The sequence below is a fragment of the Tabrizicola fusiformis genome (assembly GCF_013328815.1).
Taxonomy (GTDB): Bacteria; Pseudomonadota; Alphaproteobacteria; order Rhodobacterales; family Rhodobacteraceae; genus Fuscibacter.
On record NZ_JABUHN010000006.1, the window covers coordinates 166971 to 222154 of the forward strand.

The window sequence follows — 55184 nt, forward strand, 5'->3', positions numbered from 1 at the left end:
ATCAACGATGCGCGCGGTGAAATCGGGCTGGTTCACCCAGATATGCCGGCTGCCGCGCGGGGCATCGCCCATCCAGCGCAGCCGCTCCAACGCCACGACCACGGCCTTCAGCCGCTCTTCCGGCGCCGTGTTCAGCGCCGCCAGCGTGCTTTCGCCGACAACGCCATCGGCCGCGATCCCCTGATCGGTCTGGAACCGCTGCACCGCCCGCACCAGCGTCTTGTCATAGCTGCCCGCCGACGAGGGCGGCAGATATCCCAGCGCCACCAGCCGTTCGCGCAGCGCCACGGCGTCCGGCCCCACCGCGCCGGGTTTCAGCGTGCCGGGCAGATCGGCGCCCCAGCCGCCCGCCGCGATCACCCCCTCAAGCCGCAGCTTTTCCTTCACCAGCCGGGCATATTCCGGGGTCCGCGGACCAAGGCTTGCCAGATAGCTGCGCGGCTCCGATCCGGCGAGGGCGGCCAGAAGCTGCCCCGGTTCGGGCCGCAGAATCTCGCGCAGAATGGTCTTGTCCACCTTCTTGGGGTCGATGGCACCGCTTTCGATATCGGTGGCCCAGGCGACAAAGGCCCGGCTCATCGCCACTTCCAGCCGGCCGCGGTCGCCTTCGGTCACCGCCGAACGGAAAGCCGCCACCAGATCGGCCCGGCCATAGCGCGCCGCGGGCAGGCCCTGCACCGCCGCACCGTCCAGCGCGGTCAGGAACGCCTCGCGCCGCGTGGCATCTTCCGGCCCGGTCCACAGCGTCTGATACCCGCGCAGACGGTAGAAAGCGGCAATCGAGTCGCTTTGCGATGCCGCTTCGGCCAAGGCACGGGTGAAAGAGGTGCTTTGCGCCGCCGCGCCGCCGGAAAAGGTCAGCCCCAGAGTCACCCCGAGTGCCACCGCCGCCAGATGTGACCGCAAAGGCAGGCGAAGGGCACGGGCGACTGATTTCTTCACGGCACATCCTCTGGCGGGTGGAGAGAGTGGTGCCAGATCGCCCCGCATCCCCCCTGAATTTCTTCAAGTTTCGATCAAAACTGCGATAGTGTAAACCGGGCTTGGCGCGGCCTCACGCGGCGGTGATGCAGCCGCGCCACGATTGTTGACAGAAAAACCGCAAACACCCCCCTGCGGAATTCCCCACCTTGCCAGAGCCGCTTTCAGCAATTTTTTGCCGATTGCCGTCAAGGTGAGTCGCAGCGGCCATTCTGCCCTTTGGTCCCCGCCCCGTCTGTGACATAAGGATCGGGCACTTGGGGATGAAGTGCGAAAGAGCCGCCGATACAGGCGGTCGAAGACCAGCGACGGGACAGGCGCACAGAATGGCGATGACAGGCAAGAACGGGATCACGCGGCGCGGCCTTTTGGGTGTGTTCGCAGCAACGGCGGTTGTGGCCGCCCCCACCTATTCCAACGCATTCGGGCTGCTGAAAGGCGCCGGCGATATCCGCCGCATCCGCATGTATTCGGGCCGCACCGGGGAAAGCATCGACACCATCTACTGGATCGAAGGCGAGTATATCCCCGAGGTTCTGAAAGAAATCAATCACTTCATGCGTGACTGGCGCACGGATGACACGCTGAAGATGGACCCGCGCAATTTTGACGTGATGGCAGCCGCGCACCGCCTGATGGATGTGAGCGAGCCTTACATGCTGCTCTCGGGTTACCGCAGCCCGGCCACCAATGCGATGCTGCGTTCCAACTCGCGCGGCGTGGCGAAGAACTCGCTCCACATGAAGGGGCAGGCGGCGGATCTGCGGCTCAAGTCGCGTTCGGTCGGTCAGATGGCCAAGGCGGCCAAGGCCTGTTCGGGCGGCGGTGTCGGCACCTATTCGCGCTCGAACTTCGTGCATATGGATTGCGGCCCGGTCCGCACTTGGGGCGCCTGAGGGCGCCTGAGGAAATTGACGGCAATTTGAACGATCAGGGCACCATCGGGTGCCCTTCGTCATTTTCAGGCTGACGGTTTGTTGACTGCCGGTGATCAATGCAGCGCCGGGCCCGGGGGGACCGGGGGACGGATGTTCCCCCGGCGCGGTCAGTCTTCGGTTTCGACCGCCCGTTCACGGCCCCGGAACCCCTGCGCCACGACGAATTTCTCGGAACTGTCCGACCGGCTGGCCGGCGGCTTTACATTCGCCACCTTGCGGAAATTCTGCTTGAGCATGGTCTGCATCTGGATTTCCGCCCCGCCCGCCAGCACCTTGGCCACGAAGGTTCCGCCCTCTTCCAGCACGTCAAAGGCAAAGGCCAGCGCCGCCTCGACCAGCGCCACGATGCGCAAGTGGTCGGTGCCTTTGTGGCCGCTTGCCGCCGCCGCCATGTCGGACATCACCACATCGGCGCGTCCGCCCAGCCAGCCCTTGACCAGCCCGTCCGCCTCGTCCGAGAGGAAATCCAGCACATGGATATCGGCCCCGGCAATCGGCTCCACCTCTTGCAGATCGACGCCCAGAACGGTGCCGACCGGCTTTTTCGGATTCTGCCCCAGCGCATTGACCCGCTCTACCGCCACCTGGCACCAGCCGCCCGGCGCGCAGCCAAGGTCCACCACCCGGGCGCCGGGTTTGAGAAAGCCGTATTTGTCGTCCAGCTCCAGAATCTTGTAGGCCGCCCTGCCGCGATAGCCCTCTTTCCGGGCCCGGATCACATAGGGGTCGTTCAACTGCCGCTCCAGCCAGAGGGTGGAGGACAGTTTGCGCCCCTTGGCGGTCTTGACCCGCACGCGCAACTCGCGCTGGCCGCGGCCAGAGGTGTTTTTCTCGGTCATAGGTAAGGTCCGTCTTCCAGAACGCCATCCGCGCTCATCTGTGCATATAAAAGCCCCTCGCGCAGCCCGCGGTCGGCCACCGAAAGCCGGTCGGTCGGCCAGACCCGCATCAGCGCCTGAAGGATCGCCGCGCCCGACATGATCAGCGTATGGCGGTCGCGCCCGATCCGCGGATCGGTGCGGCGGCCCTCGGGGCCAAGCGCCAGATAGTCGCGGATCACAAAGTCGATCTGGTCGCTGGTCATCTCCAGCCCGTCCACCTTGGTCCGGTCATAGCGGCGCAGGCCCAGATAGCTGGCCGCAACCGTGGTGACCGTGCCCGAGGTGCCGATGATCTGGAACCCCTCGCGCGGGTTCTGGGCGTTATAGGGGCTGAAAGAGGCAAGGTTTTCCTCGAAAAACCAGCTCATCAGCGCGAAACGCGCACCGTCATCCTCAACATCCTGAAACTGGTCCTTCAGCGTCGCCACACCAAGCGGCACCGAAATCCAGTCCACCACCCGGGCGCTGCCCAACGGTTGGCCGTGAAAGCCGCGGTGCAGCCGCATGATGGCGCGGGCGCGGTCTTCGGGTGGCACATCGGACAGGTCGATCCAGACCAGCTCGGTCGAACCGCCGCCAATATCCACCACCAGAAGCTGCTCGGTCCGCGCGGTCACCAAGGGGGCGCAGGAGATCACCGCCAGCCGCGCCTCTTCCTCGGCGGCGATGATTTCCACGTTCAGCCCGGTTTCCCGCCGCACCTGCCGCATGAAATCCTTGGCATTGCGGGCGCGACGGCAGGCTTCGGTCGCCACCAGCCGCATCCGGGTGATGCCATGGCTTTCGATCTTCTTCTGGCAGATGCGCAAAGCCTGCATCGTGCGCCCCATCGAGGCACGCGACAACCGGCCCGAAGCTTCAAGCCCGGCGCCAAGCTGGACAGTCTTGGAAAAACTGTCCACGACATGAAACTGACTGCCCCGGGGTTGGGCAATCAGCATACGGCACGAATTCGTGCCAAGGTCCACGGCGGCATAAAGCCGCCCTGACCCGGGTTCTTGAGGGGCAGACTCGGTCCGGCGGGAAGCCCCTCTCGGAACCTCGACCGCAAGCTCTTTCGCGTCCGCCCCTCGGGGACGCTCGGGCGTCATAACCGCCCTCCATCTGTGGTTATCCCCAAGGTAACCCCGCGACGGGGCGCTTGCAAGCACCCTGCCCCCGCCGCACCGCCGCATTCCAAAGATGTTCATGTAATACATGAAAACTTCTCTTGGCCGGGGCAGCTTCCGGGGGTGGCCCTGCCCGCCGGCGCATGTCAGGAAACACCGGCGCAGAGCATGGGTCGCAGGCGGCGGTCGTTTGGGTCGCAAGCGACACGGGCCATGTCGAAAACCGACCCTTGCTGTCGCAGGCAGGCGCTAGAACGGAACACGGGAACAGCAAGGGAATCAGGGCAGATGCCGGACGTCATCATAGTCTACTGGCGCGACATCCCGGCCCAGGTCATCGTGGGCAAGGGACGGCGCGGATCGAAGGTGCAGTTGAGCGAACGCTTTGAACAGGCGATCGACCGTTGCGCCATGAAGATCGGCGCCAAGGACGCCGATGCCTACCTTGCCGAATGGCGCAAGGCCGATCCCTATGAGGTCGAGGGCGATCAGGATGCCGTCGCCGCCGCCGAAGCCGCCCGGCTCGAAGCCGAATATGACACCGAGCGCCTGAAGGCGCTGATCAACGCCGAGGGTTGGGCGCAAGCCTGACGAGGAGAACGACATGGCCCTGAGTTTCTTCCGCAAGGACAGCACCCCCGCCGCCACCGGCAACCCCGCGCAGGTGGAAGCCTTCCTGAAAGGCTATTCGATCGAGGTGATGCCGCGCACCGCCGAGAAGGTCGAGGATTTCCGCGCCCTGCTGCCGCGCGGCACCCGCGTCTACATCGCCCATATCGAAGGCACCCCTATTGACGACATGGTGGCCACCGCCAAACGCATCGGCGCCGAAGGTTACGATGTGATGCCGCATTTCCCGGCCCGCATCATCAAGGACCGCGCCACGCTGGGCGAATGGGTCAGCCGTTACAAGGATGTCGGCGTGCGGCAGGGCCTGTTGCTGGCTGGCGGCGTGGCGCAGCCGGTCGGCGATTTCGCAACCTCGATGCAGCTTCTGGAATCGGGCGCCTTTGACGGCTTTTCCCGCCTGCATGTCGCCGGCCACCCGGAAGGCAACAAGGACATCGACCCCGATGGTTCCGACAAGATGGTGATGCAGGCCGCGCGCTGGAAATCCGCCTTTGCCGAGCGCACCGATGCGAAAATTGCCATGGCCACCCAGTTCTGCTTTGACGCCGCCCCTGTGATTGCTTGGGTGGATCGTCTGGCTGCCGAAGGCGTCAAGCTGCCGGTGCATATCGGCGTCGCCGGTCCGGCCAAGCTGCAAACCCTGATCAAATTCGCCATCGCCTGCGGTGTCGGCCCCTCGCTCAAGGTGCTGCAAAAGCGTGCAATGGATGTGACCAAGCTTCTGTTGCCCTATGAGCCGACCGATGTGATCGCGGCCCTTGCCGCGCACAAGGCCGCCAACCCCGGCTTTGGCATCGAACAGGTGCATTTCTTCCCGCTGGGCGGCATCAAGACCAATGCCCAATGGGTAACCGACAATGGCGGCGCCTCGGGCCGCCCTGCAAACGCCTAAGAAAAAGGTTGAAGAATGACCCGCACCGTCGTTGAATCCAAAACGAAAACCGTGATCATCGGTTTTGACGAACCCTTCGCCGTGATCGGTGAGCGGATCAATCCCACCGGGCGCAAGAAACTCGCCGCGGAACTGGAGGCAGGCAATTTCGAAACCGTGATCAAGGACGCGCTGGAGCAGGTTGCCTGCGGTGCGACCATCCTTGACGTGAACTCGGGCGCCGTCTTTACCAACAAGATGGCCGAAGACCCGCGCTATGCCGACAACAACTTTGTCGAGCCGCCGCTGATGAAGGCGCTGATCGAGATCATTCAGCAGACGGTGGACGTGCCCCTGTGCATCGACAGCTCGGTGCCCGGCGCGCTTGAGGCCGGGCTGATGGCCTGCGAGGGGCGGCCCCTCCTGAACTCGGTCACGGGGGAGGAGGAGCGGCTGGAACTCGTCCTGCCGCTGGTCAAGAAATACAACGTGCCGGTCGTGGCGATTTCCAACGACGACACCGGCATTTCGCCCGATCCCGATGTGCGTTTTGCCGTGGCGAAAAAGATCGTGCAGCGCGCCGCCGATTTCGGCATTCCGGCGCATGATATCGTGGTCGATCCGCTGGTGATGCCCGTGGGCGCCATGGCTTCGGCGGGGCAACAGGTGTTCGCGCTGGTGCGCCGCCTGCGCGAAGAGCTGGGCGTGAACACCACCTGCGGCGCCTCGAACATCTCCTTCGGGCTGCCGCACCGCCACGGCATCAACGGCGCCTTCCTGCCCATGGCGATTGGCGCCGGCATGACCTCGGCGATCATGAACCCGGTGCGCCAGCAGGAGATGGAGGCGATCCGTGCCGCCAACTTCCTGATGAACCATGATGCCAATGGCGGCGAATGGATCCGCTTTGCCAAGGTTCTGGAAGCGGTCGAAGGTGGCGCTACCTTCGCCGAAGCCTCGGCTGCGGCGAGCCAAGCCGCCGGTGGCCGTCGCGGCGGCCGCCGCGGCCGCGGCTAAGGCCCCCGCCTTCGGCCCTGCCGGGCCGAAGGCGCTGTCACATCAGCTTGCGTGCGGCGCGTTGGGCCTTTTTCGCGCGCTGCGCCAGCTTCTTGGCATCTTGCGCCTGTTTCCGCTCGGCGGGCGTCCTTTCATCCACCGGGGCCGCCTCCGCAGAGGCCGCAACCGACGGCCTGCCCCGGTTCGATGCCAGATCGAAGCCCTTGTCGATGGCCGTATTCACCACGCGGCCCATCAGCTTGTTGATGATCATGTTGATCAGTCGGTTCAGGTCCATGCTCAATCCTCGAAAAGTTCGCTCTGGCCGGTCTGGGCCTCTTCCTCATCTGGCGCGGATGCGCCGGGCAACGGGCGGCTGTCGAGCAAGCCCGCCGCCCGCAATTCCTTGATCCCGGGCAGATCGCGGGCCGATTCCAGCCCGAAATGGTCCAGAAATCCCTGCGTCACAACAAAAGTCACCGGGCGCCCCGGCGTCATCCGCCGCCGCCCCAGCCGGATCCATTCCAGCTCCATCAACTGGTCAATCGTGCCCCGGGAAACCGCAACCCCGCGGATTTCCTCGATTTCCGTGCGGGTGACCGGCTGGTGATAGGCGACAATCGCCAGCGTTTCTATCGCCGCACGGGAAAGCTTGCGGGTCTCGGCCTGCTCCTTGTGCATCAGCGCGCCAAGGTCGGGCGCGGTGCGAAAGGCCCATGCCTCCCCCACCTTTTGCAACTGCACCCCGCGCCCCTCATAGCGGCGGCGCAGGGTGACCAGCGCCTCGGCCGGATCACAGCCATGCGGCATCCGCGCAATCAGCTCGGCCAGCGTCACCGGCTCGGCGCTGGCAAAGAGAATGGCTTCGACCATCCTCTCCTGCTCGCCCATGGGCGGCGCTTCGAACAGGCTGCGTTCGATGGGCTCGCCGCTCATGGCTCTGCCCGGCGAATCTGGATCGGGGCAAAGACCTCACCCTGACGGATTTTCACTTGGCCCCGCTTGGCCATCTCCAGAATGGCCGCGAAATGCGCCGCGGTGGCCGAACGGCGCCGCGCGGGATTGCTGTCCCAGCCTTCGGGCAGGAACTGCGTCAACTCGGCCCAGTCCCCGGCATAACCCAAGAGCCCGCGCATCCGGTCAAGCGCCTGCTCCATGGTAAAAACATCATGGCGGTCAAAGGCATAGGGGCGGAATTCATCCCGCGTCCGCAGCCGCGCATAGGCGCGCATCAGGTCCAGCAGCGTCGCCTCATAGGTGACATCGGTGCGGGTCGAGATCGCCTCGGGCCGACCCCGGGGAAAGAAATCGCGGCCCAACTGATCACGCGCCATCAGCCGCGCCGCCGCCTCACGCATCGCCGAAAGGCGTTCAAGCTGAAAGGCCAGATGGGCGGCAAGGTCTTCGGCGCTTGGCCCCGCCTCGCCCGGTTCGGGCGGCAACAAGAGCCGCGATTTGAGGAAGGCCAGCCAGGCCGCCATCACCAGATAATCGGCAGCAAGCTCGATCCGCAGATCGCGGGCCTTGGTGACGAACCCCAGATATTGCTCGGCCAGTTGCAGCACCGAAATCCGCCGCAGATCGACCTTCTGCGTCCGCGACAGGGTGAGCAGCAGGTCCAGCGGCCCTTCAAAGCCGGTGACATCGACGATCAGCGCCTCGGCCTGCAGCCGGTCGGCGGGGGTCAGGCGTTCGGTGGCGGTCCAATCTTCGGGTTCGGGGTCAGCCATGCAGCCTCGCGGGGCGGATAGCCGCAAGCTCGGCCTCCAGGCCCGCGATGTCAACCGGCGCGTCAGGGCGGCGGCGGGCCAGTGCCGCGGCGGCGCGGCTGCGGGTGGCATTGCCCATTTCTCCGGCAGTCGAGGCGACCTGCAACATCTCGGCCAGATCGCCCCTGCAATGCAGCGCGATATCGCAGCCCGCCGCCATCGCCCGCGCCGTCCGCTCGGCCAGCGTGCCCGCCAGCGCCTGCATGTTCAGATCGTCGGTCAGCAAAAGCCCGGCAAAGCCGATCTCGTCGCGGATCACCCGGATCATCTCGGGCGACTGGGTGGCGGGACGGCGGTCATAGGCGGCAAAGACGATATGCGCCGTCATCGCCATCGGCAGATCGGCCAGCGCACGGAACGGGGCGAAATCCCATGCCGCAAGCTCTTCGGCGGGGGCGGTCACCGTGGGCAGGTCGTGATGGGTGTCGGCGCTAGCGCGGCCATGACCGGGCAGATGCTTCATCACCGGCAACACCCCCGCTGCCAGATGTCCGTCAGCCACCGCGCGGGCGTTGGTGATGACCGTGGCGACATCCTCGCCATGGCAGCGGTTGCGCAGGAACGGATGGGTCTGCGGCGCGGCGATATCGGCCACCGGCGCGCAGTTGCAGTCGATGCCCACCGCCCGCAATTCGGCGGCGATCAGTTGCGCCCGCAGATACAGCGCCCGCGGCGCCTGCGGGCCAAGGGCGGCGACGGTATCCAAAGGCGGCTGCCATTCGCGCCAATGCGGCCCGCGCAGCCGCTGCACCCGTCCGCCCTCCTGATCGACCAGCACCGGCGCATCGCGGCCCACCGCCTCGCGCAGATCGGCGGTCAGCCGGGCAAGCTGCCCCGGGTCTTCGACATTGCGGGCAAAGAGGATAAAGCCCAAAGGGTCGGCGTCACGGAAAAACGCGCGTTCATCGGGCAGCAGAACCGGCCCGGCACAGCCGAAAACGGCCGCCATCCGGCCCAGAGGGATCATCGCTGCAAGACCGGAATGCAGGTGGCATTGCCCTTGAGCATGGCGGTGCAGAACAGGCGGCTGTCCTCTTCGCTGGCAAAGCCCATGGCGCGCAGCCGGTAGAAGGTGCGCCCGCCCGATTGCGCCGCCTGCACCACAAGCGACTTGCCCGCCATCAGATCGCCGAACTTGGTGGCCAGCCGTGTCCATTCACCCCGCGCCGCATCCTGATCGTCAAAGGCGCCCAACTGCACCATGGCGGTTCCCGCCGGAACCGCCGCCGGGTCCACTTCGGCAGGCGCGGGCGCGGTCGAAGCCGCAACAGGCACGGGGGCCGTAACCGCTGCCAGCGTTTCGGGCCGCGCGCGGGGGCGTTTGAGGTCGGCAACCGGCGCGGCTTCGGTCGGCGCGGGTTCAACCATCGCCAGATCCTCTGCCGGGGCGGGTTCTGCCAGCGGCTCGGCACCATCGGCCAATGCCTCGGCCAAGGCGGCGGCAACCGCATCGGTCTCGGTTTCGACCGGGGCCATGCTCCCCTCTTGCGGCGCCAGCAGGGCCGCGTCGATCATCGGGTCCAGCGAGGGCGTGCTGTCCGCCTCCATCGGCAGATCGGCCAGCCCCGCCGCATCGCTCGGGTCCAGCTCCACCCCGCGCGGCGCAAGGGTCAGCGTTTCGGGCAGCGGTAGCGCGGTGCCCGCCGCGGCCACCGCATTCACCGACAGGCCCTGATGCATGGTGACCGACCCGCCCGGGTCTTTCGGCGCGATCCGCAGCGGCCCCTCGACGGCGCGGAACACCGGAATCCCCGTCACATCGCGCAGCGCCAGCTTGTAGCCCCAGACACCCAAACCAAGGATGAGCGCGACCGAGCAGGCCCCGCCAATCAGGTTGACCGTCCGCCCCAGCCGCGCGCCCCGCGCAAAACCGCCTTCGTAGGAATCGAAATCCACGCCCGCCATCTTTCGCCTCGCCTGCCGGGGCGATACATGCCCCCCCGGTCTGTTGCTGCCTGCTCGACCCGGCGGGGCGCCTTGGTCAGCGCATTTCCTCAACCGGAGTAACGCCCAAGATACCCAAGCCCGCCGCGATCACAACGCCCGTGGCCCGCGCAAGGGTGATTTTTGCGGCAGATGTTGCTGCATTGCCCTCTTGGATGAAGCGCAGCGCCGGTTCGTCATTGCCGCGGTTCCACAGGCCGTGGAATTCCGACGCCAATTCATAAAGGTAGAAGGCAATCCGGTGCGGCTCGTTCCCGCGCGCGGCGATCTCGACAAGACGCGGCCATTCGGCGATCTTGCGCATCATGGCCAGTTCCGCCTCATGGGTCACCCCGGTCAGATCGGCGGCCAGAAGGCTGGGATCATCACAGGCAATCCCGGCGTCCCGCGCCTTGCGCAGGATCGAATTCACCCGCGCATTGGCGTATTGCACATAGAACACCGGATTGTCCTTCGACTGCTCCAGCACCTTGTCGAAATCGAAATCCAAGGCCACGTCATTCTTGCGCGTCAGCATAATGAAGCGGGTCACATCGGCGCCCGCCTGATCCACCACATCGCGCAGCGTCACAAAGGTTCCGGCCCGTTTCGACATCTTGAACGGCTCACCGCCCTTCCAGAGCTTCACAAGCTGGATCAGCTTGATGTCCAAGGGCACCCGCCCGCCCGACAGCGCCGAAACCGCCGCCTTCATCCGCTTGACATAGCCGCCATGATCGGCGCCGAAAATGTCGATCAGCGCATCGAAGCCGCGCCGCACCTTGTTGTAATGATAGGCGATATCGGGCGCGAAATAGGTCCAGCTTCCGTCGGATTTCATCACCGGGCGGTCCACGTCATCGCCATGCGCCGTCGAGCGGAACAGGGTCTGCACCCGCGGCTCCCAATCGTCGGGCTCCTTGCCCTTCGGCGGTTCCAGCACGCCTTCATAGATCAGATCCATGCCGCGCAGGGTCTGGATCGCGGCCTCGATCTCGCCCGTGCCATACAGCGCCTTTTCGCTGGAATAAACATCCATCGTCACGCCAAGCTGTTTCAGATCGGCGCGGATTTCGTCCATCATCATGCCGGTGGCGAAATCGCGGATATCGGCCAGCCAGACCTCTTCGGGCTGATCCAGCAGGCTGGTGCCGTATTTCTTCTTCAGCGCCTCGCCCACCGGGATCAGGTAATCGCCCGGATACAGCCCCTCGACGATGGCCGGTTCCAGCCCGTTGGCCTCGCGGTAGCGTTCATAGGCGGAACGGGCCAGCACATTCACCTGCGCGCCGCCGTCGTTGATGTAATATTCGCGCGTCACGTTCCAGCCGGCAAAGGCCAAGAGGTTCGACAGCGCATCGCCCACCACCGCGCCGCGCACATGGCCGACATGCATCGGCCCGGTCGGATTGGCCGAAACGAATTCGACATTCACCTTCTGCCCGGCGCCCAACTCGGAGCGGCCGAAATCGGTGCCCGATTGCAGAACCGACCGCAGCACCCCATGCCAGAGCGCCGGCGCCAGCCGCAGGTTCAGAAATCCCGGCCCGGCCACATCGGCCACGGCAATGCGCGGATCGGCCATCAGCCGCGCCGCCAGCGCCTCGGCAATCGCCCGCGGCGCCAGCCCCGCAGGCTTGGCCAGCACCATGGCGGCATTGGTTGCCATGTCGCCATGCGCCGGATCGCGCGGCGGCTCGACAGAAACGGCGGTCAGGTCCAGCCCCTTGGGCAGCGCACCCTCTTCGGCAAGAGCGGCCAGAGCCTCGGTCACGGCAAGACGGATTTCGGCGAACAGGTTCATTTGATCACGTTTCCTCTGTTGCCCCGGCATTGCCAGAGCCCAAGGGTCGGGTCAAGTCCGCCGCACCCGGAACGCCCCTGCCCGGCAGAGGATGCCTCCGGCGGGAGTATTTGACCCGCCGCATGCGCCTCAGGCAAAGCGCTGGCGCAGCGCCTCGTCCACCGCGGGGGTGACGAATTTCGACACATCGCCCCCCAGCCGGGCAATTTCCTTCACCAGTTTCGAGGCGATGGCCTGCCGCCGCGCATCGGCCATCAGGAAAACCGTCTCGATCGAGGCATCCAGCGCGCGGTTCATGCCCACCATCTGGAATTCATATTCGAAATCCGCCACGGCGCGCAGGCCGCGCACGATCACCCCCGCGCCGACATCGCGGGCGCAGTCGATCAGCAGGTTTTCGAAGGGATGCACGACAATCTCGCCGCCGGTCCGGGCCACGATGGCGGCGCATTCGGCCTGAACCATGGCCACCCGCTCTTCCAGCGGGAAAAGCGGCCCCTTGTCGCGGTTGATCGCCACGCCGATCACCAGCCGGTCCACCAGCGCCATGGCGCGCTGGATGATATCGACATGGCCCAGCGTCACCGGGTCAAAGGTTCCGGGGTAAAGACCGATGCGCATGGGCGAGGCTCCGCTGGGAATTGCGGCGCCACGCAACAATATTGCGTGGCGTCTTGCAAGGGCGAATGTGCCGCAGGGCGGCGCTCAGAACCCCTTGATCATGCCTTCCAGCGCGTCCTTTTCCATCGCCAGTTCGGCCAGCCGGGCCTTCACCACGTCGCCGATCGAGATCAGGCCGACCATTTCATCGCCCTCAACCACCGGGATATGGCGGAAACGGCCATCGGTCATCTTCTGCAACACATCGTCAGCGCGTTCTGCCCGGGTGCAGGTGACGACGCGGGCGGTCATGATGCTGTCCACCGTATCGCTCAGGCAGGTTGGGCCGCGGCGGCCCAGTTCGCGCACCACATCGCGCTCCGACACGATCCCCGCCATGTGCTTGCCATCGGCCGACACCACCACCGCCCCGATCTTGCGCGCGGACAAGACCTCGGCCGCCTTGGCCACGGTGGTTCCTGGGGCGACCGTCACCACCCCGTCATCGGATTTCGTCTTGAGAATTTGGCTGACAAGCATGGGCACCTCCTATGTCCGTGTTTGTCCTTGTAAGCGGACACGGCAGGAAAGATTCTGTCAAGCAATGCTTTGGCTTCTTTCCATTAATTGCCGGATGGGTCAGACCGGCCCCGCCTCCAGCCGTGCCATTTCGGCCCGTGCGCGGCGCACCAACTGATCGGCAAAGCGGTTCAGCCGGGCCACGCGCCCGTCATCGGCATGGCGGATCAGCCAGAAGGCCCGGGTGAGGCTGATCTCGTCGGGGATCACGCGCACAAGGTCGGGCGCGGCGGGCAGGGCAAAGTCATGCACCACCCCCACCCCCGCCCCGGCCCGCAGGAAATTGAGCTGCACCGAAACCGAGTTCGAGGTCAGCGCCGCCGCCGGGGCGCCGATTTCGGCCAGATAGTCCAGCTCCTTGTCAAAGATCATATCGGGGATATAGCCGACAAAGCGGTGCCCCCCCAGATCGGCACGGCTGGTGATCGGATGGCGTTCCAGGTAATCGCGACTGGCGGCCAGATGCAGCCGGTAATCGGTCAGCTTCTGCACCGTCAGGCGGCCCGCCTCGGGGCGGCTGACGCCGATGGCCATGTCCGCCTCGCGCCGCGACAGGTTGAAGACCCGGGGCAGCGCCACCACCTGCACCTCAAGCCCCGGATTGGCATCGCAAATCCCGGCCAGCACCTGTGGCAAGAGGTAATTGGCGCAGCCGTCCGGGGCGCCCAGCCGGATCAGCCCGGTCAGCCCCTCGGGCCCGTCCAGCGCCTCGGTCGCGCCCTCAAGCGCCGCCTCGGCGCGTTCGGCATGGGCGATCAGCCGCCCTCCCGCCTCGGTCAGGCCGTAGCCTTGCGGGCTTTTCACAAACAGCCGCGCCGCGACCGCCTCTTCCAGCCGGGCAATGCGGCGGCCCACCGTGGCCGGGTCGATCTTGAGCCGCCGGCCGGCGCCCGACAGGCTTTCGCTGCGGGCCACCGCCAGAAAGATGCGCAGATCGTCCCAATCCATCCGGCCCCCGCAGGATGGGCAATACTGCCCATCCCCCTTTGCAAATTCGCAAAACCCTTTTGGGACATTGCCGCTTTGTCTGGCGTTTGTGCAAGGGTAAACTGCCCCCAACCTATGAGGAGGCCCCCATGAAAGAGATCGGTCACTGGATCAACGGCAAGCATGTTCCCGGCACGTCCGGCCGCTTTGCCGATGTCTTCAACCCCGCCACCGGCGAAGTGCAGGCGCGCGTGGCGCTTGCCACCAAGGCCGAGCTGGACGCCGCCACCGCCGATGCCGCAAAGGCTCAGGTGAAATGGGGCGCCACCAACCCGCAGCGCCGCGCCCGGGTGATGATGGAGATGGTCCGCCTGATCAACCGCGACATGGACAAGCTGGCCGAAGTCCTGTCGCGCGAGCATGGCAAGACCATTCCTGACGCCAAGGGCGACATCCAGCGCGGTCTGGAAGTGGTCGAGTTCTGCATCGGCGCGCCGCAGATGCTGAAGGGCGAGTTCACCGACAGCGCCGGTCCGGGCATCGACATGTATTCCATGCGCCAGCCGATTGGTGTCGCGGCGGGCATCACGCCCTTCAACTTCCCCGCCATGATCCCCTTGTGGAAAATGGGCCCGGCGCTGGCCTGCGGCAATGCCTTCATCCTCAAGCCGTCCGAGCGTGACCCCTCGGTGCCGCTGATGCTGGCGGAACTCTTCCAAGAGGCGGGGCTGCCCGATGGCGTGTTGCAGGTGATCAACGGCGACAAGGATTCGGTGGACGCGATCTTGGATAACCCGATCATTTCCGGCATCGGCTTTGTCGGTTCCACCCCGATTGCAGAGTATATCTATGGCCGCGGCTGCTCGAACGGCAAGCGGGTGCAATGCTTTGGCGGCGCCAAAAACCACATGATCATCATGCCCGACGCCGACATGGATCAGGCGGCGGATGCTCTGGTGGGCGCAGGCTATGGCGCGGCGGGCGAACGCTGCATGGCGATTTCGGTGGCACTGCCGGTGGGGGAAAAGACCGCCGACCTCCTGATCGAAAAGCTGATCCCGCGGATCGAAAAGCTGAAGGTCGGCCCCTACACCGCCGGCAATGATGTGGACTACGGCCCGGTGGTGACCGCCGCAGCCAAGGCCAATATCCTGCGGCTGGTGGAAAGCGGCGTGGCACAGGGCGCGAAACTGGTGGTTGATGGCCGCAATTTCGCGCTGCAGGGCTATGAGGACGGTTTCTTCGTCGGCCCGCATCTCTTTGACCATGTGACGACCGACATGGACATCTACCGGAAAGAGATTTTCGGGCCGGTCCTGTCCACCGTGCGCTGCAAGACCTATGAAGAGGCGCTTGGCCATGCCATGGACCACGAATACGGCAATGGCACCGCGATCTTCACCCGCGACGGCGATACGGCGCGCGATTTCGCCAACCGCGTCAACGTCGGCATGATCGGCATCAACGTGCCGATCCCGGTGCCGCTGGCCTATCACACCTTCGGCGGCTGGAAGAAATCGGCCTTTGGTGACCTGAACCAGCACGGGCCGGACGCCTTCCGCTTCTACACCCGGACCAAGACCATCACCTCGCGCTGGCCCTCGGGCATCAAGGAAGGCGCAAGCCTGAACTTCAAGCAGATGGACTGAGCGCGTCCGAGCCCACTTGGCGCAGACCGATCGAACCGGACACGCATGCGTAGGTCGGGGTTCACCCCGACTCTCCCTGAAAGGCCGCCCCGCTCCCGGGCGGCCTTTTTGCTTGCCCGCTTCCGGGACGCGCTCCATCCTGCGGCCATGTCATGGATCACCTCCCTTGCCGCCCTGTCGCCCGCAGCGGAGCGGGTGCTGGCCGCCCTGCCCCGGCACAACCTGCCGCCGGGCAGCCCGCTGTTTCACGCGGGCGATACGGCGGTGGGGTTCGTCGTGCTGCTCTCGGGCCGGATCGAGGTGTTCCTGACCGGCCCCTCGGGGCGCGAAATCCTGCTTTATGCCGTCGAACCGGGACAGTCCTGCATCCAGTCCACCCTCGGCCTGATGGCCGGGGAACCCTATTCCGGCGAGGCGGTGACCACCGCCGCATCAGAGCTGGTGCTGATCCCGCGCGCGACCTTTCTGCGGCTGATGGAGGATGAACCGGGCTTTCGCAGCTTCGTGATGCAGGCTTTCGCGCGGCGGATGGCCGATGTCACCCGGCTGCTGGAGCGGGTGGCCTTCGGGCGGATCGAGGCCCGGCTGGCGCAGGCGCTGCTGGAACTGGAAAACGGCGGGTTGGTGCAGGCGACGCAGGCCGAACTTGCGGCACGGATCGGCTCGGCGCGGGAAGTGATCTCGCGCCGGCTTGATGGCTTTGCCCGCGCCGGCTGGGTGGAAACCGACCGCGGCGCGGTGCGGCTGCGCGACAGGGGCGCGCTGCGGCAGCTCGCCGCAGCACTGATGTGACCAGATCACAGACAGAGCGGCGGCCGGCGCCTAGACTCTCCGCCAACCGCAAGAGGGCGGCAAAAGGAGGCTGACATGCTGAAAACCAATGTGGGCGGCGCGGACCGGATTCTGCGCATCGTGGCCGGGCTGGTGCTGCTGGGCTGGTTCTTCGTCGATCAGGGCACCGGCTTCTGGCACTGGGCCAAGCTGATCGGCGTGGTGCCGCTGATGACCGGGCTTATGTCCACCTGCCCGCTTTACACCCTGCTGGGCCTGTCCACCTGCCCGATGAAGCAAAGCTGACAGGACGGGCGATGTCCTGAACCCGGCGGCGCGCGGCTCTGCTGGCAGAGCCGCGCGCCGCCTTGGCCCGGATCAGACCACCGTCACCAGCACCTTGTCGATCCGCAAGCCGTCAAGGTCCAGCACCTCGAACCGATGGCCCGCCACGGTGAAGCTTTCGCCCAATTGCGGCAGGCGGCGCATCTGGTGCAGCACCAGACCCGCCACGGTGTCATAATCCCCGGCCAGTTCGCGCGCCAATCCCAGACGGTCGCAGAATTCATCCGCCGCCATCCAGCCCGCCACCAGCATCGAGCCATCTTCGCGGGTGACCATCGCCGGCTCTTCATCTTCGCCGGTGTCCATCGCGCCGGTGATCGCCTCAAGCACGTCTCCGCTGGTGATGATGCCTTCGAAATGGCCGTATTCGTCATAGACGAGCGCCGTCGAATGCTCGCCCTTGCGCAGCACTTCCAGCACGTCCAGCGCATCGGTGCGGTCGCTGACCACAGGCACATCCTGCAACAGCGCCTTCACGTCCAGCGCCTCGCGCCGCGACACGGCGTTGAAGGCATCGGCCAGCGTGATGATGCCCACCACCTCGCCCGTCTCGCGGCTTTGCACCGGAATGCGCGGGCGGCCGATCCGGCGCAGCGCCGCCACGGCTTCGGCCGAGGTCATTTCCAGATCGACCATTTCCACATCGCGGCGCGGCGTCATCAGTGCCTTGGCGCTGCGGTCGGAAAAGCGCATGACGCCGGTGATCATCTCGCGCTCTTCGGCCTCGATCACGCCGCCTTCATGGGCTTCGGTCAGGATGGTGTGAACCTCCTCCTCGGTCACCCGGTTGCCGCCATCGTCGCGCTGGCCCAAAAGCCAGAGCAGAAGCCGCCCCGAACGGTCGAGGAGCCAGACCAGCGGCGCCCCGATCTTGGACAGGATCAGCATGGCCGGCGCCATGCGGATCGCCACGGCTTCAGGGTTTTTCAGTGCCAGTTGCTTGGGCACCAATTCCCCCACGATCAGCGAGACATAGGTCAGCACCACCACCACACCGCCCACCCCCAAGGTCGAGGCCCAATCGGCAGGCACCCCCTGCGCCGCAAGGAAGGCGGCAAAGCGCGTGCCCAGCGTGGCGCCGGAAAAGGCACCCGACAGCACGCCGACCAGCGTGATGCCGATCTGCACGGTCGAAAGGAACCGCCCCGGCTGTTCGGCCAGACGCAGCGCGGCACTGGCGCCCCGGCTCTTGCCTTCCAGCGGTTTCAGACGGGCGGGACGGGCCGAGACGATGGCCAGTTCCGACATGGCCAGCACCCCGTTCAATCCGATCAGGGCAAGCACGATAAGGATTTCTGTCAGCATGGCCGCAAGATCGGGCCTGTGCGCGGCAATGGCAAGGGGTCAATCACCGGAATTCACGCCACCTTCACGCCCTTGCGCGCGGCAAGGTCGCAGAAGAATTGCCAGGCCACCCGGCCCGACCGCGCCCCGCGCGTCGCCTGCCATTCCACGGCGCCCGCCCGCAGCTCGTCGTCGCCGACCGGAACGCCATGGGCATCGCAATAGCCGCGGATCATGGCCAGATAGGCGTCCTGATCGCAGGGATGGAACCCCAGCCACAGCCCGAAACGGTCCGAGAGCGAGACCTTTTCCTCCACCGCTTCCGAAGGGGAAATCGCGGTGGAGCGTTCATTCTCGATCATGTCGCGCGGCATCAGATGGCGGCGGTTCGAGGTGGCGTAAAGCAGCACATTCTCCGGCCGCCCGGCAATGCCGCCATCCAGCACCGCCTTGAGGCTTTTGTAATGCTGGTCATCATGGCTGAACGACAGGTCATCGCAGAACAGAAGGAACCTGTGCGGCGCGGCGCGCAGATGCGCCAGCAGGCGCTGCACCGAAGGCAGATCGTCGCGCGCCAGTTCCACCACCTTCAGGTCAAACCCCTCGGCCCGCACGGCGGCATGAACCGCCTTGACCAGCGAAGATTTCCCCATGCCCCGCGCGCCCCAGAGAAGCGCGTTGTTGGCCGGCAGCCCGGCGGCGAAATGGCGGGTGTTTTCCAAAAGCGTCTCACGCGCCCGGTCCACCCCCACCAAGAGGCCGATATCCACCCGGCTCACCCGCGCCACCGGCTCAAGCCGGTCGGGGGCAGTGTGCCAGGCAAAGGCTTCGGCGGTGAAGTCGGGGGCCGGGGCGGGCGCCGGAGCCAGCCGCTCCAGCGCCTCGGCGATACGGGTCAGCGCGTCAGTCATGCCTTGGGGGTGTCCTCGCCGGTTTCGTCGTCTTCGTCCCAAAGGCCCTCGGCCCGCAGTTCCGCCTCGCGCTTTTTCTCGATGCGCCGGATCAGGAAGATCGAGATTTCATACAAGGGATAGACGGCGGCGAAGAGGATGAGCTGGCTCATGAAATCGGGCGGGGTCACGATGGCGGCCACGATCAGGATGATCACGATGGCATAACGCCGGGTCGCGGCCAGCCCCTTGGACGACACCAGCCCCGCCTTGCCCATCAGCGTCAGCAGCACCGGAAGCTGGAAGCACATCCCGAAGGCCACGATCAGCTTGAGCGAGATGTCCAGCGTCTCGTTCACCTTGCCTTGGAAGACGAACTCTATGCCCTTGTGGCTGGCCGCAGGCAGGGCAGACCCTTCGCCCAGATCGGGCACCAGCGCCGACAGGATCGAGGTGGCATCGGCAAAGCCCAGAAAGAACGTCATCGCCATCGGCGTGACGATGTACTGCGAAAACGCCGCCCCGGCGATGAACAACAGCGGCGAGGCAATCAGAAAGGGCAGAAAGGCCGATTTTTCGGATTTGTAGAGCCCCGGCGCAATGAAACGCCAAAGCTGATAGCCGATCACCGGGAAGGCCAACGCGAAACCGCCCACCATGGAAATCCGCACGAGGGTAAAGAAATACTCTTGCGGGGCGGTATATTGCATCACCGGATTGGGGTTGCCGAGGCCGCGCATCGCCTCTTCGATCGGCTGCAACATGAAGTCGAGGATCGGTTCGGCCACCACGAAGGCCACGCAGATGCCCACGATATAGGCGACCACGGCCCAGATCAGCCGGTTGCGCAGCTCGATCAGATGCTCGATCAGCGGCGCGGCGCTGGCGTCGATGTCGTCGGACTTGCTCATTGCTCGGCGGCCTTCTTCTTGCGGGCAGGCTTGGCGGCGGGCGCCGGCACCTCGGCCTCCGCTGGGGCAATCGCGGGCTTCTTGCGGCGGGCAGGCTTGGTCGGGGCGGCGGCAGCCGCATCGGCAGCATCCAGCGCCTTCAGCTTGGCGGTGCTTTCCTCAAGGATCGCCTTGCGCGCCGCCTTGCGGTCATAAAGCGCCTGTGTCTCGGCCCCAACTGCGGCGGCGGGCACCTCGGCCACGGCGGCGGGTGCCGCAGCAACCGGCGGCGGGCTGGGCGGGATCGAGCCTTCGGGCAGGACCGGCCCCTTGATGGTGCCCGAAGCAGGCGCCACCGTCGGCTTGGCGGCGTTCTTGATCGGATCCCATTTCTCGAACTTGTCCACCGCATCCTTGACGGCATTCAACCCCATGGCCTTGGGATTGGCGATGGCGTTCAGATCCTTGGCCACATCCTTGACCCCGGCCTCGTTCGCCGCCTGTTCCATGGCGCGGCTGAATTCGCGCGACATGGCGCGCAGCTTGGCGGTCAGGCGGCCAAGCTGGCGAAACATCTCGGGCAGGTCGCGCGGGCCGATGACGACAAGCGCCACGATCCCGATGACCAGAAGCTCGGACATACCTAGTTCCACGGGGCCCTCCGCCGCTGTTCGTCCTGCGGTCTCAGACCTTGTCTTTCTCGGCCGGGGTCACGTCGCGGGCGGCGTCGGCATTGGCGGTTTCGATTTCCTTGGTACCGTCGGACACGCCCTTCTTGAAGGCGGTGATGCCCTTGCCCACTTCGCCCATCAGGGACGAGACCTTGCCCTTGCCGAACAGGACCAGCACCACGACGGCGATAAGGAGAAGACCCGGAAGACCGATATTGTTGAGCATGTTTCGCACTCCATAAGGCCGCATCCCGCGGCTTGGTGTTGAATTTTCCCAAGGCTAGGCCCGCGCCCCGGCGGGGGGTAGCCCCAATCCACAGCGGCAGGCGGCAAAACTGACAGTAATTTGTCAGTTGCCCTTGACGCTGGCGGCACGCGGCGCCAGCCTTGGCCCATGCGACGCACCGACCGCCTTTTTGACGTGATCCAGATCCTGCGCGACGGGCGGCTGCACCGCGCCGGCGACATGGCCGAACGGCTGGGGGTTTCGACCCGGACACTCTGGCGCGACATGGCCACGCTGATGGCCTCGGGCCTGCCGATCGAGGGGGAGCGGGGGGTGGGCTATATCCTGCGCGCGCCGATCACCCTGCCGCCGCTGATGCTGAACGCCGGCGAGATGGAGGCGCTGCGCCAGGGCGTGCGGCTGGTGGCCGAGGGGGACGATCCGGTGCTGGCCCGGGCGGCGCGGATGCTGGCGGCCAAGATCGGCGCCGTGGCCCCTGCCCCGCAGCAAGGCCCCGAACCGGACGCGCTGTTCACCTATACCGGCGCGCAGGCGCGGCGCGCGGCGGCGCATCTGCCGATGATCCGCGCCGCGATCCGCAAGGCAGAGCGGCTGGCCATCAGCTATATCGACCCGCAGGGTGCCGAAAGCCACCGCGACATCCGCCCGCTGGCGCTGGAATTCTGGGGCAAGGTGTGGTCGCTCGCCGCCTGGTGCGAGGCGCAGCGCGGCTTTCGTGCTTTCCGCATCGACCGTATCCTGTCGGTCACCCCCACCGGCGAAACCTTTCCGCAAGAGCCGGGCCGGACGCTGGCCGATTACCGCGCACAGCACGACAGACCCGAAAGTATCGCCCCGCCGGACGAGGACGATGCCGATGATCTCGACTTCTGACGCCCGCCCGCTGTCGGGACTTTACAGAACCAGAACGCCGCTGTGCTTGGCCTTGTGTTCCGGTTCGACATGGATGGTCACCAGACAATCGGGCACCACCGCCTTCAGCCCGGCCTCAACCCGGTCGCACAGGTCATGTGCGTCGCGCACGCTCAGATCGCCCGGCACCACCAGATGAAACTCGATGAAGGTGGCGCGTCCGGCATGGCGGGTGCGCAGGTCATGCGCCTCGACCGCGCCTTCGGCTTCGCGCGCGATGGTTTCGCGCAGGCGGGCCATCACGTCATCGGGCACGGCTTCGTCCAGAAGGCCGCTCATCGAGGCCGACATCACCTTCCAGCCGGACCACAGGATGTTCACCGCCACCAGCGCCGCCATCAGCGGATCAAGGATCGGCCAGCCCGACACAATCGCCACGCCGACACCAAAGGTCACGCCAACGGACGAGACCACATCCGACAACAGATGCTTGCCATCCGCCACCAGCGCGGGCGAGCGCAGGCGCCGCCCCTGATGGATCAGCACCCAGCACCAGCCGGCGTTGATCACACTGGCCAGACCGTTGACCAGAAGCCCCTCAAGCGGCGCCTCCAGCGCCTTGGGCGCCTGAAGCGCACCCCAGGCGCTGTGCAGGATCGCCAGAGCGGCAAGGATGATCATCACCCCTTCCAGAATCGCGCTGAAGAACTCGGCCTTGTGGTGGCCGTAGGGGTGGTTGGCATCCGCCGGGCGGGCGGCAATGCGGATGGCCACCAGCGCGGCAATCGCCGTGGCCACGTTCACCAGACTTTCCAGCGCATCCGACAGCAGCGCGACCGAGCCGGTCATCTTCCACGCCAGCGCCTTGAGGCCCAGCACGAAAAGGCCGACGAACAGGCTGCCGATGGCAAGGCGGATCAGGCGGGTGTCGGTGGTCGTCATGGCGGCGATCCTTTGCAGCCCGAAGCGGAGGGCGGGCAGTAACGCAGGCCCGCAGATTCCTCAACGCCTTTTCGCACGGGCCGGGCCGCCTGTCCCGTCAAACCCCGCGAAAGGCCGCCAGAGCCGCCTGCCAATTGGCGGTGGTGGTCGCGGTATAGGCGGCAAAGTCGAAATCGAGGCCGGAATGCAGCTCCGACACCATGCTCCACAGCATTTCGCGCAGCGCCGCCGCCGCCTTCATCGCCAGATGCCGCCGCCAGAGGTCGGCGGTTACGGGTGCCGCGAAATACCGCTCCAGCATCCAGCGTTCCTGCGCCGGGTCCAGCCCGGCATTGGCCGCAAGCCCGCCCAGATCGAAATGGGCCGAACCAAAGCCGGCATAATCCCAGTCGATCAGCCACATCCGCGCGCCGTCATGCAGGAAATTGCCCGGCAAAAGGTCATTGTGACAGAAGGTCAGCGTGATCGGCCCCACCGCCGCCTCAAGAACCGCTGCCGCCTCCATCAGAGCGGGCAGCGCAGCCAGATGCGGGCTTTGCCCGTCGCGCAGGGTGGCGGCATAGTCGCGCACCACATGGAACACCCAAAAGGCCAGCGCAGGCCCCCGCAGATGGTGCGGCATCTCGCGGTGGGCGCGCGACAACAGGGCCAGCGCCTGTTCCAACTGGTCCGGCTGGCGCAGGTCTTCGGCGGTCAGGGTGCGGCCTTCGACAAAGTCGATCACCAGCACCCCCGGCTCGTGATACAGCACCTGCGGCGAGATGCCTGCCGCATGGGCGGCCCGGCTGGCGGCCAGTTCGTTGAAGCGCATCACCTGATGCACCGGAATATCGTCGCCGATCCGCACCACGGCGCGGCGGCTGCCGTCAGAGACCAGAAGGTTGACATTGGTCATGCCGCCGCCCAGCGGTGCGATTGTCACCTCACCCTGCCAGAGCGGCAGGCGGCGCACGCGGTCTTCGATCCGTTCCATGCCCTAACGCATCCCGTAATACAGCCCCACCACATGCTCGGCCTGCGCGAAGAACAGCCAGCGCTGCGCCAGCGCCCCCAGAATGTGGCACAGCGTGGCCAGCACCACCACCGGCCAATGTGGCCCGCCCAACACCACCAGCGCCGCCGGAACCAGCGTCGAAAAAGCCAGCGCGATGATCCGCAGCCGGTCGGCATGTTTGCGGCCGACGACGAACATCATCTCGTGCAAGAGGTAATTGCCCGCCGTGTGCCCCCGCTCGAACACCCGCACCTTGCCCAGATCGCCAAGCCCGGTGGCGCTGCCGATGCTCTGGCCCACCTCGGCAAAGCGGCGGTCGCCGATCCGCCAGCTTGCCGCCAGCACCAGAAACAGGATGAGGCAGGCCACCACGGCAATCCGCCCCTCGCCCGACAGGATCGAACCTCCGGCGATGGCATAGCCGAGAAACAGAAGTGGCGTGACCGGATGGTTCCAGCGCGGCACGGTTTTCAACTGCGCATAGATCATCGAGGTGGTGAAGATGGTGACCAGAGACATCGCCGCCCCCAGCAGGCCCAGCAGCCGCAGATCGCCCAAAGGCAGCAGATCGCCCAGCGCCACCGGCGCCAGCAGGATCAGCGTGACAACCGCCGCACAGCCCTCACGGCTCAGCCAGCTTGTGCGCCACTGGCTGAAGGCCCGCCAGGCCCGCTGCGGATTGCCAAGATGGAAGGTCGAGGCGAGAAGCCCGCCCACCGCCAGCGCATAGCCCAGCACCCAGAGCGCGAAATGCCAGGGCCCATGCCCCGGCAGCGCGCCAAGGCCCAGAAAGGCCAGAAAACCGAAACCAAGGCCCGACAGCACGGTAAAGACAATGACGGAGGGTGCCGGATGCATCAGATCTTCCCCAACACACGGTCAAGCCATCCGGCCAGCCCCGTCGCCCTGATGTCCAGAAGCGGCGCCAGCGGGCTGGCCTCGGCGGCGCCCTTGCGGCGCGGCGGCAGATAGCGGTTGACCGGCTTGGTGCCCAGATCGGGCATCAGGGCAAAGCCGCCCCGCTCGGCCGCGAGACGGCTGACCTTGCTGTCAGGGTCGGCGAAATCGCCGAAATGGCGGGCATTGGTGGGGCAGGTGCGCACGCAGGCAGGCTCGCGGTCTTCTTCCGGCAGGTTATCGTTATAGATGCGGTCCACGCAGAGGGTGCATTTCTTCATTACCCCCGCCGCAGGGTCGAGTTCGCGGGCACCATAGGGACAGGCCCAGGCGCAGAGACCACAGCCGATGCAGGCATCCTCGTTCACCAGAACAATGCCATCCTCGGCCCGCTTGTAGCTCGCGCCGGTCGGGCAGACGGTGACGCAGGGCGCGCTTTCGCAATGCAGGCAGGACCGGGGAAAGTTCACCAGTTGCGCCGGGGCATCCGCAGGCTGCACCTCATAGCTGTGAACCCGGTTGAGGAAGGTGCCCGAGGGATCGGCGCCATAGGGGTTCTGATCCGAAAGGGGGGCGCCATAGCCCTGATCGTTCCAGCCCTTGCAGGCGGTCACACAAGCCTGACAGCCGACGCAGGTGTCAAGGTCGATGGCAAGGCCGAGTTTCTTCGGTGTCGGTCCGGGCAGCATCGTCATGCGCGGGCCCTCCGATGCTGCGGCGCGGAGTTTATGAAAACTCCGCCGGCACCCGTTTGGTCACCCCAAATTCCTTGGAAGGAATTTGCAATTTTCTTCGAAGAAAATTGGATCACGCCCGGCCCTCCCCTTTGGCCACCACCCGCGGAATGGCCGGGAAGGCCGGTTCCGCGTGGTCGCGCGGCCCGACCCGCTCAACCTTCACCCGCAGGTCGAACCAGGCCGCCTGCCCGGTGACGGGATCGGAATTGCTCCAGCGTTGGCCATCGGCCTGTTCCGGCAGCAGTTCGGAAATCAGATGGTTCAGCAGGAACCCCTCCTTCGCCTCGGACGCGCCCTCGTCCAGCGCCCAGGCGCCCTTGCGCTTGCCGATGGCATTCCAGGTCCAGACGGTGTTTTCGTTCAGCGCCGCCATATGGGCCACCGGCACGGTGATTTCCCCGTTGGGCGAGGTGACGCGGGCATAATCGCCGTCCTGAAACCCCTGCCCCTCCCAGATTTTCGTCGGCAGATAGAGGAAATTCCTGCCCCGGATCTGGCGCAGCCAGGCGTTCTGGCTGCCCCAGGAGTGGTACATGTCCATCGGTCGCTGCGTCAGTGCATGAACCGGGAACCCCTCGGCCCCGGCATCGCCAAAGGGCGGATACCAGCCCGGCAACGGGTCCATCGCCTGTTGCAGGCGCGCGCGCAGGGCGTCCGGTGGCTGGATCGCGCCATGACCCTCGGCGGCAAGCTGAAACTTGCGCATCGGCTCGGACCAGATCGAGAAGAGATAGGGCTGCGGGCTTTCATAGAAACTCGTGGCCACCGCCCAATCCTGATAACCGGCATTCCAGGGTTTGTAGAAGCTGGCCTCTTCGGGCACATGCGCCTGATAGAAGCCGCCATTGGCGATATAGGCCGCCATCTGATCGGGGTTGGCCGGGCCGCGCCCCTCTTGCGTGCCATCGCCGCGAAAACCGATCAGCGGGCCGACGCCGGGACGGCGGATGTGATTGACGATGTAATCGGCATAATCGGCGTAACGGGGCGTGCCATCCTCTTTCACCATCGGCGCCAGCCCAAGCCGCGCGCCCAGATCCAGCAGCACCGACTGAAAGCCGCGCACCCCTGCATGTCCGGGGCGGTCGGGCTCCACCACCGGCCAGCGGATGCTGTCGCCCGCCGCATCGGGTTCGGAAATCGGCCGGTCCAGCAGGGAAATGCAGTCATGCCGTTCCAGATAGGTGGTGTCGGGCAGGATCAGATCGGCATAGGCCACCATCTCGGACGCATAGGCATCGGAATAGATGATGCGGGGGATGATATATTCGCCGTCTTCGCCCTTGTCGGTCAGCATCTCCATCACCTTCGCCGTGTTCATCGACGAGTTCCACGCCATGTTGGCCATGTAGAGGAACATCGTGTCGATGCGGTAAGGGTCGCCCGCATGGGCATTGGGGATCAGCATGTGCATCATGCCATGGGCCGAGAAGGGATTTTCCCAGGTGAAGCCCTTGTCGATCCGCACCGCGCTGCCATCCGCGTTCAGCGCCAGTTGCTCCGGCCCGCGCACATAGCCCAGATGCGGGCCGTTCAGCGCCTTGCCCGGCACCACGCCGAAATGCGGCGTCGGATGGGCTTCGACCGGCTTGGGGTATGGCGGCTTGAAGCGGTAACCGCCCGGCACCTCGACCGTGCCCAGCACGATCTGCAACAGATGCAGGGCGCGGGCGGTCTGAAAGCCGTTGGAATGCGCCGAAATCCCGCGCATGGCGTGGAAGGACACCGGACGGCCCGGCATCGAAGTATGGGCATCGCCGCGAAAATCGGTCCAGGCGATGGGCAGTTCGATCGCCTGATCAAAGGCCACGCGGGCCAGTTCCGCCGCCAGCCCGCGAATGCGCGCCGCCGGAATGCCGCAGCGGTCCGCCACCGCCTCGGGCGCATATTCGGGCGCAAGATACCGCTCCGCCATATGCTGGAACACCGTGCGGTGACCTTGCCATGTAGCGCCCAGATCGGGCTGCACCCCCTTGCCGTCCCAAGGCGCGGGGGCGCCGGTGCGGCGGTCGATCACGAAGGGCTGGCTTTCGGCGTTCTTGAGGATCAGGCCCTTTTCGGGGCCTTCGGTTTCGTTGACCAGCAAAGGCGCATTGGTCCAGCGCGCCAGATAGTCGAGGTCGATCTTGCCCGCCTCGAACAGGCAATGGATCAGCGACAGGATCAGCAAGCCGTCGGTGCCCGGCGTGATGCCATACCAATCGTCAGCCACCGCATTATAGCCCGAGCGGATCGGGTTCACCCCGATCACCCGCGCCCCGCGCGCCTTCAGCTTGCCCAGACCGATCTTGATCGGATTGCTGTCATGGTCTTCGGCGACACCGAACATCAGGAACAGCTTGGTGCGCTCCCAATCGGGCTGGCCGAATTCCCAGAAGGCGCCGCCGATGGTATAGATGCCCCCCGCCGCCATGTTGACCGAGCAGAAGCCGCCATGGGCGGCATAGTTGGGCGTGCCGAACGCCTGCGCCCACCAGCCGGTGAAGCTCTGGCTCTGGTCGCGGCCGGTGAAGAAGGCGAGCTTTTCGGGCGCCGTCTCACGCAGGGGTTTCAGCCAGCCTACGGCGGTTTGCAGCGCCTCTTCCCACGAGATTTCCTCGAACGCACCCGAGCCGCGCGGGCCGACCCGCCGCAGCGGCGCGCGCAGGCGGCTGGGCGCCGTGACCTGCATGATCCCGCTCGCCCCCTTGGCGCACAGAACCCCCTTGTTCACCGGATGGTCGCGGTTGCCCTCGATGTAGCTGACTTTTCCAGACTTCAGATGCACGTTGATGCCGCAGCGGCAGGCGCACATGTAGCAGGTGGTCTTGCGGATTTCATCCGAGACGGCGGGCGACAGGTTCAACTGCGGCTGGCTCATGCAGATTCCTTGCGGGCGATCAGGCCCATGGCTTCACGGGCAATCTGGCGTTCCTCTTCGGCGGGCACTGTCCAGATTGCGACACGGGCACCCGGCGCCGTCAAGTCTTTGGCATGGGCCGCATTTGCATCAGGATCGAGTGCGGCGCCCAGAAAACCCAGACCCTGCACGATGGCGGCGCGCATGGCGGCGTCATGCTCACCAATGCCGCCGGTGAAGGCGATGGCATCAAGGCCGCCCATCGCGGCCACCATGCTGCCGGCATGGCGCACCGCCCAATAGGCGAAATGGTCGAGTGCGAAATCGGCCCCCGCCGCCCGCAGCGCCCGCATGTCGGACGCGCCACCCAGCGCCAAGAGCCCGCTTTCCCGGTTCAGGATGCGCGCCGCGCCGTCGATCCCGTGCAGTTCCGCCAGCCGCAGCACCGCGTTGCCGTCAATGCTGCCGGTGCGCGTGCCCATGGTCAGACCGTCCAAGGGCGAATAGCCCATGGTGGTGGCCAGCGAAACGCCATCGCGGATTGCACAAAGCGAGGCGCCATTGCCCAGATGGCAGGCCAGCAGCCGCCCCTTTGCCAGCGGCCCCAGATGGTTGACCAGCGCAGCATAGCTCAACCCATGAAAGCCATAGCGGCGGATTCCGCGCGCCCGCTCGGCCGCAGGCAGGGCATAGGCGGTGGCCAGTTCGGGGTTGGAGGCGTGAAAGGCGGTGTCGAAACTGGCATATTGCGGCAGGTCGGGCGCCAGCGCCGTGACGGCGCGGATGCCGGTCAGGTTCGCCGGATTGTGCAGGGGCGCCAGCGGAATGCAGTCGGCAATCGCCGCCTCGACCGCCGGGGTGATACGGCAGGGCGCCACCAATGCGGCCCCGCCATGCACCACCCGATGCGCCGCCCCCCGCAGCGCCGAGAGTGGCAGGCCCAGCGTCGCCAGCGCCGCCGCCATGGCAGTAGTATGGTCTGGCAGCGCCAGCATTTCGCGCCGCCCGGCCCCCTCCAGCAGCGCGGCAGCCCCGATCTCGGTCACCCGCGCCCAGGCCACCTGCACCAGCGCAGCATCGAACACCGCCAGCTTTATCGAGGATGACCCGGCATTGACGACCAACAGCATCTACAGCACCGATTTCAGCAGGCCCACCGTGGCCAGAAACGCCAGCAAGCCAATGGCAAACTTACGGAAATCCTGCGGATCGGTGTTCAGGAAATGCCGTCCGCCCAGCCAGTTGCCCAAGAACACCATCGGCAGCGTCAGAAGCGAGGCCCAAAGCGTATCCATGCTGACCAGCCCGGAATACCAGTAAAGCGGTGCCGAATAGAGGTCCAAGAGCGGGAAATAGGCCACCAGCGTTGCCCGGAACACCGCCGCAGGCACCGCCTGCGCCGCGAAAAAGGCCACCACAGGCAGCCCCCCCATCCCCGGCGCATTGGCCAGACCCGACACCACCCCCGCCGCCAGATTGCCCGCCAGCCCCGCCTGCCGCTGCATCCGCCAGCCGACCATCAGCACGCCGCACATGATCAGCACATAGCCCGAGATCACCGCCCGCGCCGCATTCTCGGAGATCGCCGTCAGCGCCCAAAGGCCCAGCGGCAGCCCCACCGCCGCGCCGATCATCAGGGGCACCACCCGGCGCCAATCCACATCGCGCCAGACGCCGCGCCAGGATTGCAGGCTCATCACTGTTTCGCAGATCACCACCACCGCCACGAAATGCAGCGGGTTGGTCACGATCCCCGAAGCGGCAATCACCAGCGCCGAAAAGCCGAAACCGGAATAGCCCCGCACGAAGGCCGAGCCAAGGATGGCCACCGCCATGAAGGCGGCGGCCCCCGGCCCCATGTCAAAGGGCGGGGTCATGCCTGCGGCCGCATGTCGGCTTTGGAAATCCCCGCCACCGCCACCGGCTTTTTCATCGCGTCACGGCGGAACGGCTCGCCCAGTTCCTGATTGATCATCGCCTCGATCAGCGTGGTCTTTCCGGCCATCTGATCGGCAACCGCCTGCGTCAGCGCCGCGCGCAATTCGTCCATCGTATAGGCTTGCACCCCCTGCAACCCGCAAGCCCGGGCAATCCCGGCATAGGAGACCTGGGTGTCCAGTTCGGTGCCGACGAAATTGTCGTCATACCACAGGGTCGAGTTGCGCTTTTCCGCGCCCCATTGGTAATTGCGGAAGACCACCATCGTCACCGCCGGCCATTCCGGGCGGCCAATCGCGGTCAGTTCCGTCACCGCGATGCCAAAGGCCCCGTCGCCCGAGAAGCCCACCACCGGCACGTCCGGGCAGGCAATCTTGGCGCCGACGATCGAGGGCAGGCCATAGCCGCAGGGCCCGAACAGCCCCGGCGCCAGATATTTCCGCCCGGCCTCAAAGCTGGGATAGGCATTGCCGATCGCACAGTTGTTGCCGATGTCGCTGGAAATGATCGCCTCACGCGGCAGGGCCGATTGAATCGCGCGCCACGCCATGCGCGGGCTCATCCAGTCCGGCTTGGCGTCGCGGGCGCGCTGATTCCACGAGGTGCCGGGATCGTCCTGTTCGTGATCCATCGAGGAAAGCTGCTGCGCCCAAGCGGATTTGGTCTGCGCAATCAGGGCCTTGCGTTCGCTGCGCGCATGGTCACCTGCGGTAGAGGCCAAACGCGCCAAAACCGCCTCGGCGACCTTTTTCGCGTCGCCGACAATGCCAACCGTGACCTTCTTCGTCAGCCCGATCCGATCCGGGTTGATGTCAACTTGGATGATTTTGGCCGTCTTCGGCCAATAGTCCAGCGCGTATCCGGGGAGTGTTGAAAACGGGTTCAGCCGGGTACCCAAACAGAATACCACATCGGCCTGCGAAATCAACTCCATTGCCGCCTTGGACCCGTTATAGCCCAGTGGCCCGGCAAACAGCGGATGCGAGCCCGGGAAGGCATCATTGTGCTGATATCCCACGCAGACCGGCGCATCCAGCCGCTCGGCCAGCGCCATGCTCGCCGGGATCGCCCCGCCCAGCACCACCCCGGCACCGTTCAGGATCACCGGGAATTTCGCCTGCGACAAGAGGTCTGCCGCCGCCGCAATCGCCGCCGCGCCGCCCGCCGGACGCTCGAATTCGACGTTCACCGGCAGGTCGATGTCGATGACCTGGGTGAAGAAATCCCGCGGGAAGTTGATCTGCGCCGGGGCCGATTGCCGCCGCGCCTGGCTGATCACCCGGTTCAGCACCTCGGCCACACGCGAGGGGTCGCGCACCTCTTCCTGATAGCAGACCATATCCTTGAACAGCGCCATCTGCTCGACTTCCTGAAAGCCGCCCTGCCCGATGGTCTTGTTCGCCGCCTGCGGCGTGACCAGCAGCAAGGGCGTATGGTTCCAGTAAGCCGTCTTCACCGCCGTCACGAAATTGGTGATGCCGGGGCCGTTCTGCGCGATCATCATGCTCATCTTGCCGCTGGCGCGGGTAAAACCATCCGCCATCATCCCGCCCGAACCTTCATGGGCGCAGTCCCAGAAGGTGATCCCCGCCTTGGGAAACAGGTCGGAAATCGGCATGAAGGCCGAACCGATGATCCCAAAGGCATGTTCGATGCCATGCATCTGCAGCACTTTGACAAAGGCTTCCTCGGTGGTCATTTTCATGGCGGTCTCCTCGCGGGTTGGCGGTTCTGCAAGATTGATAGCCCTCTGCCCCGGCCCGCCTTAGGGCCAGTGCCCGCAGCCCTGTAAGGCCAGTTTTCGCCCCTAGCCCGCCCCCATGCGGATCGCCTTGGCAATCCGGGCGATGCCTTCGGGAATGCGCACCGGCGGGGAGGAGGAATAGGCCAGCCGGTAGAAATTGCGCGGCGCCCGGGCGGGGTCGAAAAACGCCCGCCCCGGCTCGATCAGCACCCCCTCGGCGCGCAGCCGTTCGGCCAGAACCTCGGTGTCGCAGCCCTCGGGCGCCCGCATCCAGAAGCTGGAGCCGCCAAAGCCGCCCTGCCCCGCCACCATCAGCCCGTTGTCGCGGATCGCCTCTTCCATCACCTGCCGCCGCCGCCGATAGGCCACCCGCATCCGGTTGATCAGCGCATCATAATGGCCAAGCGACAGGAAATAGGCGATCGTGCGTTGGATATGGCCCGGCGGATGGCGCAGCATCGACAGCCGCAGCGCCCGCGCCGCCCGGATGAAACTGGCCGGCCCCACCAGATAGCCCAGCCGCATCCCCGGAAACACGCTCTTCGAGAACGACCCGGCATAGACCACCCGCCCCTCGCTATCGAGCGATTTCAGCGCAGGCGATACGGGTTTCAGAAAGGACATCTCGAATTCGTAGTCATCCTCGACAATGACAAACCCCTCGCACCCCGCCGCCTCGAGCAGCGCCAGCCGCCGCTCCAGCGGCATGGTGGCATTGGTCGGGCATTGGTGGCTGGCCGTGGTGAAAACCACATCCACACCCGGCGGAATGGCCTCGGGCGGCAGGCCATCGGCATCGACATCCACCGGCAGAACCTCGGTCCCGGTCGAGACCAGAACGCCGCGCTGCCCGGAATAGCCGGGGTTCTCCACCGCCGCCCGCCGCCCGGGGCCAAGCAGCACCTGCGCCGCGATCCAGAGCGCATTCTGCGCCCCCAGCGTCAGCAGCACCTCCTCCGGTTCCGCGGCAATCCCGCGGCGCGGCAGGATCGAGCGCAGCACATGCTCGATCAGCAAGGGATCGTCGCGGTCATAGTAATCCTGCGTCAGCGCGCCGAAATCGCGCCGCCCCAGCGCCCGCACCGCGCAAAGCCGCCAGTTCTGATGGTCGAACAGCGTCGGGTCCGCCTGCCCATAGATGAAGGAATAGGCATAGCTTTCCCAATCCGCAGGCCGCTCCACCTGCGCCGCTCCAAGGGTCCGCCCCGCCATCAGCCGGGCGAAATCCGGGCTTTCGGCGCGCGGCCCCCGGGCGGGCATGTCCGGCGCGCGGGGTGCATTCTCGGACACGAAATAGCCCGACCGCCCCCGCGCCGTGAGGTAATCCGAACTCACCAGCTCGGCATAAGACAGGGTGACGGTGATCCGGCTGATCCCCAGATGTGCCGCCAGCCCGCGCGACGATGGCATCCGCTGCCCCGAACGGAAGCGGCCCGCCAGAATCCCCTCGGTGACCATCTGCCGGATGCGCTGCTGCAAAGATCCCCGCCCGGCAGGGGGCAGCACGAAGGCTTCGGCGGGGATCGTCATTCTGGCACCATCGGCTTGGATTTCTGGACCTATCAGTGCGCTGCGCCGCGCAAAGGTCAATGGATTTCATCTTGGCTCAAATATCCCTGGGTCCGGGGCAGCGCCCCCGGGGGTTCCGCCAGCCCCCCGCATGACAAAGGGCGCCCGCAACTGCAGGCGCCCCCGTTTTCAGAACCGCACAGGTTTCAGCCAAAGACGCGGGTCAGCGCCACGTCGATCGCCCCGGTGATCTGGTCCACATCATCCGGCGTGCAGATCAGCGCCGGCGACAGGCAGAGCGTGTTGTTCAGCCCCGGCAAGCTGCGGTTGGTCATGCCGATGATCACGCCCTGCGCGTTGCACTCGGAGACCACCTGCGCCACCTTCTTTTCGTCCATCGGCTCGCGCGTCTGGCGGTCGGCCACCAGTTCGGCACCGCAGAACAGGCCCTTGCCGCGCACATCGCCGATGACCTTATGCTTTTCCATCAGCGCGTTGAGGTTCGACACCACCCGGTCACCCATGCGCAGGGTGTTGTCCAAGAGGTTCTCATCCTCGATGATCCGCATGTTCTCCAGCGCCGCCGCCGGACCCGAGGTGCAGCCGCCGAAGGTCGAGATGTCGCGGAAATAGCTCATCGGATCGGCGTCATCCTTGAACAGGTCGAACACCGCTTCGGTGGTGACCGTGCAGGAGATCGCGGCATAGCCCGAGGCAACGCCCTTGGCCATGGTCACGAAATCCGGCTGGATGCCGTAATGCTGATAGCCGAACCAGGTGCCAGTGCGGCCGACGCCACAAACCACTTCATCAATGTGCAAGAGGATGTTGTATTTCTTGCAGATTTCCTGAACCCGCTCCCAATATCCGACCGGCGGAACGATCACGCCGCCGCCCGCCGTCACCGGCTCCAGCACGATGGCGCCCACGGTATCGGGGCCTTCGCGCAGGATCACCTCTTCGATGGCATCCGCCGCGCGTTCGCCATAATTCTCCACATCCCACTGTTTGCGATACTCAAGGCAGTGCGGCACCATCACGAAACCGTCCGGGTAAGGCCCATACATCGCCGCGCGCTCGGCCTGACCGGAGGTCGCCAGCGCGCCGATTGTGGTGCCGTGGTAATCCCGCTCACGATACAGGATCTTCCACTTCTTGCCCTTGTGGTGACGGTGCGAGATCTGACGCACCATCTTGTAGACCTTCTCGTTCGCTTCCGAACCCGAGTTGGAATAATAGACCCGGCTCATCCCCGGCATCTTGGAAATCAGCTTTTCGGCGAAGAGCGCACCGGGGATCGAGCCGCCAACCCCGGCGAAATAGTTCATCTTGATCAACTGGTCGCGCACCACATTGGCGATGCTCTCGCGGCCATAGCCGACGTTGACGGTCCAGACCGCGCCCGAAACCGCGTCGATATATTCCTTGCCCTTGGCGTCCCAGACGCGCAGGCCCTTGCCCTCGACGATCACGCGGGGATCGACGGTTTCGAACATGCGGTGGTTGATCAGGTGGTGCCAGACGTGTTTCTTGTCGGCGGCGACGACTTCGCTGATGTCGTTGACGGATGCATAGCCTTCCATGGCCGAACCTCATTCATGCGGACCGGGCGGCACCCTCTGCGCCGCCTCCTGCCTCTGGCGCCATCATCACGGATCGCGCCGCGCTTGTTTAGGACCAGACAAAGCACGCCGATATATCCAGCCGGACCCGCCGGGTTGAAAAACGTGCTTGACGAAATTGGAACGTTCCGATTATTAGATTGGAACGTTCCATATGACTCAGGAGAGCCAGATGACCCAGCCACAGCACGGTTCCCTGCAATGGGGCCTGATCGGGGCCAGCACGATTGCCGCCGAACATATGATCGGCGCGATCCGGGCCACGGGCGGGGTGGTGGCGCATGTCGTCTCGGGCAATCCAGCCCATGCGGCGACCTATGCGCAGGCCCATGGCATCGCCGGCCATGGCAGCGATCTGGGCGCCATGCTGGCCGATCCGGCCATCGGCGCGGTCTATATCTCGTCCACGAATGACAAGCACCGCGCACAGGCGCTGGCGGCCATTGCGGCGAGCAAGCATGTCTTGTGCGAAAAGCCGCTGGCCCTGACGCTCGCCGATGCCGAAGGGATGGTCGAGGCGGCCGAGGCGGCGGGCGTGGTCTTTGCCACCAATCACCATCTGCGCAATGCGGGCAGCCATCTGACCATCCGCGAGCTGATCCGCGCGGGCCGGATCGGGCGGGTGCTGTCGATGCGGGTGCATCATGCGGTGATGCTGCCGCCGCATCTGCAAGGCTGGCGGATCAATGACCCTGCGGCGGGCGGCGGCGTGATCCCGGATATCACCGTGCATGACGCCGACACCGTGCGCTTTCACCTGGATGAAGACCCCGAAGAGATCGTGGCAATGGCCGCCGCCTCGGGCCTTGGCGAGGGGGTCGAGGATTCGGTGATGTCGGTCTGGTCGATGCCCTCCGGCGTGCAGGTCTTTGCCCATGAAAGCTTTACCCATGCCTTCGCCGGTTCGGGGATCGAGGTGCATGGCACCGAAGGGTCAATCTTTGCGCGGGGTGTGATGACGCAGCGGCCCTTGGGCGAAATCACTTTGGTCACGGCAGCGGGGGCCGAGGTGGTGCCCTTTCCGGCCCATAACCTCTATGTCCGCGGGATTGAACAGTTTCTGGCCGCCGTTGCGGGCAAGGGCCGTCCAGCGGCGGATGGCTGGGACGGGTTGCGGTCCTTGGCGGTGGCGCTGACGGTACGGGCGGCGGCCTTGACCGGCACGCGGCAGCGCGTGGTGTCGTCGCCGGTTTCGGGGGCCTGAGATGGGCAAGCTTGTCACCCCCGAGCAGGCCGTCGCCCGCATTGCCGATGGTGCCGTCGTTACCGTGTCCTCCTCTTCCGCCCTCGGCTGCCCGGACAAGGTGCTTGAGGCGCTGGGTGCCCGGTTCCGCGCGACCGGCGCCCCGCGCGGGCTGACCACGATCCACCCGATCGCGGCGGGGGATATGTATGGCGTCAAGGGCATCGACCATATCGCGCTGGACGGGCTTCTGGGCCGGGTGATTGCCGGGTCTTACCCCTCGGGCGGATCGAACCTGCCGATGCCGGAAATCTGGAAGATGGTCACCGAAGACCGCATTCCGGCCTATAACGTGCCCTCGGGCATCCTCTTTGACATGCACCGCGACGTGGCCGCGCGCAAGCCGGGGGTGCTGACACAGGTGGGCTTGGAAACCTTCGTCGATCCGGTGCGCGAGGCTTGCGCAATGAACGCGAAGGGCGCCGCGCAACCCATTGTTTTCCGAGTTGAGTTCGGCGGCGAGACCTGGCTGCATTTCCCCAGTATCACCCCCGATGTCTGCATCCTGCGCGCCACCACCGCCGATGAGCATGGCAACCTGACCTATGAACATGAGGGCGCCTATCTGGGCGGGCTGGATCAGGCGATTGCCACCCGCAACCATGGCGGGCTGGTCATCGCGCAGGTAAAACGCATGACGGCGCGCGGCTCGTTGCGCCCGCATGACGTGCGGGTGCCGGGCCATCTGGTGGACCTGATCGTGCTGGACCCCGATCAGAAACAGACCACCGAAACGCCCCATGATCCGGCGATTTCCGGCGAGGTCATGCGGCCATGGGCCAGTTTCCGGCTGGCCGAACATGGGGTGGAAAAGGTCATCGCCCGCCGCGCCGCGATGGAATTGCGGGCGGGGCAGACGGCGAACCTTGGATTTGGCATCTCGGCCATGGTGCCGCGTGTGCTGCTGGAAGAGGGACAGGCGCAGGCGGTGACCTGGGCCATCGAACAGGGCGCCGTCGGGGGAATGCCCCTGACCGGATTTGCCTTTGGCTGCGCCAGCAATGCCGATGCCTATGTCCCCTCCCCCCAGCAATTCACCTATTTTCAGGGCGGCGGCTTCGATGTGTCCTTCCTGTCCTTTCTCGAGGTGGATGTGGAAGGCAATGTCAACGTCTCGAAACTGGGCAAGAAACCCTACCTCACGGCGGGTTGCGGCGGCTTCGTTGACATCACCTCGCAGGCGCGGCGGATCGTGTTTTCCGGCTGGTTCGAGGCGGGGGCGGAAATCGCGTTGAGCGATACCGGCCTGACGGTGGTGAAGCCCGGCAAGTTCACCAAGATGGTGCCCGCGGTGGAACATGTGACCTATTCCGGCGCCCGTGGCCGCGCGCTGGGGCAGGATGTGCTATACATTACAGAGCGCTGCGTGATGCGCGCCACCGAGGCCGGCCTTGTCGCGGTTGAGGTGATGCCGGGCATCGACCCCGCCCGCGACATCGTGGCGGCCAGCGGCGGCCGGGTTCGGCTGGCCGAGGATGCCCGGCTCATGCCCCTGTCGCTCTTGTCGCAGGGTCCGATGGGGTTGCGGCTGTGAGCGCGGTTCACCTGACCGTCAGCGGCGGGATTGCCGAGTTGAAACTCGACAATCCCGCCAAGCTGAACGCGCTGACATTGGCGATGCTGGCCGATCTGGCGCGGCATCTTGAGCTGCTGGAGCAGGACGGCACCTTGCGCGCCGTGATCCTCTGTGCGGCGGGCGAGAAAGCCTTTTGCACCGGCGCCGACATTACCGCCTGGGGCGATCTGTCGCCCGCCGAATTCGCCCGGGATTGGGTGCGGGGCGGGCACCGGCTGTTTGACCGGCTGGCGCGGTTGCAGGTGCCCACGATTGCCGTCTTGCAGGGGCATTGCTTTGGCGGCGGGCTGGAACTGGCCGCCGCCTGCGATCTGCGGGTGATGGCGCCTGCCGCAACGCTGGCCCTGCCGGAAACCGGGGTGGGGATCGTGCCCGGATGGTCGGGCACCCAGCGGCTGCGCCGCCTGCTGCCGGAACCCGTGGTGAAAGAGATGGCCCTGTTCGGTCGCCGCCTGAGTGCGGAGCGCGCCCATGCCCTTGGCTTTGTGGCGGAAATCTCGGACAGCCCCCGCGCCGCCGCCGATGCCATCGCCGCCCGGCTGGCCACCACCAGCCCCCGCGCGACCGAGGTGGCGAAATACATGATCCACGCCGGCGCAGGCGAAGATGCCCCCGCGCTGATCGAGGCGCTGGCCGCAGGCAAGACCGCCGCAACGGCCGACAAGGCCGAAGGCGTCGCCGCCTTCCGCGCCAAACGCAAACCTGAATTTCCCGGGAAGTAAGATGCTGGACCTGACCATTCTTGCCGCCACCGGCACCACCCTTCCCGATGCGCCCTTCCAGGGCCGCCATCTGATCGGCAATGTCTGGACCGAGAGCGCCGCCACCTTCCCCCGCCGCTCTCCCTCGCATGGCGTCACCGTTTCGGTCTCGGCACAAGGCACCGAGGCGGAAACCGATGCCGCCATCGACGCCGCCCGCGCGGCCTTTGACGACGGCGGCTGGAGCCGCGCGCCCGCCAAGACCCGCGCTGCGTTCCTGACCCGCGTTGCTGATCTGATCGAGGCGAATGTCGAGCGGATCGCCCTCCTGGAAACTCTGGAAACCGGCAAACCGATCAGCCAGTCGCGGGGCGAGGTTTCGGGGGCCGCCGACCTCTGGCGCTATGCCGCCTCGCTGGCCCGCACCCTGCATGGCGACAGCCACAACACGCTGGGCGCCGATATTCTGGGCGTCGTGGTCAAGGAACCGATCGGCGTGGTGTCGATCATCACCCCTTGGAATTTCCCCTTCTGGATTCTGTCGCAGAAACTGCCCTTCGCGCTGGCCGCCGGTTGCACCTGTGTGGTGAAGCCGTCGGAGATGACGCCCTCTTCCACCGTGATGCTGGGCGAATTGCTGCTGGAGGCGGGCCTGCCCACGGGCGTGGTCAACATCGTGCTGGGCTATGGCCAGCCGGTCGGCGCCCGCATGGCCAGCCACCCGGAGGTGGACATGGTGACCTTCACCGGATCGACCGCGGTGGGCAAGGGCATCACGGCGGCGGCGAGCGGCACGCTGAAGAAGGTGGCGCTGGAGCTTGGCGGCAAGAACCCGCAGATCATCTTCCCCGATGCCGATCTCGATCAGGCCGCCGATGCGGTGACCTTCGGCATCTATTTCAACGCCGGGGAATGCTGCAATTCCGGCAGCCGGATTCTGGTGCATGAGGATATCGCGGCGAATTTCACCGCCCGCGTCGTCGCCCTGTCGCGCAAGGTGGTGTTCGGCGACCCCCTGCACCCCGACACACAAGTCGGCGCCATCGTGACCCCGGCGCATCAGGACAAGATCGACGGCTATGTGCAGGCCGCGCAGGCGGCTGGCGCCACGGTGGCGCTGGGTGGTGCCCCGTTGCAGGTGCCGGGGCTGGCGGGCGAGTTCTATCAGCCGACCGTGGTGACAGGGGTGACGACTGATATGGCCATCGCCCGCGACGAGGTGTTCGGCCCGGTGCTGTCGGTCCTGACCTTCCGCACGGCGGAAGAGGCGGTCGCACTGGCCAATGCCAGCGACTACGGCCTTTCGGCGGGGGTGTGGAGCGAGAATGTCCATACCTGCCTTGACCTCGCGCGCCGTCTGCGCGCCGGCACCGTCTGGACCAACACCTGGATGGACGGTTTCCCCGAACTGACCTTCGGCGGCTTCAAACAGTCGGGCAGCGGGCGCGAGATCGGGCGCTACGGGTTGGAGGAATTTCTCGAGATCAAGACGCTGTGCATGCGGGTCGGCCGGACCCGCGCGCTGTGGGTGCGCCCCTGAAGGCGCCCCCGGACAGCGAAACCGGCCATCAACGGCGCATGAAGGCGCCACTTCTGGGAGGAAGAAGAATGACCAAGACCATGATGAAGGGCTTTGCCTCGGCTTTGGCGCTGACGGTGGGGATGAGTGCGGCCGCACAGGCGGCAGATGTCGAGGTGCTGCACTGGTGGACCTCGGGCGGCGAGGCGGCGGCTCTGAACGTGCTGAAGGAAGACCTCGCCTCCAAGGGCATCGGCTGGGTGGACATGCCGGTGGCGGGCGGCGGCGGCGAAGCGGCGATGACCGCGCTGCGCGCCCGGGTGACCGCAGGCGACCCGCCGACCGCCGTGCAGATGCTGGGCTTTGACATTCAGGATTGGGCCGCCGAAGGCGCCTTGGGCAACCTTGATGCCACCGCCGCCGCCGAAGGCTGGGATGCCGTGGTGCCAACCGCCTTGCAGGCGTTCTCGAAATATGACGGCCACTGGATTGCCGCCCCGGTGAACGTGCATTCCACCAACTGGGTCTGGATTTCCAAAGCCGCCCTCGACGCCGCCGGCGGCAAGGCGCCGGAAACCTGGGAAGAGCTGGTGGCCCTTCTGGATGCGATGAAGGCCAATGGCATCACGCCCTTGGCCCATGGCGGCCAGCCCTGGCAAGATGCCACGGTGTTCGACGGCGTTGTGCTGTCGCTGGGCACCGATTTCTACAAGGCGGCGCTGATCGACCTTGATCCGGCGGCGCTCGGCGGCGAACAGATGGCCGAAGCCTTCAACCGGCTGATCAAGCTGCGCTCTTATGTCGATGACAACTTCTCGGGCCGCGACTGGAACCTGGCTTCGGCCATGGTGATCAACGGCGAAGCCGGGATGCAGATGATGGGCGACTGGGCCAAGGGCGAGTTCCTGAAGGCGGGCAAGGTGCCGGGCACCGATTTCGTCTGCATCCGCTTCCCGGGCACCCAAGGGGCCGTGACCTTCAACAGCGACCAGTTCGCCATGTTCGGCATCGAAGGCGAAGACAAGGTGGCCGCGCAGGCCGCCATGGCCTCGGCCATCCTGAACCCGACCTTCCAGTCGGCCTTCAACGTGGTCAAGGGCTCGGTTCCGGCGCGCACCGATGTGCCGAACGACGCCTTCGACGATTGCGGCAAGAAGGGTATGGCGGACCTCGCCGAAGCCAATACCAATGGCAAGCTCTTCGGCTCGATGGCCCATGGCCATGCCGCCCCGGCTGCGGTCAAGAACGCGCTCTATGACGTGGTGACGGCGGCCTTCAACGGCGAATATGCCGATGGCGCCGCCGCAGCAACGGCGCTGGCCGAAGCGGTCGCCGCCGCCCAGTAAGCGCCCCGCGGCAAGGCGGCGCCCGCGCCCGCCTTGCCGCAAATTCCTTCGAAGGAATTTGCAAAAGTTTTCGAAAACTTTTGCTGCACCCGGCCGGGAGGGCCCGATGTCCACATCCACCACAGCGGATTTCCGCACCCGTTTGCAGGACTGGCTGCCCAAGGTGGTGCTTGCACCCTCTTTCGCGGTGATCCTGCTGTTCGTCTACGGCTTCATCGCCTTTACGGTCGTGCTGTCCTTCACCGGCTCCAAGATGCTGCCGAAGTTCGATTTCATCGGCTTCACCAATTACGCCAAGCTCTTTGCCTTGCAGCACTGGACAACGGCGGTGGTCAATCTGGCGATCTTCGCCACGCTTTACATCGCCATTTCCATGGCGGTCGGCCTGATGCTTGCGATCTTCCTTGACCAGAAAATCCGCGGCGAGGGGCTGCTGCGGCCGCTCTACCTTTACCCGATGGCACTCTCGTTCATTGTGACCGGCACGGCATGGAAATGGTTCCTCGATCCGGGGATCGGGCTGGAAAAGACCATGCATCTCTGGGGCTGGGAATCGTTCCACTTCACATGGATCAAGGACAGCGACATGGCGATCTATACCATCGTCATCGCGGCAGTCTGGCAGACCTCGGGTTTCGTGATGGCGATGTTTCTGGCCGGGCTGCGCGGCATCGACAATGAAATCCTGAAAGCGGCGCAGATCGACGGCGCGTCGAACTGGCAGCTTTACCGGCGGATCGTGATCCCGATGCTGCGCCCGGCCTTCCTGTCGGCCTTCGTGATCCTGTTCCACTTGGCGATCAAGAGCTATGACCTTGTGGTCGCGCTGACCGGCGGCGGCCCGGGGCGGGCCACCGAACTGCCCGCGACCTTCATGTATTCCTACACCTTCACCCGCAACCAGATGGGCATCGGGGCCTCTTCCGCCGTGATCATGCTGATGACCATTGCGGCGATCATGGTGCCCTATCTCTACTCCGAGCTGAAGGAGAAGCCGTGATGGCCGCCGTAACGCAGGACACCGCCGTTTCCACCGGCCGCGTCACCCGCACTTTCCTTTATGTCGTCCTGGGGGTCTTCGCGCTCTTCTACCTGTTGCCGCTTTATGTGATGGGGGTGAATTCGGTCAAACCGCTGGCCGAAATCACCGGCGGCAACATGATGGCCCTGCCCCGGGTCTGGACGCTGGAGCCATGGCGCGCCGCATGGTCCACCGCCCAGATCGGGATCGAGCCGACCGGGCTGCGGCCCTATTTCCTGAACTCGATCCTGATGGTGGTGCCCGCTGTGGCGATCTCCACCGTGCTGGGGGCGCTGAACGGCTATGTGCTGACCAAATGGCGGTTCCGTGGGGATACGATCGTCTTCGGCCTGATGCTGTTTTCCTGCTTCATCCCGTTTCAGATCGTGCTGATCCCGATGGCGCTGGTTCTGGGCAAGCTGGGGCTGGCAGGTTCGGTGCCGGGGCTGGTCATGGTGCATGTGGTCTACGGCATCGGTTTCACCACGCTTTACTATCGCAACTACTATGCCAGCTTCCCGACCGAGCTGGTGCGGGCGGCGATGATGGATGGCGCGGGGTTCTTCCAGATCTTCTGGCGGATCATGCTGCCGGTCTCGGGGCCGATCACGGTGGTCTCGGTGATCTGGCAATTCACCAATATCTGGAATGACTTCCTGTTCGGCGCCAGCTTTGGCGGCACCTCGCAGCCGATGACAGTGGCGCTGAACAACCTCGTGCAATCCTCGACCGGGGTGAAGGAATACAACGTCCATTTCGCCGGGGCGATCCTTGCCGCGCTGCCCACGCTCTTTGTCTATATCGTCGCCGGGCGCTACTTCGTGCGCGGCCTGATGGCCGGGAGCGTCAAAGGATGATCCGTCGCGCCGCAAAATTCTTCGAAAAATTTTGCCAAGAACTTTCGAAAATTCTTGGCTTCACCCCCACCGTCCGGAGCTGATCCATGGGCTTTCTCGACATATCCCACGTCACCAAATCCTATGGCCAGGTGCAGGTGCTGCATGAGGTGGACATCGCGGTGCAGGAAGGGGAGTTCCTTGTCCTCGTCGGCCCCTCGGGCTGCGGAAAGTCCACCCTGCTGAACATGATTGCCGGGCTTGAGGCGATTTCCTCGGGCGATATCGCCATCAAGGGCCGGGTGATCAACGGCGTGCATCCCTCCAAGCGCAACATCGCCATGGTGTTCCAGTCTTACGCGCTTTACCCCAACATGACCGTGGGCCAGAACATGACCTTCGGCCTTGAGATGCACGGCGTGCCCAAACCGGCGCGCGATGCCGCGCTGGCCGATGTGGCAAAGCTTTTGCAGATCGACCATCTCTTGGACCGCAAACCGGGGCAGCTTTCCGGCGGGCAGAGGCAGCGCGTTGCGATGGGCCGCGCCCTGGTGCGCAACCCCGATGTGTTCCTGTTTGACGAGCCATTGTCCAACCTGGATGCCAAGCTGCGGGTGGACATGCGCACCGAGATCAAGAAGCTGCACCAGAAGCTGAAAACCACCATCGTCTATGTCACCCATGACCAGATCGAGGCGATGACGCTGTCGACCCGCATTGCGGTGATGAACAAGGGCTATGTCCAGCAACTGGGCACGCCGAAGGAAATCTATGACACACCCGCCAATCTCTTCGTGGCGACCTTCATGGGCAGCCCGGCGATGAACATCCTGCCCGCGACGGTGGTGATGGAGGGGGGGCAGCCCCATGCCGAAATCACCGATGCCGATGGCGCGCGGCGGCTGTTGCGCTTTTCCCAAGGCAATCTGGCGGAATGGGCGGACAAGCCGATCCTGCTGGGCATCCGCCCCGAGGCGATCACCGACCCCGAGGGGGCCGACCGCAAATCGGCCAATATCCAGCCCCTTGCCAACCGGGTGACGGTGACGGAACCGGCCGGGTCGGATACCTTTGTCACCATGACCCTGTCGGGCAAGGATGTGATTGCGCGGATGCGGGCCGATGCCATGGTGGCGCCGGGCGAGGTCTTTGACTTTGCCATCAACATGGACAAGGCCGTGGCCTTTGACCCCGCGACCGAGGCGCGCATTCCGCAATGAGCGCAGCCGATATCCTGATCATCGGCGCGGGCATGGGCGCGGCCACGCTGGCCGCCGCCCTTGCCCCCACGGGCCGCCGGATCGTGATCCTTGAGCGGGGCGAGCCGCTGCGGCCCAGCCCCGCCGACCGCGACCCCGAGGCGATCTTTCGCCGCGGCCATTTCCGCCCCGATGAGATGTGGCTGGACGCCGAGGGCGGGGCCTTCAACCCCGGCAATTACTATCACCCCGGGGGCAATTCCAAATTCTACGGCGCCGTGCTGATGCGCTATCGGGCCGAGGATTTCGCGCCGCTGCGTCATGTCGAGGGCACGACGCCCGGCTGGCCCTTTGACTATGGCACACTGGAACCGTGGTATCAGGCGGCGGAAACCCTTTACCGCGTGCGCGGTGCCTTGGGCGATGACCCGACCGAGCCGCCGCATTCCGGCCCCTATCCCTTCCCGCCGGTGCCGGATGAACCCTTCATCGCCGATCTGCGCCGGCGGCTGGCACAGCAGGGGCTGCACCCTTCCCCCCTGCCCCTTGGCGTCGATCTGGAGCGTTGGCTGGCCCATGGCGCCACGACATGGGATGCCTTCCCCAACACCTGCGGCGGCAAGATGGATGCCGAGACGGTGGCGCTGGCACAGGCGTTGCAGCATCCGAATGTGACGATGCTGACCGGCGCCCGGGTGACCCGGCTGTTGGCCGAAGGGCGCCGCGTGACCGGGGTGGAGTTCACCCGCGCGGGCCGCACCGAAACCCTGTCGGCCCCTGTGGTTTGCCTTTGCGCCGGGGCGGTGGTGACGGCGGCGCTGCTGCTGGCTTCTGCCGATGCCGGAAACCCGCGCGGCCTTGCCGATGGCTCGGATCAGGTCGGGCGGAATTTCATGAACCACAATCTTTCGGCGGTTCTGGGGCTGCACCCGTTCCGTCGCAACACCTGCGTCTATGAAAAGACCCTGAGCCTGAACGACTGGTATCTGACGGGCGGGCCGCAGGGGGCGCCCTTGGGCAATGTGCAGATGCTGGGCCGGATCACCGGGCCGATTCTGGCTGCCGAAAGCGGGCTGCCGCGCCCGCTGGCGCGCTGGATTGCCGACCGTTCGGTGCATCTCTTGGCGATGTCGGAAGACCTGCCCAATCCCGAAAGCCGCGTCATGCTGCGGGACGGCCAGATCGTATTGAAATGGGAGCGCAGCAACTGGGCCGCGCATCTGGCGCTGGTGGCCCGGCTGAAAGCGGCGCTGAAGACGGCGGGCTGGCCGGTCGTCCTGTCGCGCGCCTTTGAAAAGCGCACCCCCAGCCATCAATGCGGCACGGCGCGGATGGGGGCGGACCCCGCCCGCAGCGTGGTGGATGCCGATTGCCGCGCGCATGATCTGGATAACCTTTTCATCGTCGATGCCTCGGTCCTGCCGACCTCGGCCGCCGTCAACCCCTCGCTGACCATTGCCGCACTGGCGCTGCGGGCGGGGCAGCATATTGCCGAAAGGACTGCGGCATGACCCTGCGCGCCCTGATCACCGGCGGCCAGCAAGGCATCGGCCTTGGCATCGCGCGGGCGCTGGCCGATGCCGGGTTTCACCTGACCCTTGCCGCCGAACAGCCCGAAACCGCCAGCGTGGCGCGCGAGGGGCTGGCGCAATTGCCCGAAGGCACCCGCTATATCCGCCATGACCTTGCCGATATCGCTGCCATCCCGGCCCTGCTGGAAGAGGTGGAGGCGGAAGGCCCGCTGACCACGCTGATCTCCAACGCCGGAGTGCCTGCAACGCAGCGCGGCGATCTGCTTGAGATGACGCCCGAAAGCTTTGACCGCTGCCATGACATCAACCTGCGCGGCACGTTCTTTCTGGCGCAGGCGGTGGCGCGGCGGATGGTGGCGCGGCAGAGCCCGCATTACCGCAGCCTGATCTTCGTCACCTCGGTCTCTGCCGAAATGGCCAGCCCCGACCGCGCGGAATACTGCATATCGAAGGCGGGTGCCGCGATGATGGCGCGCAATTTCGCGCTGCGTCTGGCGCCGCTGAACATCGGCGTGTTCGAGCTGCGCCCCGGCATCATCGCCACGCCGATGACCGCAGGCGTCCGCGACCGCTATGACACCCGCATCGCCGAAGGGCTGGTGCCCGCCAACCGCTGGGGCCAGCCTGCCGATGTTGGTGCCGCCGTGCTGCCGCTTGTCACCGGCCAGATGGCATTTGCCACTGGCGCCGCGATTCCGCTGGATGGCGGCCTCTCGATACCAAGGCTTTGAACATGGGTTATGATTTCATCATCGTCGGCGGCGGATCGGCCGGATCGGTTCTGGCCGCAAGGCTGTCGGAGAACCCCTCCACGCGGGTCTTGCTGCTTGAGGCCGGGGGCCGCGACCGCCATCCGTTCTATCACCTGCCCGCCGGGTTTGCGAAGATGACCAAGGGCATCGGGTCATGGGGCTGGCAGACCGTGCCGCAGCGCCATATGGGCGGGATGCAGATCCGCTACACGCAGGCGCGGGTGATCGGCGGCGGCTCCACCATCAACGCGCAGATCTACACGCGAGGCAATGCGCTCGATTATGACGAGTGGCGGCAGATGGGCTGCGACGGCTGGGGCTATGAAGATGTGCTGCCCTATTTCCGCAAGGCCGAGGACAACGACACATACGACGACCGCTATCATGGCAAGGGCGGCCCCTTGGGCGTGTCGCAGCCCCGCGCGCCGCTGCCGATCTGCGAGGCTTATTTCGCCGCCGCCGCCCAGTTGGGCATTCCGCGCAATTTGGACATGACCGGAGCCACGCAGGATGGCGTGGGTTATTACCAACTGACCCAGCGCCATGCGCGGCGGTCTTCGGCGGCGATGGCTTACCTCACACCGAACCGGGGGCGGGCCAATCTGACGGTGCGGACCGGGGCGCAGGTGCGGCGCATCGTGGTGACGGCGGGCCGGGCAACCGCGGTAGAGCTAATGGACGGCACGCTGTTTGAGGCCGGGTCCGAGGTGATCCTGTCTTCCGGCGCCATCGGCTCGCCGCGTCTTCTTATGCTGTCGGGCATCGGGCCGGGGGGGCATCTGGACAGCCTCGGGATCACCACCCATCTTGATCAGCCGGGGGTTGGGTCGAACCTGCAAGACCATCTTGACCTGTTCGTGATCGCCGAATGCACAGGACCGCACACCTATGACCGCTATGCCAAACCGCTGTGGTCTGCACTGGCCGGGCTGCAATATCTGCTGACGAAAACCGGCCCGGTGGCCAGTTCCCTGTTTGAAACCGGGGGGTTCTGGTATGCCGACCCGGCGGCGCGCAGCCCGGATATCCAGTTCCACCTTGGCCTTGGCTCGGGGATCGAGGCGGGGGTGGCGGCGATGCCGCAGGGCGGGGTCACGCTGAACTCGGCCTACCTGCGGCCACGGTCACGCGGCACGGTGCGGCTGGCCAGCGCCGATCCCGCCGCAGCACCGCTGATCGACCCGAACTATTGGGCCGATCCCCATGACCGCGACATGTCGATCCGGGGCTTGAAACTGGCGCAGGAGATCATGGCGCAACCGGCGCTGAAACCCTTTGTTCTGGCCGAGCGCCTGCCCGGCCCGGGGGTAAAGACCGATGCCGATTACATCGCCTATGCCCAGAAACATTCTAAAACCGACCATCACCCCGCAGGCACCTGCCGCATGGGCAACGATCCGGGCGCGGTGGTGGACACCCGCCTGCGGCTGAACGGCATCGCCGGGCTGCGGGTGGCCGATGCCTCGGTCATGCCGACGCTGGTGTCGTCCAACACCAATGCGCCGACCATCATGATCGCCGAAAAGGCCGCCGACATGATCAAGGCCGACCACCGCCTGTAACCGACGCGAAAGGCCAAGCCGATGCTGACCCTGCCCACCTATGACGGCACCCTTGCCCCCTATGCCCTGCAGGGCGAACCGCTGCGGCCCCGCGCGCCCAAGGTTGCGCTGACCCGCACCGCCTTTGCCGCCGCCCATGTGATTTCCGATCCGCTGGCGGCGCGCAGCCCTTGGGACGGGCGCCCGGCGGTGGATTGGGAGGCGACGCTGGCCTTTCGCACCGGGCTTTGGGATCAGGGGCTGGGGCTGGCCGAGGCGATGGACACCGCGCAGCGTGGCATGGGCGTGGATTGGGACACGGCGCTGGAGCTGATCCGACGGACCATGGCCGCCGCCCGCGCCCATCCGCAGCGCCCGCGCGTGGCCTGCGGTGCGGGCACCGATCACCGGACGCTGCCAGAAATGGCAACCCCCGATGCCATCGCCGCCGCCTATGAAGAACAGGCCGAGGCGATTGAGGCGGCTGGCGGGCAGTTGATCATGATGGCCAGCCGGGCGTTCACGGCGCTGGAGGCCGGGCGTGACAGCTACCGCGCCGTCTATCGCCGCCTGATCGACGGCGCCGCGCAGCCGGTGATCCTGCATTGGCTGGGCGAGATGTTCGACCCGGCGCTGGCGGGCTATTGGGGCTGTTCATCGGTCGATGAGGCCAGCGATTTCGTGCTGGACCTGATTGCCGAGAATCCCGCCAAGGTGGACGGCATCAAGATTTCCCTTCTCGATCAGGCCCATGAAGAGGCGTTCCGCGCAAGGCTGCCTGCGGGTGTGCGGCTTTATACCGGCGATGATTTCAACTATGCGCCGCTGATCGCGGGCGACGGCACGCATCATTCCCATGCCCTGCTGGGCATTTTTGCCGCCATAGCCCCCGCGGCATCGCAGGCTCTGGAAGCTTTGGCGATGGGCGACCGACCCGGTTTTGACGCGCTTCTGGCGCCCACCGTGCCCCTGTCGCGCGAGATTTTCCGCGCGCCCACCCGGTTCTACAAGGCGGGCATCGCCTTTCTCTCGTGGCTGAACGGCAGCCAGAGGCATTTCATCATGCCCGCCGGGTTCCAGTCGGCGCGCGATATTACCCATTATGCCGCCGTTTACCGGCTTGCCGATCAGGCCCGGCTTCTGGCACATCCGAATCTGGCCGAAGCGCGGATGAAGACGCTTCTGGACCTGCACGGATTGGGCTGAGGTGAACAGACGACCGACCATTATCGACGTGGCAGCAAAGGCGGGCGTGTCGAAATCGACGGTCAGCCTTGTGCTGCAAGACAGCCCCGCCGTGCGCGATGAAACCCGCGTTGCCGTGCGCCGGGCGATGGAAGACCTTGGCTATGTCTACAACCGCAGCGCCGCCAACCTGCGCTCCTCCAATGCCGGGCTGATCGGGCTGGTGATCAACGACCTGCGCAACCCGTTCTTCACCGAATTCGCCACCTCGGCGCAGATGGCCTTTTCGGCGGCAGGCTTTGCCACGGTGATCGCCAATACCGACGAAGACCCGGCACTTCAGGCGCAGGTCATCGGCTCGATGATCGAACACGGGGTTTCGGCGCTGGTGATCTCGCCCACCTATGGCGGCGAGGCGGCGAGTTTTGGGCCATTGGCGCGGGCGGGCATCCCCGCGATGCAGGTGCTGCGCCGGGTGGCCGAAGATACCGCCGCCTTTCCCTTCGCCTCGCTGGACTATGCGCGCGGCGGCAGGCTGGCGACCGAACATCTGATCGCGCAGGGCGCGCGGCGGGTGGCCTTTCTGGGCGGCCTTCCCGACCGCCCCATCACGCGCGAGCGGATGGCGGGCTATCTGGCGGTGATGGCCGAGGCGGGGCTGGCGCCGCTGACCCTGCCCGGTCGCCCCTCGCGCGCCTTTGGCCGCGGGGCGGCGGCAGAACTGATTGCGGCGGGGGCGGATGCGGCGCTCTGCTTCAACGATCTTGTGGCACTGGGGACGATGGCGGGCTTTGCCGAACTTGGCCGTCCGGTCGGTGCGGGCTTTCGTCTGGTCGGCTTTGACGATATCGAGGAATGCGCGCAGGTCTGGCCACAGCTTTCGTCGGTGCGATGCACCATCGACCGCTTTGGCCGGGATGTTGCCGCGACCCTGCTCGACTGGCTGGAGACCGGCCAGCGCCCGCCCGCCGAAACCCGGGCGCCGGTGGAACTGGTGGCGCGCGCCTCATCCCTCGGGCTGCCCTGAACCCAAACGCAGAGGGGCCCCCGCCCCTCTGCGCGCCCCCCCACCGCCAGAAGTGAACCATCGCCATGAATGCTCCTGACCTTCTTCGCCAGATGTTCGACCGCGCCGTCGAAGTGGCCGATCCGATGCGCTCGCTTGGCCAGCACCTGCCGCCGCGCCCGGCGGGCCGGGTGGTGGTGATCGGCGCCGGCAAGGCCAGTGCCCGCATGGCCGAGGCGGTCGAGGCGGCCTGGGGCCCCTGCGAGGGGCTGGTGATCACCCGCTATGGCTATGGCCGCCCCCTGCAGGGCATCGAACTGGTCGAGGCGGCGCATCCGGTGCCCGATGCGGCAGGCGCGGCAGCGACCGTGCGGATGCTGGACCTGCTCGGGGGGCTGGGGCCGCAGGATTTCGTGCTGGCGCTGATTTCGGGTGGCGCTTCGGCGCTCCTTTGCGCGCCGGTTCCGGGGGTGACGCTGGCGGAAAAGCAGGCGGTGAATGCGGCGCTGCTGGCCTCGGGCGCGCCGATTTCGGCGATGAATGTGGTGCGCAAGCACCTGTCCTTGGTCAAGGGCGGGCAATTGGCGGCGGCGGCCCATCCGGCGCGGATGCTGGCGCTGATGATCTCGGACATTCCGGGTGACGAGATGGCGCTGATCGGTTCCGGCCCGACGGTGGGCGATGCCAGCACACCCGAAGAGGCGCTGGCGCTGCTCGCGCGCTGGCAGGTGACGGTGCCCGCTTCGGTGACGGCGGCGCTGGCGGCGGGATCGGGCGTGCTGCGCCCCGACGATCCGCGGCTGGCAACGGTCGAGAACCGCATCATCGCCGCCCCCTCGCAATCGCTGGCGGCGGCGCAGGTGCTGGCCGAGGCGGCGGGCTGTCAGGTGCATCTTCTGGGCGACGCGCTGGAGGGCGAGGCGCGCGAGGTGGCCGCCCAGCAGGCCGCGGGCGCCCGTGCCATTGCCGCGACGCTGGCGCGCGGCGCGGCGCCGGTGGTGCTGCTTTCGGGCGGTGAATTGACCGTGACGCGGCGCGGCAATGGCGTGGGCGGGCCGAATGCCGAATTCTGTCTGGCGCTGGCGCTGCATCTGCACGGCTATGAGCGGATCCACGCCTTGGCCTGCGACACCGACGGGGTGGATGGTGCCGCCGAGGTGGCGGGCGCGATTGTGACGCCCGATACGCTGGCCCGCAGCCGCCGCGACGCCGCCGAGGCGCTGGCCCAGAACGACGCCCACAGCTTTTTCGCGGCGCTTGGCGATCAGGTGATCACCGGGCCGACCCTGACCAATGTCAACGATTTCCGCGCCATCCTGATCGAGGCGCCCCCTTTGGCGGAGTAACCCCATGCTGATCCATTGCGTCTTCTGCAACATCCGCCCCGATGCCCCCCGGGCCGATCTGGCGGCGGTCTATGCCGATTTCGCGTCGCTGGTCGGGGTGGTGCCGGGGATGCTGTCGTTCCAGTCCGGCCCGAACCGCGACTACGAAAACAAATCGCCCGCCCATGGCGAGGGCTTCGTGGTGACCTTCACCGACCGCGCCGCCCATCTGGCCTATGACGCCCACCCCCTGCATCAGGCCGCAGGTGCGCGGCTGTGTGACCTGTGCGCGGGCGGCTATGACGGGATCGTGGTCTACGATCTGGAGGTATAGCGGACACCTGCCCGCCTGCCCCCATCCTCTCTCTGAAAATATCCTGCGGGGTGGTCCGGAGGGGTGCAAAACCCCTCCGGGGCCGGGCAGAGGCGCCCCGCTTGGCCAGAAGGCTACCGCGCGGCCTTCTCGGCAATCCCCGAGGTTCCCTCGCGGCGCTCCAGTTCGGCAAGCACCTGATCCAGCGTCACATCGCGGGCGGCAAGCATGACGAGCAGGTGATACAGCACATCCGCCGCCTCAGAGGTCAGCCGCTCCCGATCGCCCTTCACCGCCTCGATGATCGCCTCGATGGCCTCTTCCCCGAATTTCTCGGCGCATTTCTCGGGGCCCTTGGCGAAAAGCTTGGCCGTCCACGAGGTTTCGGGATCGGCGCCCTTGCGGGCGGCGATGGTGGTATAGAGGCGGTCAAGGGTGGTCATGTCAGCCTCATCGGAATGCCCGCCGCGGCCATATGGGCCTTGGCCTGGCCGATGGTATAGGTGCCGAAGTGGAAGATCGAGGCGGCGAGGACGGCGCTCGCATGGCCCTCGGTGACGCCCTCGACAAGGTGGTCCAGCGTGCCGACGCCGCCGCTTGCGATCACCGGCACATCGACGGCATCGGCGATGGCGCGGGTGAGCGGCAGGTTGTAGCCGCCCTTGGTGCCGTCGCGGTCCATCGAGGTCAGCAGGATTTCGCCGGCGCCCTTGGCCGCAACAAGACGGGCGAATTCCACCGCGTCGATGCCGGTCGGCTTGCGGCCGCCATGGGTGAAAATCTCCCATTTGCCGGGGGCGACGGTCTTGGCGTCGATCGCCACCACGATGCACTGGGAACCGAAGCGGTCAGCGGCTTCGGCGACCACATCGGGGTTGGCCACGGCGGCGGAGTTGAACGACACCTTGTCGGCGCCCGCCAGCAACAGCGCCCGAACATCCTGATGCTTGCGCACCCCGCCGCCCACGGTCAGCGGCATGAAGCACTGTTCGGCAGTCCGGGTGACCAGATCGAACATCGTGCCGCGGTTTTCATGGGTGGCGTGGATGTCGAGGAAACACAGCTCATCCGCCCCCGCCGCGTCATAGGCGCGGGCCGCCTCGACCGGATCACCGGCGTCGATCAGGTTGACGAAATTGACGCCCTTGACCACGCGGCCATCGGCGACATCAAGGCAGGGGATGATGCGGGTTTTCAGCATGGCAAGGTTCTAGCCTGTGGCAGCGAAGGAAGAAAGGGGGGCCGTCTGCCCCCCTCTGCCCCTGCGGGGCATTCACCCACCGAGGATATTTGGGAACAGATGAAATCAGCCGCGCAGGGCGGTGAGCGCCGCCGCGAGGTCGATGGCCCCGTCATAGAGCGCGCGGCCCGAGATGGCGCCTGCGATAACGCCGGTGTCGCGCAGGGCGATGAGGTCTTCCATGCGGCTGACCCCGCCGCTTGCGATGACCGGGATGGTGACGGCGCGGGCCAGCGCCTCGGTCGCTTCGATGTTGGGGCCCTGCATCGCGCCGTCGCGGTCGATGTCGGTGTAAATGATCGCGGCCACCCCGGCATCTTCGAAGCTGCGGGCGAGGTCGGTCGCCTGAACGGTGGTTTCCGTCGCCCAGCCCTTGGTGGCGACAAAGCCTTTGCGGGCGTCGATCCCCACGGCGACCTTGCCGGGGAAGGCTTTCGCGGCCTCGCGCACCAGCGCCGGGTTTTCCACCGCCACGGTACCGAGGATCACCCGCGACAGGCCCTTGTCCAGCCACATCGCAATCGTCGCCATGTCGCGGATGCCGCCGCCAAGCTGGGCGGGAACCTTCACCGCTTTCAGGATCGCCTCGACCGCGGCGGCGTTCACCGGGGCACCGGCGAAAGCGCCATTCAGGTCCACCAGATGCAGCCATTCGCAGCCGGCCGCCTGAAACTTCAGCGCCTGCGCCGCGGGATCGTCGCCGAACACCGTGGCCGCCGCCATTTCGCCCCGCAGGAGGCGCACGCATTGGCCGTCTTTCAGGTCGATGGCGGGATAGAGGATCATCGGGCACTCCGGTTTTGCGGTGGCACTTCCTTTGGCACGGGCCGCGCGGATTGCCAAGCGGGGCGCGACCTCACGTCATGCTTGCCTGCCGGGCATCCTGTCGCGGATGATCGACGCAAGGAACTTTGGGAGGAGGAACCCATGCTGAAGAAACTGATTCTCGCGGCGGTGCTGTCGGTCGGCGCCGGGGCGGCCTTTGCGGCAGACCCGGTGGAAGGCACCTGGAAGACCAAGCCCGACGACAATGGCAATTTCGGCTATGTCCAGATCAAGCCCTGCGGCCCGGCCTTTTGCGGCACGCTGATCAAGGCGTTCGACGGCTCGGGCAAGGAAATCGACAGCCCCAATGTCGGCAAGAAGATCGTCTGGGACATGGTGGCCTATCCCGACGGTCTTTATGACGACGGCAAGATCTGGTCGCCGGACCGCGACAAGACCTATAGCTCGGACATGCAGCTTTCGGGCAACTCGCTGGCGGTCAGAGGCTGTGTGCTGGGCATCTGCCGCGATGGCGGCACCTGGACGCGGGTGAAGTAACGGGGGGGGGGGCGCCTTCGGGCGCCCTTCACATTTTCAGGACCGGCCAGAGCGAGGCGACCAGCGCCGCCGCCATCGTCAGGTTAAAGACCCGCAGCCGCCGCGCATCCGACAGCCAGTGGCGCAAAGCCTCGCCCGCCCAGGCCCAGAGGCCGACGGTGGGCAGGTTCACCAGCGAGAAAATCGCGGCGACAAGGGCGATTTCCGCGATGCGCCCGCCCGGCGCATAGACCGCGATGGCGCCAAGGGCCATGGCCCAAGCCTTGGGATTGACCCATTGGAAGAGGGCCGCTTGCAGCAGGCTCATCGGTCTGCCGCCCGCCCTGCCCTCGCCCGGGGCGGCGGCATGGGCGATCTTCCACGCGAGCCACAGCATATAACCCACGGCAAGCGCCTTGAGCGCGAGCATCGCGAGTGGAAAGCCGTGCAAGAGCCCGGCCAGCCCAAGCCCCACCGCGCCCGCCAGCACGACAAAGCCCAGCGAGATGCCAAGCATATGCGGCAGCGTCCGGCGAAAGCCGAAATTGGCGCCCGAGGCCATCAGCATCAGGTTGTTCGGCCCCGGCGTGACCGAGGTGACGAAGGCAAAGCCGAGGAGCGCAAGGAGGAGATCATATGTCATGGCGCAAGGATCGGTGAAATCCTGCGGCATGGGATTGCAAAGATGGCGCCACATCAGCTATTTCTGCAATTCATG

The 55184-nt window shown here is 65.9% G+C and carries 56 protein-coding genes (2 of these 56 cut by a window edge); 25 read left to right on the forward strand and 31 right to left on the reverse strand.

Translation table 11 applies throughout. The annotated features are described in order from the left end of the window. Positions 1 to 942, reverse strand: the 5' portion of a protein-coding gene (locus HS053_RS11350; RefSeq protein ID WP_347233320.1) for a L,D-transpeptidase family protein. It extends 678 nt beyond the left edge of the window; 942 of the gene's 1620 nt are visible here — the first part of the coding sequence; the start codon lies at positions 940 to 942; its stop codon lies off the left edge, out of view. Positions 943 to 1307: 365 nt separating this feature from the next. On the opposite strand from HS053_RS11350, the gene HS053_RS11355 reads away from it, so the two are divergent. After that, entirely contained in the window at positions 1308 to 1877 is a 570-nt protein-coding gene (locus HS053_RS11355) for a YcbK family protein (protein WP_458358892.1), read from the forward strand. A gap of 149 nt (positions 1878 to 2026) precedes the next feature. On the opposite strand, the gene HS053_RS11360 is transcribed toward HS053_RS11355, so the two are convergent. After that, a complete protein-coding gene (locus tag HS053_RS11360; RefSeq protein ID WP_174211357.1) occupies positions 2027 to 2758 on the reverse strand; it encodes an RlmE family RNA methyltransferase in 732 nt (243 codons plus the stop codon). Beyond that, positions 2755 to 3891 (reverse strand): Ppx/GppA phosphatase family protein, encoded by a 1137-nt coding sequence (locus tag HS053_RS11365; RefSeq protein WP_174211358.1) that lies wholly within the window; start codon positions 3889 to 3891, stop codon positions 2755 to 2757. Before HS053_RS11365 ends, HS053_RS11360 begins: the two co-directional genes overlap by 4 nt. Before the next feature lie 306 nt (positions 3892 to 4197). Here HS053_RS11365 and HS053_RS11370 point away from each other — a divergent pair, with 306 nt between their 5' ends. Genes HS053_RS11370 through HS053_RS11380 form a run of 3 tightly spaced genes read left to right on the forward strand, consistent with a single transcriptional unit; the run spans position 4198 to position 6427 of the window. Beyond that, positions 4198 to 4500: a virulence factor gene (locus HS053_RS11370; RefSeq protein ID WP_174211359.1), complete on the forward strand. Its 303-nt coding sequence runs from the start codon at positions 4198 to 4200 to the stop codon at positions 4498 to 4500. Between the two features lie 13 nt (positions 4501 to 4513). Next, on the forward strand, positions 4514 to 5431 hold the full coding sequence (locus HS053_RS11375) for a methylenetetrahydrofolate reductase (RefSeq protein ID WP_174211360.1): 918 nt from the start codon (positions 4514 to 4516) through the stop codon (positions 5429 to 5431). Positions 5432 to 5446: 15 nt separating this feature from the next. Beyond that, positions 5447 to 6427 (forward strand): methyltetrahydrofolate cobalamin methyltransferase, encoded by a 981-nt coding sequence (locus HS053_RS11380; RefSeq protein ID WP_174211361.1) that lies wholly within the window; start codon positions 5447 to 5449, stop codon positions 6425 to 6427. A 37-nt stretch (positions 6428 to 6464) separates the two neighbouring features. Here the strand turns inward: HS053_RS11380 and HS053_RS11385 are convergent, their stop codons facing one another. The 9 genes from HS053_RS11385 to HS053_RS11425 form a co-directional block, all read right to left on the reverse strand. Continuing rightward, positions 6465 to 6704 carry a hypothetical protein gene (locus HS053_RS11385; RefSeq protein WP_174211362.1) on the reverse strand — a complete coding sequence of 80 codons (240 nt, stop codon included), beginning with the start codon at positions 6702 to 6704 and terminating at the stop codon, positions 6465 to 6467. A gap of 2 nt (positions 6705 to 6706) precedes the next feature. Beyond that, positions 6707 to 7342: an SMC-Scp complex subunit ScpB gene (gene scpB, locus HS053_RS11390; protein WP_174211363.1), complete on the reverse strand. Its 636-nt coding sequence runs from the start codon at positions 7340 to 7342 to the stop codon at positions 6707 to 6709. Further along, a complete protein-coding gene (locus HS053_RS11395; protein WP_174211364.1) occupies positions 7339 to 8136 on the reverse strand; it encodes a segregation and condensation protein A in 798 nt (265 codons plus the stop codon). Before HS053_RS11395 ends, scpB begins: the two co-directional genes overlap by 4 nt. Beyond that, positions 8129 to 9142 carry a glycoside hydrolase family 3 protein gene (locus tag HS053_RS11400; protein WP_174211365.1) on the reverse strand — a complete coding sequence of 338 codons (1014 nt, stop codon included), beginning with the start codon at positions 9140 to 9142 and terminating at the stop codon, positions 8129 to 8131. The genes HS053_RS11395 and HS053_RS11400 overlap by 8 nt, the downstream gene beginning before the upstream one ends. Then, a complete protein-coding gene (locus tag HS053_RS11405; RefSeq protein WP_174211366.1) occupies positions 9139 to 10080 on the reverse strand; it encodes an SPOR domain-containing protein in 942 nt (313 codons plus the stop codon). The genes HS053_RS11400 and HS053_RS11405 overlap by 4 nt, the downstream gene beginning before the upstream one ends. 76 nt (positions 10081 to 10156) lie before the next feature. Then, complete coding sequence (argS, locus tag HS053_RS11410; RefSeq protein WP_174211367.1) at positions 10157 to 11902, reverse strand: arginine--tRNA ligase; 1746 nt, start codon at positions 11900 to 11902, stop codon at positions 10157 to 10159. Between the two features lie 129 nt (positions 11903 to 12031). Beyond that, positions 12032 to 12523, reverse strand: coding sequence for a pantetheine-phosphate adenylyltransferase (gene coaD, locus HS053_RS11415; RefSeq protein WP_174211368.1), 492 nt, complete (start codon positions 12521 to 12523; stop codon positions 12032 to 12034). 84 nt (positions 12524 to 12607) lie between these two features. Next, the gene (locus HS053_RS11420) at positions 12608 to 13042 is read right to left on the reverse strand and encodes a CBS domain-containing protein (protein WP_174211369.1); all 435 of its coding nucleotides are present in this window, start codon (positions 13040 to 13042) and stop codon (positions 12608 to 12610) included. Between the two features lie 99 nt (positions 13043 to 13141). Further along, positions 13142 to 14029 (reverse strand): LysR family transcriptional regulator, encoded by an 888-nt coding sequence (locus HS053_RS11425; protein ID WP_174211370.1) that lies wholly within the window; start codon positions 14027 to 14029, stop codon positions 13142 to 13144. 128 nt (positions 14030 to 14157) lie between these two features. Here HS053_RS11425 and HS053_RS11430 point away from each other — a divergent pair, with 128 nt between their 5' ends. From HS053_RS11430 to HS053_RS11440, 3 genes are all read left to right on the forward strand, one after another. Further along, the gene (locus HS053_RS11430; protein ID WP_174211371.1) at positions 14158 to 15657 is read left to right on the forward strand and encodes a CoA-acylating methylmalonate-semialdehyde dehydrogenase; all 1500 of its coding nucleotides are present in this window, start codon (positions 14158 to 14160) and stop codon (positions 15655 to 15657) included. 147 nt (positions 15658 to 15804) lie between these two features. Beyond that, the gene (locus tag HS053_RS11435) at positions 15805 to 16449 is read left to right on the forward strand and encodes a Crp/Fnr family transcriptional regulator (protein ID WP_174211372.1); all 645 of its coding nucleotides are present in this window, start codon (positions 15805 to 15807) and stop codon (positions 16447 to 16449) included. Positions 16450 to 16524: 75 nt separating this feature from the next. Further along, entirely contained in the window at positions 16525 to 16734 is a 210-nt protein-coding gene (locus tag HS053_RS11440) for a YgaP family membrane protein (protein WP_174211373.1), read from the forward strand. Between the two features lie 72 nt (positions 16735 to 16806). Here HS053_RS11440 and HS053_RS11445 read toward each other — a convergent pair whose 3' ends face one another. Genes HS053_RS11445 through HS053_RS11465 form a run of 5 tightly spaced genes read right to left on the reverse strand, consistent with a single transcriptional unit; the run spans position 16807 to position 20734 of the window. Further along, positions 16807 to 18078: a hemolysin family protein gene (locus HS053_RS11445; RefSeq protein WP_174211374.1), complete on the reverse strand. Its 1272-nt coding sequence runs from the start codon at positions 18076 to 18078 to the stop codon at positions 16807 to 16809. Between the two features lie 53 nt (positions 18079 to 18131). Continuing rightward, positions 18132 to 18968, reverse strand: coding sequence for an ATP-binding protein (locus HS053_RS11450; RefSeq protein ID WP_174211375.1), 837 nt, complete (start codon positions 18966 to 18968; stop codon positions 18132 to 18134). Beyond that, entirely contained in the window at positions 18965 to 19858 is an 894-nt protein-coding gene (gene tatC, locus HS053_RS11455; RefSeq protein ID WP_174211376.1) for a twin-arginine translocase subunit TatC, read from the reverse strand. The genes HS053_RS11450 and tatC overlap by 4 nt, the downstream gene beginning before the upstream one ends. Beyond that, positions 19855 to 20478, reverse strand: coding sequence for a Sec-independent protein translocase subunit TatA/TatB (locus tag HS053_RS11460; RefSeq protein ID WP_174211377.1), 624 nt, complete (start codon positions 20476 to 20478; stop codon positions 19855 to 19857). The genes tatC and HS053_RS11460 overlap by 4 nt, the downstream gene beginning before the upstream one ends. 43 nt (positions 20479 to 20521) lie before the next feature. Beyond that, positions 20522 to 20734, reverse strand: a complete 213-nt coding sequence (locus HS053_RS11465; protein ID WP_174211378.1) for a twin-arginine translocase TatA/TatE family subunit — start codon at positions 20732 to 20734, stop codon at positions 20522 to 20524. A 168-nt stretch (positions 20735 to 20902) separates the two neighbouring features. Here HS053_RS11465 and HS053_RS11470 point away from each other — a divergent pair, with 168 nt between their 5' ends. Next, positions 20903 to 21628, forward strand: coding sequence for a helix-turn-helix transcriptional regulator (locus HS053_RS11470; RefSeq protein WP_174211379.1), 726 nt, complete (start codon positions 20903 to 20905; stop codon positions 21626 to 21628). A gap of 21 nt (positions 21629 to 21649) precedes the next feature. On the opposite strand, the gene HS053_RS11475 is transcribed toward HS053_RS11470, so the two are convergent. The 10 genes from HS053_RS11475 to tpa form a co-directional block, all read right to left on the reverse strand. Beyond that, entirely contained in the window at positions 21650 to 22549 is a 900-nt protein-coding gene (locus HS053_RS11475) for a cation diffusion facilitator family transporter (RefSeq protein ID WP_174211380.1), read from the reverse strand. 97 nt (positions 22550 to 22646) lie between these two features. Beyond that, complete coding sequence (locus tag HS053_RS11480; RefSeq protein ID WP_174211381.1) at positions 22647 to 23522, reverse strand: phosphotransferase; 876 nt, start codon at positions 23520 to 23522, stop codon at positions 22647 to 22649. Positions 23523 to 23525: 3 nt separating this feature from the next. Further along, positions 23526 to 24401: a dimethyl sulfoxide reductase anchor subunit family protein gene (locus tag HS053_RS11485; RefSeq protein WP_174211382.1), complete on the reverse strand. Its 876-nt coding sequence runs from the start codon at positions 24399 to 24401 to the stop codon at positions 23526 to 23528. Next, positions 24401 to 25135: a 4Fe-4S dicluster domain-containing protein gene (locus tag HS053_RS11490; protein ID WP_174211383.1), complete on the reverse strand. Its 735-nt coding sequence runs from the start codon at positions 25133 to 25135 to the stop codon at positions 24401 to 24403. Before HS053_RS11490 ends, HS053_RS11485 begins: the two co-directional genes overlap by 1 nt. Before the next feature lie 112 nt (positions 25136 to 25247). Beyond that, on the reverse strand, positions 25248 to 28037 hold the full coding sequence (locus tag HS053_RS11495; RefSeq protein ID WP_194245555.1) for a molybdopterin oxidoreductase family protein: 2790 nt from the start codon (positions 28035 to 28037) through the stop codon (positions 25248 to 25250). Beyond that, a complete protein-coding gene (locus HS053_RS11500) occupies positions 28034 to 29146 on the reverse strand; it encodes an acetate/propionate family kinase (protein ID WP_174211384.1) in 1113 nt (370 codons plus the stop codon). Before HS053_RS11500 ends, HS053_RS11495 begins: the two co-directional genes overlap by 4 nt. After that, entirely contained in the window at positions 29147 to 29893 is a 747-nt protein-coding gene (locus HS053_RS11505; protein WP_174211385.1) for a sulfite exporter TauE/SafE family protein, read from the reverse strand. Then, complete coding sequence (gene xsc / locus HS053_RS11510) at positions 29890 to 31659, reverse strand: sulfoacetaldehyde acetyltransferase (protein ID WP_174211386.1); 1770 nt, start codon at positions 31657 to 31659, stop codon at positions 29890 to 29892. The genes HS053_RS11505 and xsc overlap by 4 nt, the downstream gene beginning before the upstream one ends. Positions 31660 to 31761: 102 nt before the next feature. After that, a complete protein-coding gene (locus HS053_RS11515) occupies positions 31762 to 33228 on the reverse strand; it encodes an aminotransferase-like domain-containing protein (protein ID WP_174211387.1) in 1467 nt (488 codons plus the stop codon). 185 nt (positions 33229 to 33413) lie between these two features. Further along, on the reverse strand, positions 33414 to 34790 hold the full coding sequence (gene tpa / locus HS053_RS11520; protein ID WP_174211388.1) for a hypotaurine--pyruvate aminotransferase Tpa: 1377 nt from the start codon (positions 34788 to 34790) through the stop codon (positions 33414 to 33416). 211 nt (positions 34791 to 35001) lie between these two features. On the opposite strand from tpa, the gene HS053_RS11525 reads away from it, so the two are divergent. The 15 genes from HS053_RS11525 to HS053_RS11595 all read left to right on the forward strand — a co-directional run bounded on the left by HS053_RS11525 (position 35002) and on the right by HS053_RS11595 (position 51945). Next, positions 35002 to 36033 (forward strand): Gfo/Idh/MocA family protein, encoded by a 1032-nt coding sequence (locus HS053_RS11525; protein WP_174211389.1) that lies wholly within the window; start codon positions 35002 to 35004, stop codon positions 36031 to 36033. Between the two features lies 1 nt (position 36034). Next, positions 36035 to 37606: an acyl CoA:acetate/3-ketoacid CoA transferase gene (locus HS053_RS11530; RefSeq protein WP_174211390.1), complete on the forward strand. Its 1572-nt coding sequence runs from the start codon at positions 36035 to 36037 to the stop codon at positions 37604 to 37606. After that, a complete protein-coding gene (locus HS053_RS11535; RefSeq protein WP_174211391.1) occupies positions 37603 to 38370 on the forward strand; it encodes an enoyl-CoA hydratase-related protein in 768 nt (255 codons plus the stop codon). Before HS053_RS11530 ends, HS053_RS11535 begins: the two co-directional genes overlap by 4 nt. A 1-nt stretch (position 38371) precedes the next feature. Next, complete coding sequence (locus HS053_RS11540) at positions 38372 to 39889, forward strand: aldehyde dehydrogenase family protein (protein ID WP_174211392.1); 1518 nt, start codon at positions 38372 to 38374, stop codon at positions 39887 to 39889. 68 nt (positions 39890 to 39957) lie between these two features. Then, positions 39958 to 41214, forward strand: a complete 1257-nt coding sequence (locus HS053_RS11545) for an ABC transporter substrate-binding protein (RefSeq protein ID WP_206677599.1) — start codon at positions 39958 to 39960, stop codon at positions 41212 to 41214. A 106-nt stretch (positions 41215 to 41320) separates the two neighbouring features. Beyond that, the gene (locus HS053_RS11550) at positions 41321 to 42214 is read left to right on the forward strand and encodes a carbohydrate ABC transporter permease (protein ID WP_174211393.1); all 894 of its coding nucleotides are present in this window, start codon (positions 41321 to 41323) and stop codon (positions 42212 to 42214) included. Beyond that, positions 42214 to 43092 carry a carbohydrate ABC transporter permease gene (locus HS053_RS11555; RefSeq protein ID WP_174211394.1) on the forward strand — a complete coding sequence of 293 codons (879 nt, stop codon included), beginning with the start codon at positions 42214 to 42216 and terminating at the stop codon, positions 43090 to 43092. The genes HS053_RS11550 and HS053_RS11555 overlap by 1 nt, the downstream gene beginning before the upstream one ends. Positions 43093 to 43178: 86 nt before the next feature. Next, positions 43179 to 44291 carry an ABC transporter ATP-binding protein gene (locus tag HS053_RS11560; RefSeq protein WP_174211395.1) on the forward strand — a complete coding sequence of 371 codons (1113 nt, stop codon included), beginning with the start codon at positions 43179 to 43181 and terminating at the stop codon, positions 44289 to 44291. Then, the gene (locus HS053_RS11565; RefSeq protein WP_174211396.1) at positions 44288 to 45781 is read left to right on the forward strand and encodes a GMC oxidoreductase; all 1494 of its coding nucleotides are present in this window, start codon (positions 44288 to 44290) and stop codon (positions 45779 to 45781) included. The genes HS053_RS11560 and HS053_RS11565 overlap by 4 nt, the downstream gene beginning before the upstream one ends. Continuing rightward, positions 45778 to 46533 carry a 3-ketoacyl-ACP reductase gene (locus HS053_RS11570; protein ID WP_174211397.1) on the forward strand — a complete coding sequence of 252 codons (756 nt, stop codon included), beginning with the start codon at positions 45778 to 45780 and terminating at the stop codon, positions 46531 to 46533. Before HS053_RS11565 ends, HS053_RS11570 begins: the two co-directional genes overlap by 4 nt. Before the next feature lie 2 nt (positions 46534 to 46535). Then, positions 46536 to 48116: a GMC family oxidoreductase gene (locus HS053_RS11575; RefSeq protein WP_174211398.1), complete on the forward strand. Its 1581-nt coding sequence runs from the start codon at positions 46536 to 46538 to the stop codon at positions 48114 to 48116. A 21-nt stretch (positions 48117 to 48137) separates the two neighbouring features. Further along, positions 48138 to 49301: a dihydrodipicolinate synthase family protein gene (locus HS053_RS11580; RefSeq protein WP_174211399.1), complete on the forward strand. Its 1164-nt coding sequence runs from the start codon at positions 48138 to 48140 to the stop codon at positions 49299 to 49301. 1 nt (position 49302) lies between these two features. After that, positions 49303 to 50307 (forward strand): substrate-binding domain-containing protein, encoded by a 1005-nt coding sequence (locus HS053_RS11585; protein ID WP_174211400.1) that lies wholly within the window; start codon positions 49303 to 49305, stop codon positions 50305 to 50307. Positions 50308 to 50399: 92 nt separating this feature from the next. Further along, the gene (locus tag HS053_RS11590) at positions 50400 to 51632 is read left to right on the forward strand and encodes a glycerate kinase type-2 family protein (protein ID WP_241699828.1); all 1233 of its coding nucleotides are present in this window, start codon (positions 50400 to 50402) and stop codon (positions 51630 to 51632) included. 4 nt (positions 51633 to 51636) lie between these two features. Next, positions 51637 to 51945: a Dabb family protein gene (locus HS053_RS11595; RefSeq protein WP_174211402.1), complete on the forward strand. Its 309-nt coding sequence runs from the start codon at positions 51637 to 51639 to the stop codon at positions 51943 to 51945. A gap of 113 nt (positions 51946 to 52058) precedes the next feature. Here HS053_RS11595 and HS053_RS11600 read toward each other — a convergent pair whose 3' ends face one another. The 3 genes from HS053_RS11600 to hisA form a co-directional block, all read right to left on the reverse strand. Beyond that, a complete protein-coding gene (locus HS053_RS11600) occupies positions 52059 to 52367 on the reverse strand; it encodes a phosphoribosyl-ATP diphosphatase (protein WP_174211403.1) in 309 nt (102 codons plus the stop codon). Then, positions 52364 to 53125, reverse strand: a complete 762-nt coding sequence (hisF, locus tag HS053_RS11605) for an imidazole glycerol phosphate synthase subunit HisF (protein WP_174211404.1) — start codon at positions 53123 to 53125, stop codon at positions 52364 to 52366. The genes HS053_RS11600 and hisF overlap by 4 nt, the downstream gene beginning before the upstream one ends. A 105-nt stretch (positions 53126 to 53230) precedes the next feature. Beyond that, positions 53231 to 53950 carry a 1-(5-phosphoribosyl)-5-[(5-phosphoribosylamino)methylideneamino]imidazole-4-carboxamide isomerase gene (gene hisA / locus HS053_RS11610; protein WP_174211405.1) on the reverse strand — a complete coding sequence of 240 codons (720 nt, stop codon included), beginning with the start codon at positions 53948 to 53950 and terminating at the stop codon, positions 53231 to 53233. Between the two features lie 141 nt (positions 53951 to 54091). Here hisA and HS053_RS11615 point away from each other — a divergent pair, with 141 nt between their 5' ends. Beyond that, a complete protein-coding gene (locus HS053_RS11615) occupies positions 54092 to 54487 on the forward strand; it encodes a DUF2147 domain-containing protein (protein WP_174211406.1) in 396 nt (131 codons plus the stop codon). A gap of 28 nt (positions 54488 to 54515) precedes the next feature. On the opposite strand, the gene HS053_RS11620 is transcribed toward HS053_RS11615, so the two are convergent. Next, positions 54516 to 55109 (reverse strand): LysE family translocator, encoded by a 594-nt coding sequence (locus HS053_RS11620; RefSeq protein ID WP_174211407.1) that lies wholly within the window; start codon positions 55107 to 55109, stop codon positions 54516 to 54518. A gap of 72 nt (positions 55110 to 55181) precedes the next feature. Between HS053_RS11620 and HS053_RS11625 the strand changes: the two genes are divergently transcribed. Continuing rightward, on the forward strand, positions 55182 to 55184 hold the beginning of the coding sequence (locus HS053_RS11625) for an Lrp/AsnC family transcriptional regulator (RefSeq protein ID WP_174211408.1). Its footprint extends 450 nt past the window's final position; only the first 3 of its 453 coding nucleotides appear in the window; it begins with the start codon at positions 55182 to 55184; the stop codon falls past the right edge of the window.

Excerpts from the sequence above, each read along its gene's own strand:
- HS053_RS11595 (WP_174211402.1), top strand. The coding sequence starts at position 51,637 with ATGCTGATCCATTGCGTCTTCTGCAACATCCGCCCCGATGCCCCCCGG.
- HS053_RS11400 (WP_174211365.1), bottom strand. The coding sequence starts at position 9,142 with ATGATCCCTCTGGGCCGGATGGCGGCCGTTTTCGGCTGTGCCGGGCCG.
- HS053_RS11430 (WP_174211371.1), top strand. The coding sequence starts at position 14,158 with ATGAAAGAGATCGGTCACTGGATCAACGGCAAGCATGTTCCCGGCACG.
- HS053_RS11525 (WP_174211389.1), top strand. The coding sequence starts at position 35,002 with ATGACCCAGCCACAGCACGGTTCCCTGCAATGGGGCCTGATCGGGGCC.
- HS053_RS11560 (WP_174211395.1), top strand. The coding sequence starts at position 43,179 with ATGGGCTTTCTCGACATATCCCACGTCACCAAATCCTATGGCCAGGTG.
- HS053_RS11460 (WP_174211377.1), bottom strand. The coding sequence starts at position 20,478 with ATGTCCGAGCTTCTGGTCATCGGGATCGTGGCGCTTGTCGTCATCGGC.
- argS (WP_174211367.1), bottom strand. The coding sequence starts at position 11,902 with ATGAACCTGTTCGCCGAAATCCGTCTTGCCGTGACCGAGGCTCTGGCC.
- coaD (WP_174211368.1), bottom strand. The coding sequence starts at position 12,523 with ATGCGCATCGGTCTTTACCCCGGAACCTTTGACCCGGTGACGCTGGGC.
- HS053_RS11580 (WP_174211399.1), top strand. The coding sequence starts at position 48,138 with ATGCTGACCCTGCCCACCTATGACGGCACCCTTGCCCCCTATGCCCTG.
- tpa (WP_174211388.1), bottom strand. The coding sequence starts at position 34,790 with ATGGAAGGCTATGCATCCGTCAACGACATCAGCGAAGTCGTCGCCGCC.
- HS053_RS11355 (WP_458358892.1), top strand. The coding sequence starts at position 1,308 with ATGGCGATGACAGGCAAGAACGGGATCACGCGGCGCGGCCTTTTGGGT.
- HS053_RS11385 (WP_174211362.1), bottom strand. The coding sequence starts at position 6,704 with ATGGACCTGAACCGACTGATCAACATGATCATCAACAAGCTGATGGGC.
- HS053_RS11505 (WP_174211385.1), bottom strand. The coding sequence starts at position 29,893 with ATGACCCCGCCCTTTGACATGGGGCCGGGGGCCGCCGCCTTCATGGCG.
- HS053_RS11590 (WP_241699828.1), top strand. The coding sequence starts at position 50,400 with ATGTTCGACCGCGCCGTCGAAGTGGCCGATCCGATGCGCTCGCTTGGC.
- HS053_RS11490 (WP_174211383.1), bottom strand. The coding sequence starts at position 25,135 with ATGACGATGCTGCCCGGACCGACACCGAAGAAACTCGGCCTTGCCATC.
- HS053_RS11570 (WP_174211397.1), top strand. The coding sequence starts at position 45,778 with ATGACCCTGCGCGCCCTGATCACCGGCGGCCAGCAAGGCATCGGCCTT.
- HS053_RS11555 (WP_174211394.1), top strand. The coding sequence starts at position 42,214 with ATGGCCGCCGTAACGCAGGACACCGCCGTTTCCACCGGCCGCGTCACC.
- HS053_RS11380 (WP_174211361.1), top strand. The coding sequence starts at position 5,447 with ATGACCCGCACCGTCGTTGAATCCAAAACGAAAACCGTGATCATCGGT.
- HS053_RS11440 (WP_174211373.1), top strand. The coding sequence starts at position 16,525 with ATGCTGAAAACCAATGTGGGCGGCGCGGACCGGATTCTGCGCATCGTG.
- HS053_RS11540 (WP_174211392.1), top strand. The coding sequence starts at position 38,372 with ATGCTGGACCTGACCATTCTTGCCGCCACCGGCACCACCCTTCCCGAT.
- hisF (WP_174211404.1), bottom strand. The coding sequence starts at position 53,125 with ATGCTGAAAACCCGCATCATCCCCTGCCTTGATGTCGCCGATGGCCGC.
- HS053_RS11515 (WP_174211387.1), bottom strand. The coding sequence starts at position 33,228 with ATGACGATCCCCGCCGAAGCCTTCGTGCTGCCCCCTGCCGGGCGGGGA.
- HS053_RS11545 (WP_206677599.1), top strand. The coding sequence starts at position 39,958 with ATGACCAAGACCATGATGAAGGGCTTTGCCTCGGCTTTGGCGCTGACG.
- HS053_RS11615 (WP_174211406.1), top strand. The coding sequence starts at position 54,092 with ATGCTGAAGAAACTGATTCTCGCGGCGGTGCTGTCGGTCGGCGCCGGG.
- HS053_RS11370 (WP_174211359.1), top strand. The coding sequence starts at position 4,198 with ATGCCGGACGTCATCATAGTCTACTGGCGCGACATCCCGGCCCAGGTC.
- xsc (WP_174211386.1), bottom strand. The coding sequence starts at position 31,659 with ATGAAAATGACCACCGAGGAAGCCTTTGTCAAAGTGCTGCAGATGCAT.
- hisA (WP_174211405.1), bottom strand. The coding sequence starts at position 53,950 with ATGATCCTCTATCCCGCCATCGACCTGAAAGACGGCCAATGCGTGCGC.
- HS053_RS11445 (WP_174211374.1), bottom strand. The coding sequence starts at position 18,078 with ATGCTGACAGAAATCCTTATCGTGCTTGCCCTGATCGGATTGAACGGG.
- HS053_RS11435 (WP_174211372.1), top strand. The coding sequence starts at position 15,805 with ATGTCATGGATCACCTCCCTTGCCGCCCTGTCGCCCGCAGCGGAGCGG.
- HS053_RS11600 (WP_174211403.1), bottom strand. The coding sequence starts at position 52,367 with ATGACCACCCTTGACCGCCTCTATACCACCATCGCCGCCCGCAAGGGC.
- HS053_RS11425 (WP_174211370.1), bottom strand. The coding sequence starts at position 14,029 with ATGGATTGGGACGATCTGCGCATCTTTCTGGCGGTGGCCCGCAGCGAA.
- HS053_RS11550 (WP_174211393.1), top strand. The coding sequence starts at position 41,321 with ATGTCCACATCCACCACAGCGGATTTCCGCACCCGTTTGCAGGACTGG.
- HS053_RS11475 (WP_174211380.1), bottom strand. The coding sequence starts at position 22,549 with ATGACGACCACCGACACCCGCCTGATCCGCCTTGCCATCGGCAGCCTG.
- HS053_RS11495 (WP_194245555.1), bottom strand. The coding sequence starts at position 28,037 with ATGAGCCAGCCGCAGTTGAACCTGTCGCCCGCCGTCTCGGATGAAATC.
- HS053_RS11420 (WP_174211369.1), bottom strand. The coding sequence starts at position 13,042 with ATGCTTGTCAGCCAAATTCTCAAGACGAAATCCGATGACGGGGTGGTG.
- HS053_RS11450 (WP_174211375.1), bottom strand. The coding sequence starts at position 18,968 with ATGACTGACGCGCTGACCCGTATCGCCGAGGCGCTGGAGCGGCTGGCT.
- HS053_RS11465 (WP_174211378.1), bottom strand. The coding sequence starts at position 20,734 with ATGCTCAACAATATCGGTCTTCCGGGTCTTCTCCTTATCGCCGTCGTG.
- HS053_RS11360 (WP_174211357.1), bottom strand. The coding sequence starts at position 2,758 with ATGACCGAGAAAAACACCTCTGGCCGCGGCCAGCGCGAGTTGCGCGTG.
- HS053_RS11620 (WP_174211407.1), bottom strand. The coding sequence starts at position 55,109 with ATGACATATGATCTCCTCCTTGCGCTCCTCGGCTTTGCCTTCGTCACC.
- HS053_RS11405 (WP_174211366.1), bottom strand. The coding sequence starts at position 10,080 with ATGGCGGGCGTGGATTTCGATTCCTACGAAGGCGGTTTTGCGCGGGGC.
- HS053_RS11470 (WP_174211379.1), top strand. The coding sequence starts at position 20,903 with ATGCGACGCACCGACCGCCTTTTTGACGTGATCCAGATCCTGCGCGAC.
- scpB (WP_174211363.1), bottom strand. The coding sequence starts at position 7,342 with ATGAGCGGCGAGCCCATCGAACGCAGCCTGTTCGAAGCGCCGCCCATG.
- HS053_RS11500 (WP_174211384.1), bottom strand. The coding sequence starts at position 29,146 with ATGCTGTTGGTCGTCAATGCCGGGTCATCCTCGATAAAGCTGGCGGTG.
- HS053_RS11530 (WP_174211390.1), top strand. The coding sequence starts at position 36,035 with ATGGGCAAGCTTGTCACCCCCGAGCAGGCCGTCGCCCGCATTGCCGAT.
- HS053_RS11575 (WP_174211398.1), top strand. The coding sequence starts at position 46,536 with ATGGGTTATGATTTCATCATCGTCGGCGGCGGATCGGCCGGATCGGTT.
- HS053_RS11395 (WP_174211364.1), bottom strand. The coding sequence starts at position 8,136 with ATGGCTGACCCCGAACCCGAAGATTGGACCGCCACCGAACGCCTGACC.
- HS053_RS11485 (WP_174211382.1), bottom strand. The coding sequence starts at position 24,401 with ATGCATCCGGCACCCTCCGTCATTGTCTTTACCGTGCTGTCGGGCCTT.
- HS053_RS11365 (WP_174211358.1), bottom strand. The coding sequence starts at position 3,891 with ATGACGCCCGAGCGTCCCCGAGGGGCGGACGCGAAAGAGCTTGCGGTC.
- tatC (WP_174211376.1), bottom strand. The coding sequence starts at position 19,858 with ATGAGCAAGTCCGACGACATCGACGCCAGCGCCGCGCCGCTGATCGAG.
- HS053_RS11565 (WP_174211396.1), top strand. The coding sequence starts at position 44,288 with ATGAGCGCAGCCGATATCCTGATCATCGGCGCGGGCATGGGCGCGGCC.
- HS053_RS11375 (WP_174211360.1), top strand. The coding sequence starts at position 4,514 with ATGGCCCTGAGTTTCTTCCGCAAGGACAGCACCCCCGCCGCCACCGGC.
- HS053_RS11480 (WP_174211381.1), bottom strand. The coding sequence starts at position 23,522 with ATGGAACGGATCGAAGACCGCGTGCGCCGCCTGCCGCTCTGGCAGGGT.